The sequence below is a fragment of the Pseudomonas sp. CMR5c genome, assembly GCF_003850545.1.
GTDB lineage: Bacteria > Pseudomonadota > Gammaproteobacteria > Pseudomonadales > Pseudomonadaceae > Aquipseudomonas > Aquipseudomonas piscis.
In genome coordinates, this window is the sequence record NZ_CP027705.1 from 507709 (window position 1) to 565011 (window position 57303).

The 57303-nt window shown below is 65.1% G+C and carries 46 protein-coding genes and 2 pseudogenes (2 of these 48 cut by a window edge); 13 read left to right on the top strand and 35 right to left on the bottom strand.

The features are described 5' to 3' along the window. The 19 genes from C4K40_RS02330 to C4K40_RS02420 all read right to left on the bottom strand — a co-directional run. Positions 1 to 339 carry the 5' portion of a hypothetical protein gene (locus C4K40_RS02330; protein WP_053132457.1) on the bottom strand. 108 nt of this gene lie to the left of the window's left edge, so 339 of the gene's 447 nt are visible here — the first part of the coding sequence; its start codon is at positions 337 to 339; its stop codon lies beyond the left edge, outside the window. A 26-nt stretch (positions 340 to 365) separates the two neighbouring features. Then, positions 366 to 1592, bottom strand: coding sequence for a beta-ketoacyl-ACP synthase (locus C4K40_RS02335; protein WP_053132454.1), 1227 nt, complete (start codon positions 1590 to 1592; stop codon positions 366 to 368). Further along, positions 1592 to 2320 carry a 3-oxoacyl-ACP reductase FabG gene (gene fabG, locus C4K40_RS02340; protein WP_022639929.1) on the bottom strand — a complete coding sequence of 243 codons (729 nt, stop codon included), beginning with the start codon at positions 2318 to 2320 and terminating at the stop codon, positions 1592 to 1594. The genes C4K40_RS02335 and fabG overlap by 1 nt, the downstream gene beginning before the upstream one ends. Then, the gene (locus tag C4K40_RS02345; protein ID WP_022639930.1) at positions 2317 to 2790 is read right to left on the bottom strand and encodes a hotdog family protein; all 474 of its coding nucleotides are present in this window, start codon (positions 2788 to 2790) and stop codon (positions 2317 to 2319) included. Before C4K40_RS02345 ends, fabG begins: the two co-directional genes overlap by 4 nt. Next, a complete protein-coding gene (locus tag C4K40_RS02350) occupies positions 2787 to 3983 on the bottom strand; it encodes a beta-ketoacyl-[acyl-carrier-protein] synthase family protein (RefSeq protein ID WP_053132451.1) in 1197 nt (398 codons plus the stop codon). The genes C4K40_RS02345 and C4K40_RS02350 overlap by 4 nt, the downstream gene beginning before the upstream one ends. Next, on the bottom strand, positions 3980 to 4465 hold the full coding sequence (locus tag C4K40_RS02355) for a DUF3261 domain-containing protein (protein ID WP_053132448.1): 486 nt from the start codon (positions 4463 to 4465) through the stop codon (positions 3980 to 3982). Before C4K40_RS02355 ends, C4K40_RS02350 begins: the two co-directional genes overlap by 4 nt. Then, complete coding sequence (locus C4K40_RS02360; RefSeq protein ID WP_053132944.1) at positions 4462 to 5223, bottom strand: class I SAM-dependent methyltransferase; 762 nt, start codon at positions 5221 to 5223, stop codon at positions 4462 to 4464. Before C4K40_RS02360 ends, C4K40_RS02355 begins: the two co-directional genes overlap by 4 nt. Before the next feature lie 143 nt (positions 5224 to 5366). Continuing rightward, entirely contained in the window at positions 5367 to 7706 is a 2340-nt protein-coding gene (locus tag C4K40_RS02365) for an MMPL family transporter (RefSeq protein ID WP_053132445.1), read from the bottom strand. Then, positions 7690 to 8244 carry an outer membrane lipoprotein carrier protein LolA gene (locus C4K40_RS02370; protein ID WP_371263447.1) on the bottom strand — a complete coding sequence of 185 codons (555 nt, stop codon included), beginning with the start codon at positions 8242 to 8244 and terminating at the stop codon, positions 7690 to 7692. Before C4K40_RS02370 ends, C4K40_RS02365 begins: the two co-directional genes overlap by 17 nt. A 53-nt stretch (positions 8245 to 8297) precedes the next feature. Further along, positions 8298 to 8723, bottom strand: coding sequence for a thioesterase family protein (locus C4K40_RS02375; RefSeq protein ID WP_053132441.1), 426 nt, complete (start codon positions 8721 to 8723; stop codon positions 8298 to 8300). Next, positions 8716 to 10260: a histidine ammonia-lyase gene (hutH, locus tag C4K40_RS02380; protein WP_022639937.1), complete on the bottom strand. Its 1545-nt coding sequence runs from the start codon at positions 10258 to 10260 to the stop codon at positions 8716 to 8718. Before hutH ends, C4K40_RS02375 begins: the two co-directional genes overlap by 8 nt. Continuing rightward, entirely contained in the window at positions 10241 to 11188 is a 948-nt protein-coding gene (locus C4K40_RS02385) for a glycosyl transferase (RefSeq protein ID WP_022639938.1), read from the bottom strand. The genes hutH and C4K40_RS02385 overlap by 20 nt, the downstream gene beginning before the upstream one ends. After that, positions 11185 to 11919 (bottom strand): glycosyltransferase family 2 protein, encoded by a 735-nt coding sequence (locus tag C4K40_RS02390; protein WP_053132941.1) that lies wholly within the window; start codon positions 11917 to 11919, stop codon positions 11185 to 11187. Before C4K40_RS02390 ends, C4K40_RS02385 begins: the two co-directional genes overlap by 4 nt. Positions 11920 to 11938: 19 nt before the next feature. After that, positions 11939 to 13612: an AMP-binding protein gene (locus C4K40_RS02395; RefSeq protein ID WP_053132439.1), complete on the bottom strand. Its 1674-nt coding sequence runs from the start codon at positions 13610 to 13612 to the stop codon at positions 11939 to 11941. Then, a complete protein-coding gene (locus C4K40_RS02400) occupies positions 13609 to 14154 on the bottom strand; it encodes a hypothetical protein (protein WP_053132437.1) in 546 nt (181 codons plus the stop codon). The genes C4K40_RS02395 and C4K40_RS02400 overlap by 4 nt, the downstream gene beginning before the upstream one ends. Next, on the bottom strand, positions 14151 to 14405 hold the full coding sequence (locus tag C4K40_RS02405) for an acyl carrier protein (protein WP_022640293.1): 255 nt from the start codon (positions 14403 to 14405) through the stop codon (positions 14151 to 14153). Before C4K40_RS02405 ends, C4K40_RS02400 begins: the two co-directional genes overlap by 4 nt. A gap of 9 nt (positions 14406 to 14414) precedes the next feature. Then, a complete protein-coding gene (locus C4K40_RS02410) occupies positions 14415 to 14687 on the bottom strand; it encodes a phosphopantetheine-binding protein (protein WP_022640294.1) in 273 nt (90 codons plus the stop codon). Then, positions 14656 to 15477 carry a 1-acyl-sn-glycerol-3-phosphate acyltransferase gene (locus tag C4K40_RS02415; protein ID WP_053132435.1) on the bottom strand — a complete coding sequence of 274 codons (822 nt, stop codon included), beginning with the start codon at positions 15475 to 15477 and terminating at the stop codon, positions 14656 to 14658. Before C4K40_RS02415 ends, C4K40_RS02410 begins: the two co-directional genes overlap by 32 nt. Then, complete coding sequence (locus C4K40_RS02420; protein ID WP_053132432.1) at positions 15453 to 16175, bottom strand: beta-ketoacyl synthase chain length factor; 723 nt, start codon at positions 16173 to 16175, stop codon at positions 15453 to 15455. Before C4K40_RS02420 ends, C4K40_RS02415 begins: the two co-directional genes overlap by 25 nt. Before the next feature lie 343 nt (positions 16176 to 16518). On the opposite strand from C4K40_RS02420, the gene C4K40_RS02425 reads away from it, so the two are divergent. Further along, positions 16519 to 17289: a ParA family protein gene (locus tag C4K40_RS02425; RefSeq protein ID WP_022640297.1), complete on the top strand. Its 771-nt coding sequence runs from the start codon at positions 16519 to 16521 to the stop codon at positions 17287 to 17289. A gap of 51 nt (positions 17290 to 17340) precedes the next feature. Here the strand turns inward: C4K40_RS02425 and trxC are convergent, their stop codons facing one another. Continuing rightward, positions 17341 to 17775 carry a thioredoxin TrxC gene (gene trxC, locus C4K40_RS02430; RefSeq protein WP_022640298.1) on the bottom strand — a complete coding sequence of 145 codons (435 nt, stop codon included), beginning with the start codon at positions 17773 to 17775 and terminating at the stop codon, positions 17341 to 17343. A gap of 226 nt (positions 17776 to 18001) precedes the next feature. Here trxC and C4K40_RS02435 point away from each other — a divergent pair, with 226 nt between their 5' ends. Then, a complete protein-coding gene (locus C4K40_RS02435) occupies positions 18002 to 18298 on the top strand; it encodes a type II toxin-antitoxin system HigB family toxin (protein WP_022640299.1) in 297 nt (98 codons plus the stop codon). After that, complete coding sequence (locus C4K40_RS02440; RefSeq protein WP_022640300.1) at positions 18295 to 18696, top strand: type II toxin-antitoxin system HigA family antitoxin; 402 nt, start codon at positions 18295 to 18297, stop codon at positions 18694 to 18696. Before C4K40_RS02435 ends, C4K40_RS02440 begins: the two co-directional genes overlap by 4 nt. Position 18697: 1 nt before the next feature. Here the strand turns inward: C4K40_RS02440 and selO are convergent, their stop codons facing one another. From selO to C4K40_RS32150, 7 genes and pseudogenes are all read right to left on the bottom strand, one after another. Beyond that, positions 18698 to 20161: a protein adenylyltransferase SelO gene (selO, locus tag C4K40_RS02445; RefSeq protein WP_053132430.1), complete on the bottom strand. Its 1464-nt coding sequence runs from the start codon at positions 20159 to 20161 to the stop codon at positions 18698 to 18700. A gap of 69 nt (positions 20162 to 20230) precedes the next feature. After that, the gene (gene mscK, locus C4K40_RS02450) at positions 20231 to 23557 is read right to left on the bottom strand and encodes a mechanosensitive channel MscK (protein ID WP_022640302.1); all 3327 of its coding nucleotides are present in this window, start codon (positions 23555 to 23557) and stop codon (positions 20231 to 20233) included. Between the two features lie 69 nt (positions 23558 to 23626). Beyond that, on the bottom strand, positions 23627 to 25369 hold the full coding sequence (locus tag C4K40_RS02455; protein WP_022640303.1) for a potassium/proton antiporter: 1743 nt from the start codon (positions 25367 to 25369) through the stop codon (positions 23627 to 23629). 166 nt (positions 25370 to 25535) lie between these two features. Then, positions 25536 to 26408: a methyl-accepting chemotaxis protein gene (locus C4K40_RS32135; RefSeq protein WP_371857916.1), complete on the bottom strand. Its 873-nt coding sequence runs from the start codon at positions 26406 to 26408 to the stop codon at positions 25536 to 25538. Further along, positions 26391 to 27188, bottom strand: a pseudogene (locus C4K40_RS32140) (MCP four helix bundle domain-containing protein); the annotation flags it as partial. The gene C4K40_RS32135 and the pseudogene C4K40_RS32140, both read right to left, overlap by 18 nt. Before the next feature lie 161 nt (positions 27189 to 27349). Beyond that, complete coding sequence (locus tag C4K40_RS32145; RefSeq protein WP_372238138.1) at positions 27350 to 28222, bottom strand: methyl-accepting chemotaxis protein; 873 nt, start codon at positions 28220 to 28222, stop codon at positions 27350 to 27352. Continuing rightward, positions 28205 to 28975, bottom strand: a pseudogene (locus tag C4K40_RS32150) (MCP four helix bundle domain-containing protein); the annotation flags it as partial. The gene C4K40_RS32145 and the pseudogene C4K40_RS32150, both read right to left, overlap by 18 nt. Before the next feature lie 311 nt (positions 28976 to 29286). On the opposite strand from C4K40_RS32150, the gene C4K40_RS02470 reads away from it, so the two are divergent. Further along, positions 29287 to 29517, top strand: a complete 231-nt coding sequence (locus C4K40_RS02470; protein WP_022640306.1) for a hypothetical protein — start codon at positions 29287 to 29289, stop codon at positions 29515 to 29517. After that, complete coding sequence (locus C4K40_RS02475) at positions 29514 to 29816, top strand: cell division protein ZapA (RefSeq protein ID WP_031320336.1); 303 nt, start codon at positions 29514 to 29516, stop codon at positions 29814 to 29816. The genes C4K40_RS02470 and C4K40_RS02475 overlap by 4 nt, the downstream gene beginning before the upstream one ends. Positions 29817 to 29892: 76 nt before the next feature. On the opposite strand, the gene C4K40_RS02480 is transcribed toward C4K40_RS02475, so the two are convergent. Continuing rightward, positions 29893 to 31695 (bottom strand): acyl-CoA dehydrogenase, encoded by a 1803-nt coding sequence (locus tag C4K40_RS02480; RefSeq protein WP_053132424.1) that lies wholly within the window; start codon positions 31693 to 31695, stop codon positions 29893 to 29895. A 178-nt stretch (positions 31696 to 31873) separates the two neighbouring features. Continuing rightward, entirely contained in the window at positions 31874 to 35827 is a 3954-nt protein-coding gene (gene putA, locus C4K40_RS02485) for a trifunctional transcriptional regulator/proline dehydrogenase/L-glutamate gamma-semialdehyde dehydrogenase (RefSeq protein ID WP_053132421.1), read from the bottom strand. A gap of 461 nt (positions 35828 to 36288) precedes the next feature. Here putA and putP point away from each other — a divergent pair, with 461 nt between their 5' ends. Then, entirely contained in the window at positions 36289 to 37773 is a 1485-nt protein-coding gene (gene putP / locus C4K40_RS02490) for a sodium/proline symporter PutP (RefSeq protein WP_022640790.1), read from the top strand. Between the two features lie 214 nt (positions 37774 to 37987). On the opposite strand, the gene C4K40_RS02495 is transcribed toward putP, so the two are convergent. Continuing rightward, positions 37988 to 38482, bottom strand: coding sequence for a DUF2165 family protein (locus C4K40_RS02495; RefSeq protein ID WP_053132418.1), 495 nt, complete (start codon positions 38480 to 38482; stop codon positions 37988 to 37990). 128 nt (positions 38483 to 38610) lie between these two features. Continuing rightward, positions 38611 to 39882: an O-acetylhomoserine aminocarboxypropyltransferase/cysteine synthase family protein gene (locus C4K40_RS02500; RefSeq protein WP_053132415.1), complete on the bottom strand. Its 1272-nt coding sequence runs from the start codon at positions 39880 to 39882 to the stop codon at positions 38611 to 38613. A gap of 256 nt (positions 39883 to 40138) precedes the next feature. On the opposite strand from C4K40_RS02500, the gene C4K40_RS02505 reads away from it, so the two are divergent. Beyond that, positions 40139 to 40975: a 23S rRNA (adenine(2030)-N(6))-methyltransferase RlmJ gene (locus C4K40_RS02505; protein ID WP_022640793.1), complete on the top strand. Its 837-nt coding sequence runs from the start codon at positions 40139 to 40141 to the stop codon at positions 40973 to 40975. Positions 40976 to 41039: 64 nt separating this feature from the next. Here the strand turns inward: C4K40_RS02505 and msrA are convergent, their stop codons facing one another. The 4 genes from msrA to aceE all read right to left on the bottom strand — a co-directional run bounded on the left by msrA (position 41040) and on the right by aceE (position 49374). After that, a complete protein-coding gene (gene msrA, locus C4K40_RS02510; protein ID WP_022640794.1) occupies positions 41040 to 41687 on the bottom strand; it encodes a peptide-methionine (S)-S-oxide reductase MsrA in 648 nt (215 codons plus the stop codon). Positions 41688 to 41756: 69 nt separating this feature from the next. Beyond that, complete coding sequence (locus tag C4K40_RS02515) at positions 41757 to 44450, bottom strand: GGDEF and EAL domain-containing protein (RefSeq protein ID WP_053132411.1); 2694 nt, start codon at positions 44448 to 44450, stop codon at positions 41757 to 41759. A 314-nt stretch (positions 44451 to 44764) separates the two neighbouring features. Further along, positions 44765 to 46717 carry a dihydrolipoyllysine-residue acetyltransferase gene (gene aceF / locus C4K40_RS02520; protein ID WP_053132408.1) on the bottom strand — a complete coding sequence of 651 codons (1953 nt, stop codon included), beginning with the start codon at positions 46715 to 46717 and terminating at the stop codon, positions 44765 to 44767. Positions 46718 to 46728: 11 nt separating this feature from the next. Further along, positions 46729 to 49374, bottom strand: a complete 2646-nt coding sequence (gene aceE / locus C4K40_RS02525; RefSeq protein WP_053132405.1) for a pyruvate dehydrogenase (acetyl-transferring), homodimeric type — start codon at positions 49372 to 49374, stop codon at positions 46729 to 46731. Between the two features lie 380 nt (positions 49375 to 49754). Here aceE and glnE point away from each other — a divergent pair, with 380 nt between their 5' ends. From glnE to C4K40_RS02555, 6 genes are all read left to right on the top strand, one after another. Continuing rightward, entirely contained in the window at positions 49755 to 52694 is a 2940-nt protein-coding gene (glnE, locus tag C4K40_RS02530; protein ID WP_022641017.1) for a bifunctional [glutamate--ammonia ligase]-adenylyl-L-tyrosine phosphorylase/[glutamate--ammonia-ligase] adenylyltransferase, read from the top strand. Positions 52695 to 52827: 133 nt separating this feature from the next. Next, the gene (waaF, locus tag C4K40_RS02535; protein ID WP_022641018.1) at positions 52828 to 53862 is read left to right on the top strand and encodes a lipopolysaccharide heptosyltransferase II; all 1035 of its coding nucleotides are present in this window, start codon (positions 52828 to 52830) and stop codon (positions 53860 to 53862) included. Position 53863: 1 nt separating this feature from the next. Continuing rightward, entirely contained in the window at positions 53864 to 54925 is a 1062-nt protein-coding gene (gene waaC / locus C4K40_RS02540) for a lipopolysaccharide heptosyltransferase I (RefSeq protein ID WP_053132402.1), read from the top strand. Then, a complete protein-coding gene (locus tag C4K40_RS02545; RefSeq protein ID WP_022641020.1) occupies positions 54925 to 56049 on the top strand; it encodes a glycosyltransferase family 4 protein in 1125 nt (374 codons plus the stop codon). Before waaC ends, C4K40_RS02545 begins: the two co-directional genes overlap by 1 nt. Continuing rightward, positions 56046 to 56852, top strand: a complete 807-nt coding sequence (rfaP, locus tag C4K40_RS02550) for a lipopolysaccharide core heptose(I) kinase RfaP (protein ID WP_022641021.1) — start codon at positions 56046 to 56048, stop codon at positions 56850 to 56852. Before C4K40_RS02545 ends, rfaP begins: the two co-directional genes overlap by 4 nt. Beyond that, positions 56852 to 57303: the 5' portion of a lipopolysaccharide kinase InaA family protein gene (locus tag C4K40_RS02555; protein WP_022641022.1), read on the top strand. Its footprint extends 283 nt past the window's final position; only the first 452 of its 735 coding nucleotides appear in the window; the start codon lies at positions 56852 to 56854; its stop codon lies off the right edge, out of view. Before rfaP ends, C4K40_RS02555 begins: the two co-directional genes overlap by 1 nt.

The window sequence follows — 57303 nt, forward strand, 5'->3', positions numbered from 1 at the left end:
CCAGCGGATGTAGTTCTTGTGGATCTTGCCGTCCTGGTAGTCCAGGGCGCGGCTGTCGCGATAGACGATCTTGTAGTGGTTGGCCGAGTACTGGATATCGATCTTCGCGTAGAACTGCTCGCGCACGGTGATATCCGCCTGGATCAGCTCGGGGCCGATTTGCCGCACGGTCCACTGGCGGGCCACCAGGTTCTTCAGGATCGCTTGCTTGACCTGCTCGTGGTCGGTCTGGATGGTGGCCGGGATGATGCGGTTGGGGGTGTACATCGGCTTGCTGGTGCAGGCCGGGGTGCCCAGCAGGGCGAGGACGATCAAGGTGGCGCGAAGCAGGGAGGGCATTCCATTTTCTCCAGGAGGGGGCAGGGTCAGGACCAGCGGCGGAAGATCAACGAGGTGTTGACGCCGCCGAAGGCGAAGTTGTTGTTCATTACGTATTCGTGGCTCATGGCACGCAAACCGCCTTGCAGGTAGTCCAGCTCGCCGCAGCGAGGGTCGACCCGGTCCAGGTTGCAGGTGTGCACGTAGAGGTCGCGCTTGAGCATCTCGATGCTGAACCAGGACTCCAGGGCCCCGCAGGCGCCCAGGGTGTGGCCGAGGAAACTCTTTTGCGAGCTGATGGGCATGCGGTTGCCGAACAGGCTGCTGGTGGCCTGGGTCTCGGCGATGTCGCCCTGTTCGGTGGCGGTGCCATGGCCGTTGACGTAGCCGATGGCGGCGGGCGCCAGGGCCGCGTCTTCCAGCGCCAGCTCCATGGCCCGGCGCATGGTGGCCTGCTCGGGACGGGTGGTGTGCTGGCCGTCGGCGTTGCTGCCGAAACCGACGATTTCCGCGTGGATCCGCGCTCCCCGGGCCAGGGCGTGCTCCAGCTCTTCCAGGACCAGCATGCCGCCGCCTTCGCCGATCACCAGGCCGTCGCGATCGCAATCGTAGGGCCGCGGGCTGCTGTGGGGCGCGTCGTTCTTCAAGCTGGTGGCATACAGCGCATCGAACACCATGGCTTCGGTGGGGCACAGCTCCTCGGCGCCCCCGGCGAGCATCATCGGCAGGCGGCCGAACTTGATCGCCTCGTAGGCATAACCGACGCCCTGGCTGCCGCTGGTACAGGCGCTGGAGGTGGGGATCAGGCGCCCTGTGAGGCCGAAGAAGATGCTGATATTGGCCGCGGTGGTGTGGGGCATCATGCGCACGTAGGAGTTGGCGTTGAGCCCTTCGGCCACCGAGTTCAGCAGCATGTTGCCGAAGGCCTTGATCTCCTCGGTGCTGCCGGTGGACGAGCCGCAGGCCACGCCCATGCGCCCATCCTTGATCGAGGGATCGCCCAGCAGCCCGGCGTCGGCCAGGGCCTGTTCGGCGGCCGCGACCGCCAGCCGCGAGACCCGGCCCATGCTGCGCAGCTGCTTGCGGGTCCAGTGCCCGGGCACCTGGAAATCGTCGATGGGGCCGGCCAGGCGGGTGTTGAGCTCGCTGAACCTGTCCCACTCGTCCATCCGCCGGATGCCGCTGCGATTGGCCGCGAAGCGCTCGACCAGGCTGTCCCAGTCGTTGCCCAGGGCGGTGATGCCGGCCATGCCGGTGACGACCACGCGCTTCATCAGCACAAGCCCCCGTTGACCGCCAGCACCTGGCGGGTGATGTAGGCGGCTTCGGCGGACATCAGGAAATTCACCGCGCTGGCGACCTCCTCTGGGGTGCCCATGCGCTGCGCCGGAATCATTTTCAGCAGTTCTTCCACTGGCACGTTCTCATCCAGCATGGCGGTGTCGATCAGGCCCGGGGCCACGCAGTTGACGGTGATCTTGCGCTTGCCCAACTCGATGGCCAGGGCCTTGGCAGCGCCGATCAGGCCGGCCTTGGAGGCACTGTAGTTGACCTGGCCACGGTTGCCGATCAGCCCCGAGACCGAGGTGATACAGATGATTCGCCCCGCTGCGCGGCGCCGGATCATCGGCATCATCACGGGATGCAGGACGTTGTAGAAACCGTCGAGGTTGGTGCGCAGCACCTGGTCCCAGTCTTCCTCGCCCAGGGCCGGGAAGGCGCCGTCGCGGGTCAGGCCGGCATTGAGCACCACGCCATAGTAGGCACCATGGGTTTGGACATCGGCTTCCAGGGCCGCCTTGCAGGCCGCGCGGTCGGCGACATCGAATTGCAGGATGCGGGCGGTACGGCCCAGGGCCTGGACCTCGGCCTGGACGGCTTCGGCTTCGGTACGGCCGGTGCGGCAATGCAGCACCAGGTCATAACCGGCCTGGGCCAGGCGCAGGGCGATGGCGCGGCCAATGCCACGGCTGGAGCCAGTGACCAGTACGGAGTCAGTCATGACGGGGTTCCTTTGGAAGAATCGGCGGTTTCATGCAGGTAGTCGGCGGCCCGGGGCGGGCGATAGACGTTCAGGCGTGCACTGGCGGCGATGTCCGGGCCGCTCAGGTGGCACTCGAACACGCCCATGCCGTTGTCGTCCTCCAGGGAGCGCAGCGCATGGATTTCCAGCACGCTGCCGGCGGGGAAGCACTCGACATTGCATTGGAACTTGCGAGTGCCCAGCAAGAAGCCCAGCTCCGCTGGCTGGCCTTGCTGGCGGGCACGGCAACCGGCGTAGGCGGCGACGCTCTGGGCCATCAGCTCGACGCCGACCCAGGCTGGCAGGCTGCCGTCGGGCCGATTGAACAGGCCGCCGGGGCGAACCTGGAGGCGGGTGCGCACTTGCTCTTCATCGAAGGCCAGGACCTGGTCGATGAGGATCATGTCGCCGGCGTGGGGCAGCAGTTCGGCGAGCGGCCAGTCAATCATGGGGCGTCTCCGATAATCAGGCTGACGTTGTTGCCGCCGAAGGCGAAGGAATTGCTCATCAGGCGGCGGGGTGAACGGGGCTCCAGGCGGTCGGCGGCGGTGACCCAGTGCAGCCCTGGCAGCGCTGGATCGGCCTGGCCATCCCAGACATGGGGCGGCAAGGCTCCACCCGGGTTGTCGGCACCCAGGGCCAGCCAGCAGAACGCTGCTTCCAGGGCCCCGGCGGCGCCCAGGGTATGGCCACTCATGGGCTTGGTCGAGGAGCAGGGCACGCCCTCGGGGAACAGCCCGGCCACCGCCAGGCTTTCCATGGCGTCGTTGTGCTGGGTGGCGGTGCCGTGCAGGTTCAGGTAGGCGATCTGCCGGGCTTGCAGCCGGGCGCTGCGCAACGCCAGCTCCATGGCTTGCAGGGCGCCACGGCCGTCGGGGGCCGGCGCGGAGATATGGTAGGCATCGGAACTGGCGCCACCGCCGAGCAGGGCGATGGAAGGGTCGGTGCCGGGTTCCCGGGTCATCAGGAACAGCACCGCGGCTTCGCCGATATTGATGCCGTCGCGATTGCGCGAAAACGGATTGCAACGCTGGCCGGAGACCGCCTCCAGGGCCGAGAAACCATTGAGAGTCAGCTTGCACAGGCTGTCGACCCCACCGCACAGCACCGCGTCGCAGATCCCCAGGTCCAGCAGGCGTCGGGCGCTGAGCAGGGCCCGGGCGCTGGAGGTACAGGCGGTGGAGATCACGTAGGCCGGCCCGCTCAATTGCAGCCACTGGGCGAGGAAGTTGGCCGGGGCGCCGAGCTCCTGCTGGCGATAGTTGTAGTCCGCCGGGAACTGCCGGTCCCGCAGGTAGCCGGCGAGGCCGCGGCTGGCCTCGTCGATCCCCGAGGTGCTGGTGCCCAGGACCACGCCGACCCGGCCATGGCCGTAGCGCTCGATGGCCCGGTGGATGTCGTCCTCGATCTGCAGCGTGGCCTCCAGCAGCAGCTGGTTGTTGCGGCTGCCATGGACCTGCTGGCCCGGCGGCAGGCTGGCCAGGGGCCCGCGCACCGCGGCCACCGGCAACGTGCGTTCGGGTACCCAGCCGCTTTCTGCGCGCATGCCCGAGCAGTCGCCGGCAAACAGGCTGCGGGCGACTTCCGGGCGATTGCGGCCCAGGGCGCAGATCAGCCCGAGGGCGTTGAGGTAGGCGGTCATGGAGTGGCCTCGGTGGTCAGCTCCGTGACGTGATAGTGCGGGCCTTGGGGCAGTTGCACGGTGAAATCCAGTGTTTGTCGATAAGTGACCCGCCAGCGTTGGCCAAGGGCCCGACGCTGGTCTTGGGTTTGAGCGCCGGGGTAGCTGGCTGGCAATTCGGCCGCCGGGGTCAAGGCGAACAGCAGGGCGGCGAACAGCTCCCTGGCCTCGGGATTGGGCGGCAGCAGGCCATCGGCTTGCCATTGGCCATCCACCAGGCGCTGGCGGGCCTGGGGGATGCCCAGGGGATCCATCAGCGACCAGCGCAGTCCCGGACCTTCGGCCTGCAGCACCAGCAGCCAATCCTGGCGCTGGCCCTGGCTTTGGCGCTGGATATGCAGTTGCAGCGGCAGGTCCAGCGCGGGCGCGCGTTGCGGCAGTGGCGCCTGGCTGGCGCAGGCGCTAAGCAGCAGGACACAACCGAGCAGCAGGGCACGGATCATGAGGCTCGACCTTGCCCGGTACCCGGCGCCGCCAGGGGCTTGCGAGCCACCACGTTGACCAGGGTTTCCTCGCGCTGGCCCACCGGTGGCGGTTGACGCAGGCCAAGGCGCTCCAGCAGGCCGAAGTCCTTGGCGCGGCTCCACCACAGGTACGGATAGGACACATTGTCCTCGGAGAACTCGAAGCCTTGCTGGCGAATCATCTGCAAATACTCGGTGGCGCTTTTCTGCACGTGCATGGGGTGGCGGAACAGCCAGCGGATCACCCAGGTATCGATATAGGCCTGGGTGGATTCGGCGAACATCAGGTAGCCGCCGGGCTTGAGCACACGATAGAACTCGGCGAGGGCTTTTTCCTGTTCCACCAGGTGATGGAAGGTCTGGTGGCAGAACAACAGGTCGACGCTGGCGTCGTCCAGCTTCAGGGTCGCGCAGTCGCTGCCGATCAGCTCCACCTCCCATTGCTGGCGCCGGGCTTCCTCGGCGCTGAGCGTGAGGCTGTGGGGGTCGGCATCGATGCCAATCAGGCGCTGGGGAGCGAACACCTGGCGCAAGTGCTGGAACGACTTGCCCTGGCCGCAGCCGGCGTCCAGCAGTACCGGAGCATGCGGCGGCTCGTCGTCGAACAGCGAACGCAAATCGTTGATCGCCACTCGCAACACATGGTGCTGCCAGGTATGGCTGCGCAAGAACCAGAAGCCGAAGCGGGTTTCCTCGACGTAGCTGTCGCTCAGGTAGGGCGTGGCCTGGCCGGTCATGGACGAACCCTCGCATCGGCTGCCGGAGGGACGCTGGCGCTTTGCGCCAGCAGGCGACATTCCATTTCAATTGTTGGCATTGGGGCTCCTTGCCGCTGCGGCGGGATTCTGGTTCGGGTAGGCCATGCAGGCCGACGGCCGGCTCACGGTGCTGGCTCCGCTGGCGCAGCGGGGGGCGGTTCATGGCCGGCCCAGGGGGCGAGGATGAAACTGAAAGCCAGGCCGAGGCTGACGGCCAGGCCGAAATTGCTTACCGCCGGGGTGCTGGAGATGGCCAGCAGGCCGAACGACAGCCAGGTGGTCAGCGCCGCCAGCAGGGTGCCCAGCAGGCTCACGGCCGCGCCGCCGATCCGCTCGCGCATGAGGATCGCGTAGTCGACGCTGATGGCGGTCACCAGCAGCAGGCCGAACAGGCTGAACAGCGTCAGCGGCTGTCCCAGCCAACCGAGGCTGGCCAGGCTGCACAGGGCCGCCAGCAGCGGCAGGGCCACCAGGCGCAAGGCCCCGCCGAGACCGAAGGGCAGGATCAGCACCAGCACAATCAGCACGCAGGAGGCCAGCTTGAGTTCGGCGGCGCTGACCTGGGTGGCGGCAAAGACCTGGTTCAGCTCGCCCAGGCGATCCACCAGCTGGATGCCCGGCAGGTCGCCGGACTGGACCCGCAGCAAGGCCGCGTCGTTCAGGCCCTGCAAGCTGACCAGGGCGGCCACGCCCTGGGCATTGGTCCCGAGCCAGAGTGGCCGGAAGGGTTCGGCCAGCGGCCCTGCCAGCGCGCTGTCGATGTCTGCCAGGGGCAACTCCTGCAATTGCTTGAGTTCGGCCTGCAGCGCCTGCTCGGGCACGCCCAGCGCCAGCAGTGGCTGCCAGTATTCGGGCAGGCGCTCGAGGGCCGCACGGACCTGGCGTTGCTGCGCCGGCTGGCTGAGCAACTGGTTGAGCGACAGATAGCCCTTGAGCTTGCCCAGGCCCACCAGGGGTTGCAGGCGCTCGTCCAGGAGGTCGAGGCGTTCCAGCAGCTGTTGCTGGTCGGCTGCGCGCACCAGGAAGAACTGGCTGGTGGGTTGGTAGCCGGTGATCCGGGCGATGGCCTGGGCCTCTTGCAGCAACTGGGGCGGTGCGCCGACCCACTGGCGGATATCGTTCTTGCTGTCGAGCTGCCACAGGCCCGCCGCGCAAAACAGCCCCAGCAGCCCCAGTAGCACCGGGCTCGGCACCCGTGCCAGCAGGGCGCTGCGCAGCCGCAGCAAGCTGGCGGCGACCCGCAGCGGCCACTGCGCCGGACGCAGCTCGACCTTGCGCAGCAGCGCCGGCAGCAGGCACACGGCCGCCAGGTAGGCGCCCAGCAGGCCGGCGGCGGAGAACACGGCGATCTGGGTCAGGGCCGGGAATGGCGTCCAGGCCAGGGCCAGGTAGCCGATGCAACTGGTGGCCAGGCTCAGGCTCAGGCCCGGCAGGGTCAGGCGCAGGGCCGGCCAGCTGCGCCAGGGCTTGAGGCTCCAGCTCTTGGACAGGTAGTGCAGCGGATAGTCCACGGCCACGCCGATCAGGCTCGAGCCCAGCACCAGGGTCATGACGTGCATGTGCCCGAACAGGGCGACGCAGGCCACGGCACCGAACAGCATGCCCACCAGCACCGGGACGAAGGCCAGCAAGGCGTGCCAGCGGCGAAAGGCCAGGAGCAGCAGCGCCAGGATGCCTAGGGTCGCGCCTCCGCCGACCCAGGAGATCTCCCGGGAGGCCTGTTGCTGGCCGCTGGCGGCATACAGCAAGCCACTGGCCGCCAGTAGCTGTCCTTGCTGTTGAGTGGCGTGTTCGCGGCTGTGCTGCAGCAGCCCGGCCACCTGCAACGGCAATTGCAGGTCGAAGGCATTGCCGGCGCTATGGGCCCGCAGCAGCACCCAGTGCTTGCCGTCGGCCTCGGCCAGCAGCGCGCCGCTGCCGATGTCCAGTTGCACGCTGGCGTGTTGTGGCTGGTTGGCCTGGATCCGCCCGGTCAGCCCCAGCCAGTCATCCTGGCTGGGCACCAGGGTGAAGCCGGCAAAGGGATCGAACAGGCTCTGCACTCGTTGCTGGATGAAGGTCTGGGGTTGTTCGAGCAACTGCTGGCGATCCTTGGCCGAGAGCATCGCCAGACGACCCTGCAACAGTTGCTTGCGCAAGGCCGGCAGGTCGGCCTGCAGGGTCCACTGGACCTTGTCGAACAGGCCGCTGGCCTGCCACTGCCCGGCCAGCTCGCGAGCCAGGTCCAGCGCCTGCTGGCGTTGGGCGTGGCCCACCAGGACCAGGATCTCGCGGTTCAACGGTTCCTGCATGCGCTGTTCGGCCTGCAACTCCAGGGCGTCCGGAGCCGTGCCTGGCACCAGTTCCATGAGGTCGGCCGACAAGGGCGCGCCGTGGCGCCACTGCCAGGCGGCAGTGGCCAGGACCAGGGCCAGCAGGATCAGGAAGAGGCGTGGCAACCAGCGCTCACTCGGCAAAGTCATGGCGTTCCAGGTCGCTCAGGGGTTGATTGCTGGTGCTGTCCTGCATGATCAACAACGTGCGGTCGCCCTGGGTTTCCAGCAGCTCGATGCGTTGCACCAGGGCGCCGCCGTCGATGTCGATCCGGGTGAAGATCTGCTGGAGCAGCAGTGAACGCGGCAGCAGTTGCAGGTGCCAGTCTTGCGCGGTGCCTTGCAAGCGCAGTTCGAAGTCCCGCTGCAGGCCGCTGCTGTCGCCTTGCAGCACGGCCAGGAACAGGCGGTTGTGCTCGGCGCCGGCGCTCTTGCCCGGCAGCATCTGCCAGCCCTCGGCATCGCGGCGGGCGATGCCCTTGGGCGTGATGCGGTAGTCCTGTTGCAACGGGGTCTGCAACAGCCACAGCAGGCCATGCTGGCGGGCCAGGACGAACTGGCCCTTGCTGGTCAGTGGCTGGGGCAGGGCCCGCAGGTGTTTTTCCTGGATGAAACGACCATGGATCACCTCGGGGCGCGACAGTTGCTCGCTCAATCGCTGCAGGTCGAAGTCCTGGGCCTGGGTCATGGGCGGCACAGCCAGCAGGAGCAGGCAGGCCAGCAGCAAGCGTTTACAGAAGGTCATGGCAACAGGCGCTCCACGGCGTCGGTGAAGATCTTGGGCGAGGCCAGCTGCATTTCGCGGCTGGCGATTGCCACGGCCACTTGTACCGAGCGGGCGCGGGTCAGGCGCTCGCCCGTGGCCAGGTCGGTGATCAGGTAGTTGATCTTCAGGCGGTTCTCCCATTCCACCAGGCTGGCGCGCACGTTCAGGGTTTGGCCGAACACTGCGCCACGTACATAGCGCAGTTGCAGGTCGATCACCGGCCAGGCGTAGCCGGAGTCGCGCATTTGCTCATAGTTGTGGCCAAGCCTGTCGAGCAGCGCACAGCGGGCGACCTCCAGGTACTTGACGTAATGTCCGTGCCAGACCACGTGCATGGTGTCGACATCGAAGAACGGCACCAGGATCTGGGTATCGACGTAGATCGCTCCCTGGCTACGCATGCAACCTCCAGTGTTGTTCGGCGATACGTTGCAGGCACAGGCGCAGTTCGCCCTCCAGGGCGCGGTCCTCGATCACCGGTGGAAAATCCTCGGCCAGTTGCGCGCGCATGGCCGCCAGGGCCGCCGGCAAGGCTCGGGCATCGGCTTCGCGGCTGCGCAGCCAGACGCCCTGGTTGGCGGCCAGCAGGGTCGCGGCGGCCACTTGTTCGGTGAGCTCCAGCACGCGCAGCGCATCGCGGGCGGCAATGGTGCCCATGCTCACCTTGTCCTGGTTGTGGCACTCGGTGGAGCGCGAGAACACGCTGGCCGGCAGGGTGTTCTTCAAGGCTTCGGCGGTCCAGGCGCTGGCGCCGATCTGCACCGCCTTGAAGCCATGGTTGAGCATTGCCCGTTCAGCCGTCGCGCCGGACAGGTTGCTCGGCAGGCCGTGGTTGTAGCGCACGTCCACCAGCAGTGCCAGTTGCCGGTCCAGCAGGTCGGCGACGTTGGCCACCAGGTTCTTCAGGCTATCCATGGCGAATGCGATGTGCCCGCCATAGAAGTGCCCGCCGTGGAGCACCCGCTCGGCCTCGGCGTCGATGATCGGGTTGTCGTTGGCGCTGTTGAGCTCGGTTTCGATGAACGAGCGCAACCAGCCCAGGCTGTCGGCCAGCACTCCCAGTACATGGGGCGCGCAGCGCAGGGAGTAGCGGTCCTGGAGACGATGCAGGGGCGCGGTGGGGGCGTCGATCGCCAGGTCCTGGCGCAGCCAGGCGGCAACCTGGGTCTGGCCCGGATGGGGCTTGGCGGCGAACAGGCGTTCGTCGAAGTGCTCAGGGTTGCCTTGCAGGGCCACCACGTTCAGGGCCGTGATCCGCGTCGCCAGGCGCAGCAGGTAGTCGGCGCGGGCGAAGGCCAGGCAGGCCAGGCCAGTCATCACCGCGGTGCCGTTCATCAGCGCCAGGGCCTCCTTGGGCCGTAGCACCAGGGGCTGCCAACCCAGCTCGCGGTGTACGTCGGCCGACTCGCGGCGTTCGCCGCGGAACAGCACCTGGCGCTCCCCGGACAGGGTGGCGGCCACGTAGGACAGCGGCGTCAGGTCGCCACTGGCGCCCACCGAGCCTTCCTGGGGGATCAGCGGCAGGATGTCCAGGTCGAGGAAGGCTTGCAGGCGTTCCAGCAACTCCACGCGCACTCCGGACATGCCGTGGCACAGCGACTGCAGGCGCGCCGCGAGCACCGCCCGGGTCGCCTGGGGTTCGAGCAACTGGCCCAGGCCGCAGCCGTGGAAGGTGTACAGGTGCCGGGGCAGCGCCTCGACATGCTCCAGTGGCACCGCCACCACGCAGGAGTCGCCGTAACCTGTGGTCACGCCGTAGATCACCCCTTCCTTGTCCAGCAGGGAGTCGAGGAACTGCGCGCCCTTGGCGATACGCTGGCGCCAGGCCGCATCGGCTTGCAGGCGCGCTGGCGCCTGGCGGTTGGCCAGGGCCAGCACGTCCTCGATGCGCAAGGGATGTTCGCCGAAGGTGACCGGCTCAGGAGTCGAGGTTGTCATCGGTTTTCCAGAATGGGTAGAAGTTGAACCACTGTTGCGGGGCTTGCAGGCAGTAATGGCCCAGGCGCTCGGCATAGCGCGTGGCCCATTGGGCGATCACTTGCTGGCGGTCGCTGCGCTTCCACTGCACGGCCTCGGCGAAAGGTTCGAGGATCACTCGGTAGCGCCCCTGCTGCTTGAGGCAGAGCAACAGGTTGACCGGGCACTTGAGCAGCCCGGCCAGCAGCCAGGGCCCCTGGGGAAAGGCCGCCGGCTGGCCGAGGAAATCCACCTGCACGTTGCGCCCGCCATGCAGCGGCACTCGGTCGCCGGCGATCGCCAGCCACTCGCCGCGCTCCAGGCGCTGGCTCAGTTGCAGCATGATCGCCGGGTCCAGCTCACTGACCTGGACCAGCCGCAGGTTGCTGGCCCCGGCCTCGCCCAGCAGGCGGTTGAAGCGTTCGGCGTGCCGGGTATGCACCAGCACGTTCATGGTCACCTGCTCGCCGAGTTCGGCCAGGGCCCGGCAGACTTCCAGGTTGCCCAGGTGGGCGCCCACCAGCAGTTGTCCGCGTTCGCCGCGCAGTTGCTGGCGCAGGCCTGCCGGGTCGAGGATCTCGATCTGTTCCAGGCGCAGCTTGCCGTTCCACACATCGAGCTTGTCCAGCAGGGCCTCGGCGAAGGCCATGAACTGGCCGAATACCCGGCGCTGGCTGGGCAGCAGGTCTTCGCGCTGGTGGAAGCGGGCCAAGCGCAGCTGGTATTGCCAGATGCTGCGGCGGGCGCTGCGGCCGAACAGGAAGAAGTACAGGACGATGGCGTACAGCAGCGGGCTCAGCACCCGGCGGCCCAGGGTCCGTACGCCGAAGGCGGTGAGTTTCATCAGCCAGAAGCTGCCGCGTTCGCGGCGTTCGGCCCAATGCCTGTTGGAGGAGGGCTCGCGGTTCATGTGCGCCACCGCCGCCAGAGAATCAGAGGCAGGCGCGCGAGCATGCCGAAGAACAGCTTGGCGTGCATCCCGGAAATCAGGGCGTTGTCGTGCCACAGGCGAAAGTGCGACAGGCCGTCCTGGGGATAGTGGACCCGGGTCGGCAGCCAGAGCATGGCCTGGTTGCGCCAGGACAGGCGCACGAGGATTTCCGGGTCGAAGTCCATGCGCCGGCCCAGGGCCACTGAATCGACCAGGGCCAGGGTGGGTGCCAGGGGATAGACCCGGAAACCGCACATGGAGTCCGGGATCTGCAACGACAGGCTGTTGATCCACACCCAGACATGGGTCAGGTAGCGGGCATAGAGCCGACCCTTGGGCACGCTGGCGTCGTACTGTGGATAACCGCAGACCAGGGCCTGGGGCGACTGGCGCGAACAGTGGATGAAGTTATCCACAGCGCTCAGGTCGTGCTGGCCGTCGGCGTCCACTTGCAGGGCATGGCTGAAGCCCAGGCGTGCGGCCTCCCGCAGGCCGGCCATGACCGCGCCGCCCTTGCCCTGGTTGACCGCCAGGCGCACCAGGAACACTTGCTCGCGCTCGGCCAGGCGTTGCAGCACGCTGGCGCATCCGGGGCTGCTGGCGTCGTCCACCAGGATGCAGGGCAGGCCCTGTTCCCGCAGGGCGTCGACCACCGCCGGCACGGCGCCTTCGTGGTTGTAGACCGGGATCACCGCGCAAGGGTTATGCACAGGCGCCTGGCTGGGCAACTTATCCACAGCTGTCCTCCAGCAGGATACGGCCGCTGGAACAGGCAGCCCCGGCATTGAGGTAGGCGAAGTACAGCTTCTGGCGCTGGGTGTCGAAGCGCAGGTTCAACTGGATGCGATCGCCGGGGCGTATCAGTTGCTGGAACTTCAGCACTTCCATCCCGGCGAAACGGCCCGGCAGTTCCAGCAGGCGCTGGCCGAGGGCCAGGGCCCAGTCCACCTGCACCACCCCGGGAAGGATCGGCGCCTGGGGAAAGTGCCCGCTGAAATAGGCCAGGTCCGGGGGGATCGCCAGTTGCAGCTGCCACTCGTCGTCCTGCTGCAATTGGGCCAGGACTTCCGGCTCCCGCGGGCGCGGTGCCTGGAGCAGGGCCTGGACCTGGGCCTGGGGCAGCTTGCCCTGGGCGGTGAGCGGCAACTGGCGCAGCAGGCGCCAGCGCCGGGGCAGGGCCAGGGCCTCGCAATGCTGGGCCAGGTGCTGGCGCAGGGCCTGGACCAGGTGGCGCCGGCCCTGGTTGCGCAGTACATGCAGGCCGGCTTCGTCGAGCACCAGCAGGGCGCCCAGGTAGGCACGGTTCTCCTCGATCACCCCAAGGCGGGCCTCGGCGACCCAGGCGTGGCTTTCCAGGGCCTGCTCCAGCATGGGCAGGGAGATGCGTTTTTCTTCCAGCTTGACGATGCGGTCCAGGCGCCCCAGCAGTTCGAAGCGACCGTCGGTGGCGATCCGCACGGCATCGGCACTGTGTTCCACGTGTCCGGCCGGCAGGTAGGGCGAGGCGATCAACAGCGCGCCGTCGGCATCCTGGCCCAGTTGCACATCGGCGAAGGGTTGCCACAGTGTCGCGCCCTGGCGCCAGGCGATCCCGCCGGTCTCGGAGCTGCCGAGGATCTCCGTGGGCCATTGCCCCAGGCGCTGCTGCAAGCTCTCGGCGGCGGGCGCGGGCAAGGCGCCGCCGGAAGAAAATACCCGCCGGACCTGGCTCAGGGCCGGCCAGTCGAGGTTGTCGCCCATGCGCTTGAGCAGTGCCGGGCTGGCCACCCAGGCGAATGCCGGGCATTCGCGGCTGGCCCGTTGCAGGTCTTCGGGGAACGCCAGTTGGCGCCGCAGGAACGGGCGACCGGCGCACAGCGGCCAGAGCACCCGGAACAGCAGGCCATAGATGTGCTGGGTGGCGACGCTGCCGATGATCCAGGCCGGGCCCAGGTCGTGGCCCCAGAGCTGCTCCAGGGCCTGTACTTCATTGGCCAGCTGGCGCAGTCGCTTGTCGATGCGCTTGGGTTCGCCGCTGGAACCGGAGGTGCACAGGCTCAGGCGGCAGGTGTCCAGGTCCAGTTCGGCCGCCGCCAGGGGGGCGGTCGCGGTTGCCGGCAGTGGCGGGTCCTGGTCGGTCAGCCACAAGTCGACCTCCGTCGCCCAGCGCTGGCGGGTCTGGGCTTGCAGATCGGCGGGCAGCAGCACGCTGGCCCCGGCACGCCAGGCTCCGAGCAGGGCCACCGCCAGTTCCATGGCATCTTCCAGGTGGATCGCCACGCGCTCGACGTGCAGCTCCCGGAGGGTCGCGGCCAGGCCAAGGGCCCGGGCCTGCAGGGCCGCAAGGTCGATATCGGGATGGGCGCCGGCCAACCGTGGCCCTTGTGTCTCGAGCAAGAGCTGCTCAAGGGGAATCCAGTTCATCTACGGCCTCTTACCCGTTGGCGCAACAGCCATTCGATGGCGAACAGCAAGCCCATCAGCCCGTAGGCGATCAGGCCGTTGTACAGCATCCACCAGTCCAGCGGCGCCCAGAGTGTCAGCGCGGCGGCGATCAGGCCATTGCAGAGGAAGAACAGACTCCAGGCGATAGTCACCTGGCGGGTGTAGCGTATGGCCTGTGGCGGCAGCTCCGGCTCGCTGAGGCGGGCCAGGCGCTCGGCCACTGGCGGGCCGTACTTGAGGCTCAGGCCGAACACCCCCAGCATGCAGGCGCTGATCAGCACCGGGTACCAGCGCAGTAGCCCCGGGCGGTCGAACCAGGCCAGCAACAGGCAGAAGATGAGCGCGGCACCGGCCATCCACAGGCTGCCGGGACGACGCTCACCGGTCAGTGCCCGGACCAGCCACAGGCTGCCCAGCAACAGGCCGAATTGCCATGGCGCGAAGTGCTCCATGCCGAAGTACACGGCGAAGGGATAAAGCAGGCCGGCCAGCAACAAGCCCAGGCCGATCAGGCGGTTCATGCGGCCGGCTGGACCAGACGATAGACCGCCTCGACCACGTCGTTGACGGTACGTACCGACTTGAACTCCTCGGCGGCGATTTTCTTGCCGGTCTGGCGCTTGATGTGGTCGATCAGGTCGACGGCGTCGATGCTGTCGATTTCCAGGTCCTGGTACAGGTTGGAGTCCAGGCTGATGCTCGACGGCTCCACTTCGAAGAGTTCGACCAGGGCATCGCGCAGGGTATTGAAGATGTCGTCACGGGTTTGCATGGTCGGTTCTCAAGCTGCCTGTTTTGCGCTGACGAAGGCCGCGAGGCTCGCCACGTTGCTGAAGTGATTGCGGGTGTCCTTGGCGTCGGCGTCGATCTTGATGCCGTACTTCTTCTGGATCGCCAGGCCCAGTTCCAGGGCGTCCACCGAGTCCAGGCCGAGGCCTTCGCCGAACAGTGTCTGCTGGTCGCCGATGTCCTGGGCGCTGATGTCTTCCAGGCCCAGGGCATCGATGATCAGCAGTTTGATTTCAAGCATCAGGTCCGGGTGCGTATCGCTCATCTTTGGCGAGCTCCTTGGTGAAATAGTTGTGCAAGTGCTCATTGAGCTTGCGCGAAGCCTGGGGCGCCGGGCCCTGGGCGGCAAAGGTCTGTGGGTCTATATCGGCACCGACGTGAAAACTGAAGTGCACCCGGCGTTGCGGGATCCGGTACCAGGGCTCGGCCTTGGTCAGCGTGCTGGGGCTGACCCGGATCACCACTGGAGTGATGAGCTTGGCACCGCGCAGGGCGATCGCCGCGGCTCCCCGATGAAAGGCCGGCGCTGCGCCAGGAAGGGTGCGGGTGCCCTCGGGAAAGACGATCAGCGTCTGGCCTTCGTGCAGAGCCCCGCAGGCGTTCTCGAGCATCTCCAGGCTGCCGTCGTTGCTGATGTACTGGGCCGCGCGCACCGGGCCACGGGTGAAGGGGTTGTTCCACAGGCTGTCCTTGACCACGCAGTTGGCGTCGCGCACCAGGCCGATCAGGAACACCACGTCGATCAGCGACGGGTGGTTGGCGATGATCATCTGGCCCGGGCGCCCCAGTTGCCCGGCGCCCTGGACCTCGTAGGTGAGTACGCCGCACCTGGCCATCCAGCGGATGAACAGCCAGAACAGCCGGCTGATGGTCTTGCGCGCCCGCAACCGCTGGCGCAGGGCATCTCCGGGCAGGCAGGCCAGCAGCGGGAAGATCACCAGGCGCAGGCACAAACCACCTATTCCGAACACTGCAAAGCTCAGCGCCGTGGCCACCAGGCGCCAGTAATAGGCATCGCGCCCCTTGGTCTTCACTGGTTGCGTTGCCAGGTCCATGTGCGATTCATCCAGGCATGTTGGCAATAAGGTTGCGGCCCGAGCAGGGTACGCAACAGGTTCAGGGCGTGGGGCCATTGGGTTGGAGCCTGGGGCTGGCTGCCGGTGCCATCCAGGGACAGTTGCCATTCCTCGCCTGGGGTCAGCAGCAGGCCCAGGGCATAGGGAAAGGGCACATCGTCGATCCAGTCGGCGTAGGCCTGGGGTGGCTGCTCCTCGGTGATCACCAGCAGTACGTGGGGCGCGCCGTCGGCCAACAGCGCCGCAGCTTCCAGCATGCCGTGCTCCAGGCCGTCCCCGGCCGCGGCCAGGGCGGTCATCTCGCTGGTCTCGCCCCGCATGATGGACCACAGGCCGATCACCGCGTTGTGCACCGAGAGACTGAACTGGGTGGGCGACAACGGTTGCTCGGCGGCCAGGTCGCTGAGGATCTCCAGGGTTCGCGGGGTTTCGCCATGGCGGGAAATGAACACCAGGGGCAGGCGCTCGAGGCCCTCGGCCAGGGGCCAGCCAACGCTGAAGGCCATGCGGGCCAGGCGGCTGAGGCGGCGGCGCTGCATGGCGGGCAGGAAGGAAACGTCCGGAGCGCTATCGCTGCTGGCCGGCAGGGCCGGCTGCTGGCACCAGGCCTGCCAGGCGTCCACGCCCTCGAGCCCAGGGGCCCACGCACGCCATTGAGCGATATTGAACTTGATCACTTGGTTTCATCCCGCCCCTGCGGGCTTTCTTGACGTGGTGCGGCGCTGGGGGTGGCGCCTGGCCAGGATGACGCGTAAGCGCCAGTGGCGCGCATTATCCCGGTGCAACAGTCATGTAGCAAATAGCGGATGGGCTGCTGGTCGCAAATGAGAAGAATCTGCCGTGGGGCGAAAGCCCCTTCGCCACCATCGGCTGCCAGGGCCTTGTGCAGGCGCCTGGCAGCGGGGCTGGCGCAGTAGCCGACCGGTCCCGGGATAGCCGGCCGAACTTGTGTTGCCGAGGTAGCTAAGGGGCGGCGTCGGCTACTACACTCGGTGATCTTTGATACACGGAGGTCTAGCTATGCGGCGCGTGGTGTTCAATCAGAAAGGTGGCGTGGGCAAGTCGAGCATTGCCTGCAATCTGGCGGCGGTCAGCGCCAGCGAGGGGTATCGCACCTTGCTGGTGGACCTCGATGCCCAGGCCAACTCGACCCAGTACCTTACCGGCCTGACCGGCGAGGACATTCCCATGGGCATCGCCGACTTCTTCAAGCAGACCCTGTCTTCCGGGCCGTTCTCCAGGAAGAACCAGGTGGACATCTACGAGACGCCGTTCGACAACCTGCATGTGGTGACCGCCACGGCGGAACTGGCGGATCTGCAGCCCAAGCTGGAGGCCAAGCACAAGATCAACAAGCTGCGCAAATTGCTCGACGAGTTGTCCGAGGATTACGAACGGATCTACCTCGATACCCCGCCAGCCCTGAACTTCTATGCGGTATCGGCGTTGATCGCGGCCGATCGTGTGCTGATTCCCTTCGACTGCGACAGTTTTTCCCGCCAGGCCCTGTACGGCCTGCTGGCCGAGATCGAAGAGTTGAAGGAGGACCACAACGAAGAGCTCGAGGTCGAGGGTATCGTGGTCAACCAGTTCCAGGCCCGGGCCAGCCTGCCGCAACAGATGCTCGACGAGCTGATTGGCGAAGGCCTGCCGGTGTTGCCGGTGTACCTGGCCAGCTCGGTGCGCATGCGTGAATCCCACCAGGCCAGCCTGCCGCTGATCCATCTCGACCCACGGCACAAGCTGACCCAGCAGTTCGTCGACCTGCACAACCTGCTGGAAAACGCCTGAGTTTCAAGTTGCCATGGGCGCAGGGCATGACCTGCGCTTCATGGCGTCATCTCAAATCCCCTGGCTGCGCAACCAGCCGATCAACTGCGGCAAGGGCAGGGCGCCGCTTTGCCGGGCCACTTCCCGGCCATTCCTGAACAGGATCAGGCTTGGAATCGAACGAATGCCCAACTGTGCCGAAAGCTGCTGGTTGGCTTCGCTGTCGAGCTTGGCCAGGCGGCATTTACCGCTCAGTTGCGCGGCGGCCTGCTGGAAGGTCGGCGCAAAGGATTTGCACGGCCCGCACCAGTCTGCCCACACATCCACCAGCAACGGCAGGTCGCCCTTGACCTGGCTGGCGTAATCGCCCTGTTGCAAGTCAAAGGGTTTGTCCAGCAACACCTCGGCCTTGCAGCGCCCGCACCTGGGATGGTCGCCCAGGCGCTCGGCGGGGATGCGGTTGAGGCCGTTGCAGTGCGGGCAGGGGATCAGCAATGGGGCGGTCATGGGGGCTCCGGGTCAGTGGCCAATGGCATCTATCTGGAGTCGTGGCGCGGATTTATCAAGCCGCCGGGCCGGTGGTTGCATCCGCTCACATATCGGCGGGCAGTCGGTGCTGCGCAATCTCTAGTCTTGCCAGAAGGCGGACCGTCGGTCCGACCGACTGCATAGCGTATTGCTATGGTCGGATTTGCTGATTAGCCTCGATAGCAACATGCGATAGGGAGGTTGCATGCATATCATCACCGCAAAACGTATCTGGCAGGCCAAGGAGCAGTGGCCGCAGACCGCACGAGCGCTGGATACCTGGTATCGCAAGGCCAAGGGCGCCAGGCCAGAGGACTTTTCCGATATGAAGGCGTTGTTTCCGGCGGTCGATAAGGTCGGGCGCTTCCATGTCTTCGACATCGGCGGCAACAAACTGCGGTTGATCGCACTGGTGCGCTATGGAGTCCAGCGGCTCTACATCAGGCATGTACTGGACCACGCCAGCTACGACAAGGGGCTGTGGAAGGAGGAAATAGAATGAGCATACTGGTCAGCCAGGCGGCGGAGCACTGGCAATTCGTCGCGCCGCTGCTGCGCAAGCCCAGGACCGAGGCCGATTACGATGCTCTGGCCCTGGCCCTGGATGAATTGCTGGACATCATGGGCGAGGATGAGGCTCATCCGCTGGCCTCACTGGTGGACATCATCGGTGATTGGATCGAGGCCTATGACGAAGAGCATCGGCCGATACCTCCCGTCAGTGGCGTGGAGGTCTTGCGCTCGTTGATGCACGAGCACGGCCTGACCCAGAGCGACTTGCCCGGGGTCGGGGCGCAATCGGTGGTTTCCGAAGTGCTGAGTGGCAAGCGCCAGCTCAACCTGCGGCAGGTGCGCTGGCTGTCCGAGCGCTTCAAGGTGGCGATGGAAGTGTTCGCCTGACTCAGGACGAACAGCTGATTTCCAGGTGCTTGCCCCAGTCCGGCGGCCGCTTGGCGTAGCTGTCCATGCCGGCCTGCTCTTCGAACGGCCGGCTCAGCACCTGGTGCAGACGCCGGACTTCGCTGTAGTCGCCCGATTCCGCGGCTTCGATGGCCTGTTGCGCCAGGTAGTTGCGCAAGACATACAGCGGATTGACGGCGTGCATGCGCACCCGGCGCTGTTCCTGGCCCTGCTGCGGATCGCGGTCCACCCGTGCCACGTACGCCTCGGCCCAGGCATCGAAGCCCTTGAGATCGACGAAGTCGTCACGCAGCTGCGCCACGGCCAGCTCCGGCGCCATGTCCCCCAGGCGGCGGAAGAACAGGCTGTAGTCCACGGCGCTGCCCTGCATCAGTTGCAGCAGCCGTTCCACCAGTTGCTGGTCGGCGTCCTCGGCATGGGTCAGGCCCAGGCGCCGGCGCATCAGGTCCAGGTAGTGGGCCTGGTACAACGGCAGGAACAGGCCCAGCGTTTCACGCAGGTCCTCGACCGCAATCAGTGGGGTCAGGGCCTGGGCCAGGGCGCTGAGGTTCCATTGGCCGATGGGCACCTGGTTGCTGAAGGAGTAGCGACCCTGGTCATCGGAGTGGTTGCAGATGAAGTGGGCGTCGAAGTCGTCGAGGAAGGCGAAGGGACCGAAGTCGAAGGTGATGCCCAGGATCGACATGTTGTCGGTGTTCATCACGCCGTGGCAGAAGCCATAGGCCTGCCATTTGGCGATCAGCTCGGCATTGCGCTCGACGATCTCGCGAAACATCGCCAGGTAGGGCTGGGGCTGGTCCCGGCAGTCGGGAAAGTGCTGGGCCAGTACGTGCTCCGCCAGCTGGGTGTGCTGTTCGGACTTGCGCGTGTAGTAGAAGTATTCGAAATGCCCGAAGCGAACATGACTGGGCGCCAGGCGCAGGACCATGGCGCCGCGCTCCTGCTTCTCGCGCCACACCGGGGTGTCCGAGCCGATCACGCACAGCGCCCGGCTACTGGGAATGCCCAGGGCATGCAGGGCCTCGGAAGCAAGGAACTCGCGGATCGACGAGCGCAGCACCGCGCGGCCATCGCCCATGCGCGAGTAGGGCGTCTGGCCGGCGCCCTTCAGGTGCAGGTCCCAGTATTGGCCGGCTGCGTTGCGTACTTCCCCTAGCAGCAAGCCGCGACCATCTCCCAGCTGGGGGTTATAGGAGCCGAACTGGTGCCCGGAATAGATCATCGCCCGGGGTTCGGCCTCGGACCACAGCTTGTGCCCGCCGAACAGCTCGGCGAATACCGGGCTTTCGGCGACGGCGGGGTCCAGGTCCAGCAGGGCCATGGCTGCCGGGCTGGCCACCACCAGGCGCGGGTTGTCCAGGGGCTCGGGCAGCACATGGGTCGAGAAGGCGTCGCCCAGGCGGGCGAAGCGATTGTCGAAGGTCAGTTCGTCGAGGGCTTTCAACGGCCATCTCCCAGCAGAATGTCCGAGTATTCTGCTGGGCAAAGCCGTTCGCGTCGAGTTCGCCGGGCGTTAGGGTGCTGGCTTTTCCGGCGCTGGCGGGTCCTGGGGTTTCTCCGGGCCGATGGGCACCATCTTGTACTCCTGGCCTTGGAGGTTCTTGAGATAGACCTCCATCTGCCGGAACGAGATGTTGATGTGCTGCTTCTTGAACTCGCGGCTGATGAAGCGGTTGACCTCGTCGATCACCGGGTTGCGGTCGCCCAGTTCGCGCACGTGCATGCGCAGTTCGTGATCCAGGGTGCTCTCGCCGAAACTGAGGAAGTACACCTGGGGTTCCGGTTCCTTGAGTACCCGTGGGTTCTCCCGGGCGGCCTTGAGCAGCAGTTCCTTGACCAGGTCCAGGTCCGAACCGTAGTCGACGCCGAGTTTCAGGGTCACGCGGGTGATGGTGTCGGTCAGCGACCAGTTGATCAGTTGCCCGGTGATGAAGGTCTGGTTCGGGACGATGATGTCCTTGCGGTCGAAGTCGGTGATGGTGGTGGCGCGGATGCGGATCCGGCTCACGGTGCCCGACAGGTTGCCGATGGTGATGGTGTCGCCGATCCGCACCGGGCGCTCGAACAGGATGATGATGCCGGAAATGAAGTTGGCGAAGATCGCCTGCATGCCGAAACCCAGGCCTACCGATAGCGCGGCCACCAGCCATTGCAGCTTGTCCCAGCTGACGCCGAGAGTCGACAGGGTGGTGACGAAGCCGACCCCGGCGATGGCATAGGAGAGCAAGGTGGTGGTGGCGTAGGCACTGCCCTGGGCCAGGTTCAGCTTGGACAGCACCAATACTTCCAGCAGGCCCGGCAAGTTGCGCGCCAGGGCGAAGGTGATGCCGACGATGATCAGCGCGCCGAGCAAGTCGCCGATGCTGATGGGCACCATGCTCATGTTGGCGCCGGTGCCGCTGGTGTACTCGTAGAGGGTCACCCGGTCCAGGTAGGAGAACACCGAGATCAGGTCGGCCCAGACCCAGTACAGGGCCACCATGAAGCCACCCAGCAGGGCCAGGCGGATCAGGCGCAGGGACTGTTCGTTGACCTTCTCGATGTCCATGGTCGGCTCTTCGACCACCGCTTCGCCGCTTTCACCGGCCTCCTTGGCCGCCTGGCGCTTGCTCAAGGCGCGCTGGTAGGCCAGGCGCCGCGCCGCGACGGCCAGGCCGCGCACGAAGGTGGCCTCGACCACCAGCCACAGCATCAAGAGGTACAGGGTGTTGATCAGGCGATCGCTGAGCTTCAGGGCGGTGTAGTAGAAGCCGAAGCACACGGCGATGAACAAGGCGATCGGCAGCAGGGTGAACAGCAAGCCCACGGCCTTGCGGAACAGCGAGGCGTTCTCGTGGGTCGGGCTGCTGAGCAGCAGGCGACTGAGCAGCCAGGCCATCAGGGCATAGCAGGTCAGCACCACGGCGATGCCCAGTACATCCTCGGCCAGGGCCGCGGGTTGCAACTCGGCCACCGTGACCACCGCCACCAGGGCCAGGACCACCAGGCCCAGGCGGCGGATCCAGCCACGCAGGAACTCCACCTGGGGTTTCTCCCAGCGAAAGTGCAGTTCGGCCACGCCGCCGGGGGCCAGGATCCGATAGGCGGTGTAGAACACCAGCCAGGCCTGGGCGATCTGCAGCAGCGCTGCGCCCAGGGTGGCGTTCTGTCCCCGGGCATCGATCTGCAGGGCATAGCCGCACAGCGCCAGGCCCAGGGCCAGGGGCATCGCCAGCAGGACGTTGACCAGGATCGCCAGGGGCGTGTGCCACTGGCTATCACGTTTGAAGTGGCCGATATCCTTGTGCACCTTGCTCAGGCGCGCATACAGGCTCTTGCGTCGCCACAGCAGGGCGCCGATCAACAGTAGCAGGGGCAGGAACAGCAAGGGCTGCTGCACCAGCGCGTCGATCAGCTCGCTGAAGCTCGAGGCCCAGGGCAAGGTGGTGACCTGGTACTGCAAGCGATCGGGCACCTGGCGCAGCCATGCAGTGTCCAGTGGCTTGTTGCTGGGGATCCAGAACATCTGCTCGTCGAGGGTCGCCCGCAGGGTTTGGGTGGTGCTGAGCAGCTGCTTCTGGTTCAGCTGCAGGGTGATGGATTCATTGAGCAGCGCGCTCAACTCGCGGTTCAGGCGGTCCAGCAGGTCGACCCGGGTATTGGCCAGTTCCAGCAGGGTCTTGCGCAACTGCGGGGTGACCTGCTCGGGCGGCTGGTTCTTGAGCAGGTTGTCGACGTAGGCGGTGGGGCTGCTGAGCAGCTCGCGCTGCTGGCTGACCTCGAACTGGTAGAGGCGGATATCGGCGATATTGTTCGCCAGGTCGCGGTCGACCTTGAGCCGCGGCAGGGCCTGTTTCTGCTTGTAGAGGATCTTGGACAGCAACAGGCTGCCCTTGAGCACGCTGATCTGCTCGTCCAGCGCCGCGGCGACCTGGGTCACGTTGTCCAGTTGCTGCTTGGTCTGCAGGTTGCGCTGGGTCTGTTCGTTGAGTTGGTCGGTGAAGTGCAGCAGGTAGTCGGAGGCTTCGAGATTGATGGCGCTCTCGGTGGCCAACAGGCTGCTGCCGCCGGCTTTCTGCGCTTCGATGGACTGCTGGGTGACCGTCTCCTGGGACTGGGCCAGGCGCTTCTGGTTGATCAGGGTCTGCAGGTCCTGGGTTTCCTGTTCCAGGCGCGCGATCTTTTCCACCAGCAGGTCGTGCTGGCTGCTGCCCAGGTCTTGCAACTGGCTGTTGCCTGCCAGTTCCTGGCGACGCAGCGGGATCAAGGCATTGATCGCCGCGAGCTCGGCATTGAGCAGGTTGCGCTGGTCGCTGCTCAGCAGCTTGCCGTTGTCCTTGCCCGCCTTGAGGATGGTGTTGATCTGCAGGATTCGCGTCTGGCCGTTGCTGATCTCGGCCTGGGCCCGTTCGGGGCGGGTCTGGGCGCTGATGGTCAGGCTGTTGGCCTGGGCCAGGGCTTTTTGCAGTTCACCCTGGGCGGTGGTGCGCTCGGCCAGCAGTTGCTCCAGCTGCGTCACGCTCAGCGTGGCATAGCGCTGGGTCACCGGCACCACCTTGCTGGCCTTGAGGCGTGCCAGCTCGCGCTGGTTTTCCAGGGTCTGGCGTGGAGCGTTGGCCAACTGCTGCTTGAGCTCCGGCAGGCGCTGTTCGTAGTCCTGCAGGTTGGCCAGTTGGTTCAGGGTGTTCTGCAAGACGGTCTGCAGGGCCTTCTGATCGACTTCCGACAGCTTGCGCTCGGCGATCTTGTCCAGGCTTTGCTGGACCGCCTCGGCGCTGGGCGGATCGCCGCCCTGTGCGGCGCCGACAGAGAGACTCAGGCCCAGCAGGGCAATGGCGAAAATTTTACGCAGGGTCGGCATAGGGATCGATCGAGCAAGCAAGTAGGAATAGGGGGAATGCGACGGCAAGAATCTGACGCGTTTCCGAGTTTAGAGGAAGAGTCCGGGGCCGGGGCGACTTCCTTCGGGGAATCTGACGCCGACTTTGCCGATCTTGTTCCCGTCCATCACCGCGACGGTCCAGGTGGTGTTGTTCCACTCCACCTGGTCGCCGACCACCGGTGCACCGCCGACCTTCTGGGCGATGAATGCCGCCAGCGGCATGTCCGCATCCTGGCCGTCGAGCTTGAGTCCGTAGAGCGCCGAGACCGCGCCCAGTTGGGCATCGCCTTCGAGGACGAAATCGCCGAAGAAGCGCAGGTCCAGGCCGCGTTCCGGGGCCTGGCTGAAGAGTTTGCCCAGGGCCGGGAGGTTGTGTTCATGGCCGATCACGCACAGCAGGTCGTCGGCCTCCAGCACCGTACTACCCGACGGGTGGAGCAACTGCTGACCGCGAAACAGGGCGGCGATGCGCGTGCCTTCGGGCATCTTCAATTCCCGCAGGGCCGCGCCGATGCACCACTTCTCCGCGCCCAGGCGGTAGACGAACAGTTCCCACTCGCTGGTGACATGGACTTCCAGGGCAGCACGGGAAATCGGCGCCGGCTCCGGCGGCACCGTGACCTTCAGCCACTTGGCCACCCACGGCAGGCTGGTGCCTTGCAGCAGCAGGGAGATCAGCACGATGAAGAACGCCAGGTTGAAGTACAGCTGGGCGTTGGGCAGGCCGGCCATCAGCGGGAACACCGCGAGAATGATCGGTACCGCGCCACGCAGCCCGACCCAGGAGATGAAGGCCTTTTCCCGGCCATGGAAGGCCCGGAATGGCAGCAGCCCCACCAGCACCGACAACGGCCGGGCGAACAGGATCATCCACAACGCCAGGCCCAGGGCCGGCAGGGCGATGGGCAGCAGGTCGTGGGGAGTGACCAGCAGCCCCAGCACCAGGAACATGCCGATCTGCGCCAGCCAGGCCATGCCGTCGAGCATGTGCAGGATGCCGTGGCGGCTGCGTACCGGGCGGTTGCCGATCACCAGGCCACACAGGTACACCGCGAGGAAACCGCTGCCATGCAGGGCGTTGGTCAGGGCGAACACCACCAGCCCGCCGGCGATCACCAGGATCGGGTACAGGCCATTGGCCAGGTGGATGCGGTTGACCAGTTGCAGCATCAGCCAGCCGCCGCCGAGGCCGATCACCGCGCCAATGCCGAATTCGCGGATCAGTTCCACCAGCAGGCTGAAGTGCAAGCCGGTATGGCCATTGGCGAGCATGTCGATCAGGGTGACGGTGAGGAACACCGCCATCGGATCGTTGCTGCCGGACTCGATCTCCAGGCTCGCGGTCACCCGCTCGTTGAGGCCCTTGCCTCCCAGTAGCGAGAACACCGCCGCGGCGTCGGTGGAACCGACGATGGCGCCGATCAGCAAGCCCTGGATCAGGTTGAGGTCGAACAGCCAGGCTGCGGCCATGCCGGTCAGCCCGGTGGTGATCAGCACTCCTACCGTGGCCAGTGACAGCGCCGGCCACAGGGCCACGCGAAAGCTCGCGACCCGGGTGCGCAAGCCGCCGTCCAGGAGGATCACTGCCAGGGCCAGGTTGCCCACCAGGTAGGCGGTCGGATAGTTGTCGAAGATGATCCCGCCGCCGTCGACGCCGGCGGTCATGCCCACGGCAAGGATGATCACCAGGATCGGGATGCCCAGGCGGGAAGAGAGGGAACTGACCAGGATGCTCGCACCTACCAGCAACGCGCCGATCAAGAACAGGCTGTTGATGGTCGTCGCATTCAAAGGCAGTACTCCAGAGCGGGAAAGGCGGGCGCGAACTGACCATGCAGTCTGCGTGCCATCGATTCTAACCTGCTGAAATGTGCCGCTGTCAAAAGCTTTTCATGGCAGCGACGCAGGCCCCGGCGGACGGTATCCGTCGGGGCTTTGGCCGGGTTTGCGAAGGCCTTCAGAGGTTGAAGCGGGCGACCATGCTGTTGAGGTCCACGGCCAGGCGCGACAGCTCGTTGCTGGCTGCACTGGTCTGGTTGGCGCCGGTGGCCGATTGCACCGACAAGTCGCGAATGTTCACCAGGTTGCGGTCCACTTCCCGGGCCACCTGGGCCTGCTCTTCGGCGGCGCTGGCGATCACCAGGTTGCGCTCGTTGATTTCGATGATCGCGCTGTTGATGGTGTCCAGGGACAGGCCGGCGCCCCGGGCGATGTTCAGGGTCGACTCGGCGCGCTCGGTGCTGTTGCGCATGGAGTCCACGGCCTGTTCGGTACCGTTCTGGATGCTGCCGATCATGCGTTCGATTTCGCTGGTGGACTGCTGGGTGCGATGAGCCAGGGCGCGGACCTCGTCGGCGACCACGGCAAAACCACGTCCGGCCTCGCCGGCACGGGCGGCCTCGATGGCGGCGTTGAGGGCCAGCAGGTTGGTCTGGTCGGCCAGGCCACGGATCACGTCCAGGACCTTGCCGATGTCGCGGGATTCGTTGGCCAGGTCGCCGATCAGGCTGGCGGTGTCTTGCACGTCGCCGCTCATGCGTTCGATGGCGGCCACGGTTTCCTGTACCAGGTCGCGGCCGTCGCCGGCCGAGGCGGTGGCGTTCTTCGAGGCTTCGGAAGTGCTGACGGCGTTGCGCGCCACCTCTTCCACGGCGCTGGTCATTTCGTTGACCGCGGTGGCGGCCTGCTCGATCTCGTTGTTCTGCTGGGTCAGGCCGCGAGCGCTTTCCTCGGTGACGCTGTTGAGTTCCTCGGCGGCGGAGGCCAGTTGGGTGGCGGAGCCGGAGATGCGCTGCAGGGTGTCGCGCAGTTTTTCCTGCATCTTGGCCATGGCCCGCAGCAAGCGGCCGGCTTCGTCGCTACCGTCGGCCTGGACCGGGCGGGTCAGGTTGCCCTCGGCGATTTCCTCGGCGGCTTCCAGGGCCTTGGCGATCGGCTGGGTGATGCTGCGGGTCAGCAGCCAGGCGAACAGCAAGGTCAGGCCAGTGGCCAGGAGCAGCAGGACCACCACCAGCTTGAACGCGGCCGAATACTGCTCGGCGGCCTGGCGGTTGGTGTCCACTGTCTGCTGGGTGTTGATCTCCATCAGGCGGTTGAGCACGGCGTTGATCGCCTCGGAGTTGTTCAGCAACTCGGAGTTGAGCAGGTTGCGCAACTCATCCACCTGGTTGTTGCGCGACAGGCTCTTCATCCGCTCTTCGATCTGCCGGTACTGGCCCAGCAGCTGGACGTACTGGTCATAGGCGGCTTTTTCCGCCGGGCCGGTGATGAGCTTTTCATAGGTGGCCTGGGCCGTGCGGATCTGCTGGTTGCGCATATCCAGCAGCTCCATGGTCTTTTGCTGGACATCCGGCTCGCGGTTCACCAGCAGGCGATAGGACAGCACCCGCAGGCGCAGGGTCAACTGGGTGAACTCGTCGAGGCTCTGGATGCTCGGCACGCTGCTCAGGGTGATGTCTTCGGCGGCGCCACGGATCTTGCTCATCTGGTTCAGGGCGAACACCCCGAGGATCAGCATCAAGCCGCCGATCATGGCAAAACCGAGGAAGGCCCGCGGAGCGATATTCATATTACGAAGGGACATGATAGGTACCAGGAAGAGCGCATCCATGCGGGGCTTGAGACTGATCTACCGTGACTTATCGGTCGTACGACTAAAGTCTTGAGTCCTGTCGTGGATTTCAGTCTCGCGCGGGTGTCGCGGATGGCTCTTGTGCTGGTCGTTCATTCCGGGCCCGGCCTGCAAACAGGGGTGGGGCCGAGGGCGTCGGATCAGAGGCGGAAGCGCGCCACCAGGCTGTTCAGGTCCACGGCCAGGCTGGCCAGTTCATTGCTGGCGGCGCTGGTCTGGTGGGCGCCGGTGGCCGACTGCACCGACAGATCACGGATGTTCACCAGGTTGCAATCCACTTCCCGGGCTACCTGGGCCTGCTCTTCGGCGGCGCTGGCGATCACCAGGTTGCGCTCGTTGATCTGGATGATCGCGCTGTTGATGGTGTCCAGGGACAGGCCGGCGCCCCGGGCGATGTTCAGGGTCGATTCGGCGCGCTCGGTGCTGTTGCGCATGGAGTCCACGGCCTGTTCGGTGCCGTTCTGGATGCTGCCGATCATGCGTTCGATTTCGCTGGTGGACTGTTGGGTACGGTGGGCCAGGGCGCGGACTTCGTCGGCGACCACGGCGAAGCCGCGTCCGGCCTCGCCGGCACGGGCGGCCTCGATGGCGGCGTTGAGGGCCAGCAGGTTGGTCTGGTCGGCCAGGCCACGGATCACGTCCAGGACCTTGCCGATATCCCGGGACTGATTGGCCAGGTCGCCGACCAGGCTGGCGGTGTCCTGTACGTCGCTGCTCATGCGTTCGATGGCGGCCACGGTTTCCTGCACCAGGTCGCGGCCGTCGCCGGCCGAAGCGGTGGCGTTCTTCGAGGCCTCGGAAGTGCTGACGGCATTGCGTGCCACTTCCTCCACGGCGCTGGTCATTTCGGTGACCGCGGTGGCGGCCTGTTCGATCTCGTTGTTCTGCTGGGTCAGGCCACGGGCGCTTTCCTCGGTGACGCTGTTGAGCTCCTCGGCCGCGGAGGCCAGTTGGGTGGCGGAGCCGGAGATGCGCTGCAGGGTGGTGCGCAGGTTCTCCTGCATCTTGGCCATGGCCCGCAGCAGGCGGCCAGCCTCATCGTTGCCATCGACCTGGACCGGGCGGGCCAGGTTGCCCTCGGCGATTTCCTCGGCAGCTTCCAGGGCCTTGGCGATCGGCTGGGTGATGCTACGGGTCAGCAACCAGGCGAACAGCAAGGTCAGGCCGCTGGCCAGCACCAGCAGTGCCACCACCAGGTCGAAGGCGTTGTGGTACTGCCTGGCCGCCTCCTCGGCGGCGGCGGTGGAGTAGCGGGTATTGATCTCCAGCAGGCGGTTGAGGGTGCTGTTGATCGCTTCGGCGCTGTCCATCAATTGCTCGTTGAGCAACGCTTGCATGGCCTCCAGCTGGCCGTTGCGCGACAGTTCGATCAACTGGCTCTCCAGTTGGCGGTGATGGGTCAGCGCCTTGATGTATTCGGCGTAGGCGGCACGCTCTTCGGGGAGGCTGATCAGGGCTTCGTAGCGCGGGCGGATATCGTCGATCTCCTGGTTGCGCTTGACGATGGTCTCCAGTGCCCTTTGCTGGGCCTCGGCGTCGCGATTGACCAGCAGGCGATAAGCATTGACCCGCAGGCGCAGGCTCAACTGGGTGAAGTCATCGACGCTCTTGATGCTGGGGAGGGTGTCTTGGGTGATCAGCTCGGTGGCCGCGTGGATCTTGCCCATCTGGTTCAGCGCAAAGACGCCGAGAAACAGCATCAGGCAGCCGATCAGGGCGAACCCGAGGAAGGCCCGCGGGGCGATGTTCATGGTGCGCAGGGACATTGTTTTCACCTGTATGAAGCGCGGTTGGCGCTTTGGGAAAATGGATGAGTACCTGGCTATCGCGTGGGGAAAATGCTTCTTGAATCGCCAAAAGCGGTTTCGGAAATTTCCACTGGCTTGTCCGATTTTTCGGGAAAAGTCCTGGTCTCCGACCGGGGGTCAGGAACCCCAGGGGAGAATGACAGTCTCTAGCAGCTCTCGCGGAAGGGTCATCGCCAGTAAAATCAAGGCTTTGCGCCTGGATAACCCTGGCATCCAGGGTGACTTTTCTTTATCGTACGCGCCCTTTGCAAAAAGCCCGGAAGATCAAAATGTTGGAAGCATCCCTCAGCCAATTGGAACAGCTGGTCAGTGACCTGGTGGTACAGAACCAGGAGCTGCTCGGCACTAACGAAGCCCTCAAGGCACAACTGGCCCAGGCCAGGGACGAGAACGAAAGCCTGCAGCTGAACCTGATGGAGCAGGAAGAGAAGCACGGCGCCACCGCTGCCCGCATCCAGGCCCTGGTTGAGCGCGTCACTGCGAGCCCGGCCAATCCATGAGACATCACAGCGATGGAGTGAGAGTGGTCTCGATCCTCGGCGAGGACTATTCGCTCAAGGCGCCGGCCGGACAGGAGCAGGTCCTGATGGATGCGGTGCAGATGCTCCAGGCCGCCCTGGCCGATACCAAGAAGAAGTTCCCGACCCTGATCGGCGAGCGTCTGCTGGTACTGGCGGCGATGAACCTGTGCTCGCAGCAGCTGGAGATGCAGAAGCGCCACGAGCAGGAGCTCGAGCGCTACCAGGAACAGGTGAGCGCCACGGTCGACGTGATCGCCAAGACCATCCAACAGAACTGATCCCGCTGAGCCGCCTCAGCCCGTTGCGGCTGGAGTCACGCAATGGCCCCGACGCGCTTGCCGGGGCCCGTGGCGCTCAGAACCACTCGTCGCGCATCGCCAGGCAGGTATCGTCCCGGGCCTCCAGGAGCTTCAGCTCATGCTCGCAGCCCGGCACTTCCCAGGTGAGGAAGTAACGCGCAGACTGCCGCTTGCCCAGATAGAAATCCCGATCCGCCGCATCTCCCCGGGCCAGGCCTTCCTCGGCGCGGATCGCCTGCTCCAGCCAGCGCCAGCCAATCACCGCATGGCCGAAGGCTTTCAGATAGAGCGCCGAGTTGGCCAGGGTCGCGGTGACCTTGCCAGTGGCCAGGTCGCCCAGTAGCCCCAGGGTCACGGTTTGCAGGCGCGCCACCAGTTGTTCCAGGGGCTGGCGCAGGGCGTCCAGGCTGGAGTGGGCCTGGGAGCGCCCGCAGGTCTCGATGATCAGGCGGATCAGGCGCTTGAGCCCCGCGCCGCCATTCTGTGCCAGCTTGCGCCCCAGCAAGTCCAGGGACTGGATGCCGTGGGTGCCCTCATGGATCGGGTTCAGGCGGTTGTCGCGATAGTACTGCTCCACCGGGTACTCGCGGGTGTAGCCATGGCCGCCGAGGATCTGGATCGCCAGTTCGTTGGCCTTGAGGCAGAACTCCGAAGGCCAGGACTTGACGATCGGGGTCAGCAGGTCCAGCAACTCGTGGGCCTGCTGGCGTCCGGCTTCATCGTCCAGGGTGGTGGTGTCGTCGAATAACCGGGCCGCGTACAGGCCCAGGTCGAATGCGCCTTCGACATAGGCCTTCTGGGTCAGCAGCATCCGGCGCACGTCGGCGTGCTGGATGATCGCCACCTGGGGCGCGCTCGGGTCCTTGCCATCTGGCAGGCGCCCTTGAGGGCGCTCGCGAGCGTACTCCAGGGAGTAGAGGTAGCCGGCATAGCCGAGCATCACCGCACCCATGCCGACGCCGATGCGCGCCTCGTTCATCATCTGGAACATGTAGGACAGGCCCGCATGGGGTTTGCCCACCAGATAGCCGACGCATTCGCCGTTATCGCCGAAGTTAAGCGCAGTCGAAGTGGTGCCGCGATAGCCCATCTTGTGGAACAGGCCGGCCAGCAGCACATCGTTGCGCTGGCCCAGCGAGCCGTCGGCGTTGACCAGGAACTTGGGCACGATGAACAGCGAGATGCCCTTCACTCCGGGGGGCGCATCCGGCAGCTTGGCCAGCACCATGTGCACGATGTTCTGCGCCAGCGAGTGGTCGCCACCGGAGATGAAGATCTTGTTGCCCTTGATCCGGTAGCTGCCGTCGCCGGCCGGTTCCGCGCGGGTGCGGATATCCGCCAGCGACGAGCCGGCGTGGGGCTCGGTCAGGGCCATGGTGCCGAAGAAGCGACCGTCGATCATCGGCTGCAGGAAGCGCTGTTTCTGCTCCTGGCTACCGAAGCTCTCGATCAGGTTGGCTGCGCCCATGGTCAGGAAGGGGTAGGCGGAGCTGCCGACGTTGGCCGCCTGGAAGTGGGCGAAGCAGGCCTGGGACAGCAGGGTTGGCAACTGCATGCCGCCGGCCTCGAAGTCGCGGGTGGCGTTGAGGAAGCCGGCCTCGAGAAAGGCGTCCACCGCCGGTTTCACCTCGGAGATCAATACCGCCTGGCCGTTTTCATAGCGCGGTTCGTGCTCGTCGCCCTTGCGGTTGTGCGGGGCGAAATACTTCTCGGCGATGCTGCGGGCGGTGCCCAGGGCGGCGTTGAAGGTTTCGCGATTGTGTTCGGCAAACCGTTCGCGTTGGGTCAGGCCCTCGGCATCGAGCACCTCATACAGTTCAAAAGCCAGATTGCGGGAACTGAGCAAGGTCTCGGACATGGCGGCTTACCTGTTGATTGAGGAAATGAGCCGAGTCTAGACCTGTGAATGAAGGTCGGATAGGAAGATTGATAGGCGTGATGAAGCGGGAGAAACCAAGCTACAAACCAGAGCCAGAAGCAAAAACGGCAAGCAAAGGCTGTTGCCCCTGCTTGCCGCTTGTAGCTTGCCGCTGCTCTTAACCGATGGTCATCAGGCTGGCGTTACCGCCGGCCGCAGCGGTGTTGACGCTCAGGGCGCGTTCGATCACCAGGCGTTCCAGGGCGATCGTCGTTTCGCCCTGGGACAGGCCCTGGACGCCGACGATGGCACCGGCGCGCTGGGCCACCTGCTGGCAGACGCCGCGCAACTGGTCGGAGTCGCCGTGGTGCAGGACCGCGTCGAACACGGCCTCATCCTTGGTCCAGTCGGCCACGCGCTTGATGCGTACCTGGATTTCCCGGGGCAGGCGGCCGAACAGAGCCTTGGACACGGCGTTTTCCGGCCAGACTGCCGAGCCGCCGACGGCCAGTACCGCCGCCAGTTGCGTCAGCAGGTCGCCTTCGATTTCCGCCAGGCACAGCACGTGCTCACGGGGCAGGATGGCGTAGCTGTTGCGCTCGCCGGTCGGGCCGGCCAACTGCCGGGTGATCCCGCTCTGCGACTGGCCGGCGAACTGTTTGCACAGGGCCGAGAGTTCCGCCAGCTTGGCGCTGTCGGCCCAGGCTTGCAGGGCCGACAGCGGCTTGAGCAGCGAATCGCGCAGGCGCAGGTCCGGGGCGCTGATGGCGTCGGCACGGACGAAGGACTGCTCGATGGCGTCCACCGGACGGGTCGACAGCAGGCGGTACAGGTACAGCGGGCCGCCGGCTTTCGGGCCGGTGCCCGACAGGCCTTCGCCACCGAATGGCTGCACGCCGACCACGGCACCGACGATGTTGCGGTTGACGTACATGTTGCCGGCGTTGACGTTGTCCACCACCTTGGCGATGGTCTCGTCGATCCGGGTATGCACGCCCAGGGTCAGGCCGTAGCCGGAAGCGTTGATCTGGGCGATCAACTGGTCGATGTCCTTGCGCTTGTAGCGCACTACGTGCAGCACCGGGCCGAAGATCTCGCGCTGCAGTTCGTCGAAGCTTTCCAGCTCGATCAGGGTCGGCATGACGAAGGTGCCGCGCTTGATTTCCTCGCCTTCGGCGATGGCCACCTGATACACGGTACGGCCTTTGTCGCGCATGCCCTGGATGTGTTTCTCGATCCCGGCCTTGGCTTCGGCGTCGATCACCGGGCCGATGTCCACGGCCAGGCGCTCGGGGTTGCCCAGGCGGCTTTCGGCCATGGCGCCCTTGAGCATTTCGATCACGCGGTCGGCGGAGTCTTCCTGCAGGCACAGTACGCGCAGGGCCGAGCAACGCTGGCCGGCACTGTCGAAGGCCGAGGACACCACGTCGATCACCACCTGCTCGGTCAGGGCCGAGGAGTCGACGATCATCGCGTTCTGGCCGCCGGTCTCGGCGATCAGCGGGATTGGCCGGCCCTGGTTGTCCAGGCGCCCGGCGATGTTGCGTTGCAGCAGGCGGGCGACTTCGGTGGAGCCGGTGAACATCACGCCCTTGACCCGCTCGTCGCCGACCAGGCCGGCACCGACGGTCTCGCCACGGCCTGGCAGCAGTTGCAGCACGCCTTCGGGAATGCCGGCTTCCAGCATCAGGCGCACGGCCTGGGCGGCTACCAGCGGGGTCTGCTCGGCAGGCTTGGCCAGTACCGGGTTGCCGGCGGCCAGGGCTGCGGCCACCTGGCCGGAGAAGATCGCCAGCGGGAAGTTCCACGGGCTGATGCACACCACCGGGCCCAGTGGACGGTGGGCGTCGTTGCTGAAATCGTTGCGGGCCTGCACCGCGTAGTAGCGCAGGAAGTCCACGGCTTCGCGCACTTCGGCGATGGCGTTGGCGAAGGTCTTGCCGGCCTCGCGGACTAGCAGGCCCATCAGCGGCTGGATTTCGCCTTCCATCAGGTCGGCGGCGCGTTCCAGGATCGCCGCGCGTTCGGCCGGCGGGGTCGCCTGCCAGATCGGTGCGGCGTTGAGGGCGCACTGGATGGCGTTGTCGACGTCGACAACGGTGGCCTCCTGGACATGGCCCACCACGTCGCGGTGGTCGGACGGGTTGAGTACCGGCGCCGGGGTTTCTTCGCTGGCCGGGCAGCCGAGCAGCGGCGCGGCTTTCCAGTCGTTATGGGCAGTGGCCAGCAGCGCGCAGGACAGCGATGCCAGGCGATGCTCGTTGGCCATGTCGATGCCGGCCGAGTTGGCGCGGTCGGTGCCGTACAGGTCGCGCGGCAGCGGGATGCGCGGGTGCGGCAGGCCGACACCGCCTTCCAGGGTGGCCATCTGTTCGATCTGGCTGACCGGGTCGGCCACCAGTTCCTGGATCGAGATCGACTGGTCGGCGATACGGTTGACGAACGAGGTGTTGGCGCCGTTTTCCAACAGGCGGCGAACCAGGTAGGCCAGCAGGGTCTCGTGGGTGCCCACCGGAGCGTAGACGCGGCATGGGCGGTTCAGCTTGCCGTCGGCGACCTTGCCCACCACTTGTTCGTACAGCGGCTCACCCATGCCGTGCAGGCACTGGAACTCGTACTGGCCGGGGTAGTAGTTCTGGCCGGCGATATGGTAGATCGCGGACAGGGTATGGGCGTTGTGCGTGGCGAATTGCGGGTAGATGACTTCCGGCACCGACAGCAGCTTGCGCGCGCAAGCGATGTAGGAGACGTCGGTGTAAACCTTGCGGGTGTAGACCGGGTAGCCTTCCAGGCCCTCGACCTGGGCGCGCTTGATCTCGCTGTCCCAGTAGGCGCCCTTCACCAGGCGGATCATCAGGCGGTGGCGGCTACGGCGCGCCAGGTCGATGACGTAGTCGATCACGTACGGGCAGCGCTTCTGGTAAGCCTGGATCACGAAGCCGATACCGTTCCAGCCGGCCAGTTGCGGCTCGAAGCACAGTCGCTCGAGCAGGTCCAGCGACAGCTCCAGGCGGTCGGCTTCCTCGGCGTCGATGTTCAGGCCGATGTCGTACTGCTTGGCCAGCAGGGTCAGGGACAGCAGGCGTGGGTACAGCTCTTCCATCACGCGCTCGTACTGGGCGCGGCTGTAGCGCGGGTGCAGGGCCGAGAGCTTGATCGAGATGCCCGGGCCTTCGTAGATGCCGCGACCGTGGGAGGCCTTGCCGATCGAGTGGATGGCCTGCTCGTAGGAAGCCAGGTATTTCTGCGCGTCGTGCTCGGTCAGTGCCGCTTCACCGAGCATGTCGTAGGAGTAGCGGAAGCCCTTGGCTTCGAACTTGCTGGCGTTGGCCAGGGCTTCGGCGATGGTTTCGCCGGTGACGAACTGCTCGCCCATCAAGCGCATGGCCATGTCCACACCCTTGCGGATCATCGGCTCGCCGCTCTTGCCGATGATGCGGCTCAGGGAAGAGGTCAGGCCCGCTTCGTTGTGGGTCGACACCAGCTTGCCGGTGAGCAGCAGGCCCCAGGTGGCGGCGTTGACGAACAGCGACGGGCTGTTGCCCAGGTGCGGCTGCCAGTTGCCGGTGCTGATCTTGTCGCGGATCAGCGCGTCGCGGGTGCCTTTGTCGGGGATGCGCAGCAGGGCTTCGGCCAGGCACATCAGCGCCACGCCTTCCTGGGACGACAGGGAGAACTCCTGCAACAGGCCCTGGACGATGCCGGCCCGGCCGCCGGCGCTCTTCTGGTTGCGCAGTTTTTCGGCGATGGAGGCGGCCAGCTTGTTCGCGGCCTCGGCGGTGGCGGCCGGCAGGCGCGCCTGCTCCAGCAGCATCGGCACCACTTCGGGTTCCGGCCGGCGATAGGCCGCGGTGATGGAGGCACGCAGTACCGATTGCGGCAGGATGCTCTCGGCGAATTCGAGGAAGCATTGGTGAGCATGGTCGGTGATCACGTCACCGGCGTCGTCGCCGTCGCGGGCGATGGCGTTGCTCAGCTCGGTCAGGGTTGCACCACCCTCGAGTTTCTCCAGGTAATTGAAGATCGCCTGCTTGATCAGCCAGTGCGGAGTCCGATCAATCGAGGCCGCGGCCGCCTTGAGACGTTCGCGGGTAGGGTCGTCGAGTTTGACCCCGAGGGTGGTGGTAGCCATATTTTTATCCTCATGTTTGCCACGCGAGTGTGGCATCAGCTGGCGGCAAGATTATCCGCGAGCCGAAATAGGTGCAACCGGGTGCAACCCATTTTTACCGGGAAAAAATCGCAGTTTGTCAGGAATAAAATTCCGCTACACAAAGTAGGGATTCGATCTGGTGCATTCGCTTCTGAAAAAGATTTTCCTTGCTCCAAAAAGGAGCAAAAACGTCACCAACCGCCGATTTATCGACAAGGTGCAACTGATTCACGTCAAATCGGTTGCACCTTGTTCATTTTGTTGCATAGGATTCGCGCCCAAGGTGCAACCGTCTTCGTGACTGGGGCATCGGCTGATGGCTTTCCTGGGGAAACATCAGTCATAAATGCGCGGCACGCTTGAACGTCTCCCAATCGTTATCGTTTGGCGGCGTGGGGCAGTGACCGCCGCACCATAAAAACAAAGCCAGGGCGTTACTCATGAGTGCAAGCAATCCAACCCTGATCACGTTCGTGATCTACATCGCGGCAATGGTGCTGATCGGCTTCATGGCCTATCGCTCCACCAACAACCTTTCCGACTACATTCTTGGTGGGCGCAGCCTGGGCAGCGTGGTGACCGCGCTTTCCGCCGGCGCTTCCGACATGAGTGGCTGGTTGCTGATGGGCCTGCCGGGCGCCATCTACATGTCCGGCCTGTCCGAGAGCTGGATCGCCATCGGCCTGATCGCCGGTGCCTACCTGAACTGGCTGTTCGTGGCCGGTCGCCTGCGGGTACAGACCGAGCACAACGGTGACGCACTGACCCTGCCGGACTACTTCTCCAGCCGCTTCGAAGACAAGAGCGGCCTGCTGCGGATCATCTCCGCGGTGGTGATCCTGGTGTTCTTCACCATCTACTGCGCTTCCGGCATCGTCGCTGGCGCCCGCCTGTTCGAAAGCACCTTCGGCATGTCCTACGAGACCGCGCTGTGGGCCGGTGCGGCGGCGACCATCGCCTACACCTTCGTCGGTGGCTTCCTGGCGGTGAGCTGGACCGATACCGTGCAAGCCACGCTGATGATCTTCGCCCTGATCCTCACGCCGATCATCGTGCTGCTGGCCACCGGTGGCGTCGATACCACCTTCCTGGCCATCGAGGCCAAGGATCCCACCAGCTTCGACATGCTCAAGAACACCACCTTCATCGGCATCATCTCGCTGATGGGCTGGGGCCTGGGCTACTTCGGCCAACCGCACATCCTGGCGCGCTTCATGGCCGCTGATTCGGTCAAGTCGATCGCCAACGCCCGTCGCATCTCCATGACCTGGATGATCCTGTGCCTGGGCGGCACCGTGGCCGTGGGCTTCTTCGGCATCGCCTACTTCTCGGCGCATCCTGACGTGGCCGGTCCTGTGACCGAGAACCCTGAGCGGGTGTTCATCGAACTGGCCAAGCTGCTGTTCAACCCATGGATCGCCGGTGTGCTGCTGTCGGCCATCCTGGCGGCGGTCATGAGTACCCTGAGCTGCCAGCTGCTGGTGTGCTCCAGCGCCCTGACCGAAGACTTCTACAAGGCTTTCCTGCGCAAGGGCGCGTCCCAGCTGGAACTGGTATGGGTCGGCCGGGCCATGGTGCTGGTGGTGGCGCTGGTCGCCATCGCCATGGCCGCCAACCCGGAGAACCGCGTACTGGGCCTGGTGAGCTATGCCTGGGCCGGTTTCGGCGCGGCCTTCGGTCCTGTGGTACTGATCTCGGTCCTGTGGAAAGGCATGACCCGCAACGGCGCACTGGCCGGTATCGTGGTCGGTGCCGTGACCGTGATCCTGTGGAAGCACTTCGCCCTGCTGGGCCTGTACGAAATCATCCCGGGCTTCATCTTCGCCAGCCTGGCCATCGTCCTGGTGAGCAAGCTGGGCGCTCCGAGTGCCGGTATGGTCCAGCGCTTCGAAGCCGCCGAGAAGGATTTCAAGCTCAATCACTGAGTGCTTGATCCGGCCCCTGTTTTTTCGGGGACACAATGAAAACGGCCCGCTGCGGTGACGCAGCGGGCCGTTTTTTTTCGCCTTCTGAAGCCGCAGCAGGCTGCTAGCGAGCGTAGAGAAGTGTGGCAGGGGTTCGCCTGGAGATCGCCATGCAAGGCCCTGCGGTTTTTTGCGTAACCTCGCCATGCCGCTGTCGGGCCGTGGCGGGCTTGGCTCAGTGCAGTTCAGCGTCGGGCTGGTTGAGGAAGATCAGCACGCCAAGGATCGCCATGTAGAACTTGAACGCCGCTTCCTGGCCGTTCCAGGTGGCGGACTGCCACATCATGAACCATTCCCCGCCCACCACCATGAAACCGAAGAACCAGACGCAGAAACCCAGGCAGAAGCCGGCAATGGCCCAATGCTTGGCGCGATTGAAGTCGCTGGCAGCGCCGTGCCGGGCGCGCCACAGGCGGGCACCGCCTAGCACCAGCAGCACGCCGGTCGCGGCTTCGCCGGCGATGATCAGCCAGTAGCCGGCATTCCACAGCAGCGGCTGGGTGATGGCCCGGCCAGTAGCGCTATTGCCCGCAAAGACGCTGTCCATGCTCAGCACGTGCTGGACGAAGGCGAAGTTGGAGCCGTAGTCGCTGATGTTGTTGTAGGCCACCAGCAGGGCGAAGGCGGCGACCGCGAGGGTCATGATGATCTTGGCGTAGCGCACGAGCATGTCAGGGTCCTTTGCTGGAGATGCGATCCTTGGGGGAGAGGGATCCAGGGAGGATGTAGCGAGGGCAGCTTAGTGACGGGGCGCGGGAGGAACAAGGGCCCCGCCGGTGCGGGCGGGGCCGGTTTGGATCAGGCTTGGCGCAGGGCCTGATCCAGGTCTTCGAGCAGGTCCTCGATGGCTTCGATACCCACCGAGAGGCGGATCATTTCCGGCTTGACCCCGGCCTTGGCCTGTTCCTGTTCGTTCATCTGCCGGTGGGTGGTGGAGGCCGGGTGGCAGGCCAGGGACTTGGCGTCGCCGATGTTCACCAGGCGCTTGAAGATCTGCAGCGCATCGTAGAAGCGCACGCCCGCCTCGTAGCCGCCCTTGAGGCCGAAGGAGAGGATCGCCGACGGCTTGCCCTGCATGTACTTGCGCGCCAGTTCGTGATGCGGATGGTCCTCCAGGCCCGCATAGCTGACCCAGGCCACCAGCGGGTGGGCCTTGAGGAACTGCGCCACCTTGAGGGCGTTGTCGGTGTGGCGCTCCATGCGCAGGGCCAGGGTCTCCAGGCCTTGCAGCAACAGGAAGGCATTCATGGGCGCCAGGGCCGCGCCGGTGTTGCGCAGCGGTACGGTGCGGGCCCGGGCGACGAAGGCCGCAGGGCCGAACTTCTCGGTGTAGACCACGCCGTGATAGGCCGGCTCGGGGGTATTGAGGCTGGCGAACTTCTGCGGGTGCTCGGTCCAGGGGAAGTTGCCGCTGTCGACGATCACTCCGCCCAGGGCGTTGCCATGGCCGCCGACGTACTTGGTCACCGAATGCACGACGATGTCGGCGCCGAACTGGATCGGCTTGCACAGGATCGGCGTGGCCACTGTGTTGTCCACCATCAGTGGCACGCCCCGGGCGTGGGCGACCTGGGCCAGGCCTTCGATATCGACGATGTTGCCCGCCGGGTTGCCGATGCTCTCGCAGTACACCGCCTTGGTGTTGTCGTCGATCAGTTCGGCGATGGCCTCGGGGGAGTCGTCGCGGGCGAAGCGCACTTCGACGCCGAAGCTGGGCAGCAGGTGGGCGAACAGGGTGTAGGTGCCACCGTACAGCTGCGGGGTGGAGACGATGTTGTCGCCGGCCTGGGTCAGGGTCTGGATGGCGTAGTGGATCGCGGCGCTACCGGCCGATACCGCCAGCGCCGCGACTCCGCCCTCCAGGGCGGCGATGCGCTGTTCCAGCACATCGTTGGTGGGGTTCATGATCCGGGTATAGATGTTGCCCGGCACATCGAGATTGAACAGGTCGGCACCGTGCTGGGCGTTGTCGAACTCGAAGGCGACGTTCTGGTAGATGGGCACGGCCACGGCCTTGGTGGCGGGGTCCGACTTGAATCCATGGTGCAGCGCAATCGTTGCGTCTTTCATAAATTCTCAACTCAGTAGCAGTCCATTAATGAGCACAGCCAGGCAGGGTCGTGCCCGTACAGCAGTCAGTGGTCCTTTGTGTCTGAGTCGCCAGCAACCGCTTGGTGTACCTGCCCCTTGGCCACGGGCAGGCGCGTCAGTGTCCATCAGGCGTGGCGGATCGGCAAGCTGGCGCGCCGCGCTGGGCAAATGCGATGGCCTGTCCTGACGCGGTCCATGGCACAGGGTAAACTTGCGCTCCTGCGCAGGAGCAACCATGAACTATCGTCACGCCTTCCATGCCGGCAATCACGCCGACGTCTTCAAACACCTGACCCTGACCCGCCTCATCGCCCTGATGTCGCGCAAGGAACAGCCGTTCGCCTATATCGACAGCCATGCCGGCATTGGCTTGTACGACCTCAAGGGCGACCAGGCGACACGCACCGGCGAGTACCTGGAAGGTATCGCCCGGCTGTGGGGCGCGGACGACCTGCCAGAGCTGACCGCCGACTACATGCGCGTGCTGCGCCGGCTGAACCCGGATGGCGAGCTGCGCTACTACCCCGGTTCCCCGGAGCTGGCCCGGCGCCTGATGCGCAACCAGGATCGGGCGCTGCTCAACGAGAAGCATCCCGAGGATGGCCTGCTGCTCAAGGACAACATGAAGGGCGATCGGCGGGTGGCGGTACACCTGGGCGAGGGTTGGCACGTGGCCCGGGCGCTGCTGCCGGTGGCGGAGAAGCGGGCGGTGATGTTGATCGACCCGCCGTTCGAGAAACTCGACGAGATGCAGCGTTGTGCCGCGTCGATGAAGGAGGCCATCGGTCGCATGCGCCAGACCGTGGCGGCCATCTGGTATCCGGTCAAGGACCAGCGCGCCCTGCGCCGTTTCTACCAGGACCTGGCCGGCACTGGTGCGCCGAAGCTGCTGCGGGTGGAATTGCTGGTGCATCCGCTGGATACGCCCAACAGCCTCAACGGTTCGGGCCTGGCCATCGCCAACCCGCCGTGGGGCCTGGAGGAGGAATTGCGCGAGCTGCTGCCCTGGCTGTCGCAAAAGCTCGGCCAGACCCAGGGCGGCTGGCAGATGGACTGGCTGATCGCGGAATAACCGCCACGAGCTGTAAGCGGCAAGCTACAAGCCGACGGCGCACCACTTGCCGCTTGTAGCTGCTTTAGATTGGGCAGGTCACCCCGGTACCGCCGATACCGCAATAACCTTCCGGGTTTTTCGCCAGGTACTGCTGGTGATAAGCCTCGGCGAAGTAGACGGTCGGCGCCTCTTCGATCTCGGTGGTGATGGTGCCCAGGCCTGCCTTGGTCAGCTCGGCCTGGAACACCTCCTTGCTGTGCAGCGCCTGCTGCAGCTGGGTCGGGTTGGTGGTGTAGATCACCGAGCGGTACTGGGTGCCGATATCGTTGCCCTGGCGCATGCCCTGGGTCGGGTTGTGCAGTTCCCAGAACATCGCCAGCAGTTGCTGGTAGCTGACCTTCTCCGGCTCGTACACCACCAGTACCACTTCGGTATGTCCGGTCAGGCCCGAGCAGACTTCCTCATAGGTCGGGTTCGGGGTAAAGCCGCCGGCATAACCCACGCAGGTGCTGAACACGCCCTCGCGCTGCCAGAAGCGCCGTTCCGCGCCCCAGAAGCAACCCAGGCCGAAAATGGCGAAGTCCACGTTGCCGGGGAACGGGCCCAGCAGCGGATTGCCGTTGACGAAGTGCTCCTCCGGGACGGTCATTGGAGTTTCACGGCCAGGCAGAGCTTGTTCTTTGGTTGGGAGCACGTTTTTGTTCACCAGAATTTCCGAGCGCAAGACCATGTAGCAGTCCTCCAGTCAGTTGGATTGTCGTTATTCAGACCTGCAGTTTGCCCGAGTGTCGCGACGCTGTCAGGCGATTGGTCCGCGCGGATAGCGCTTGAGCCTGGCGATCAGCTCGGTGCCGGGAATCGGCCGGTCGAACAGGTAGCCCTGGCCGACGTCGCAGCGATGGCGGCGCAGGAAGGCCAGCTGCTCGGCGGTTTCGATACCTTCGGCGACCACCTTGATCTTCAGGTTGTGGGCCATGGCGATCACCGCCGAGGTGATCTCCATGTCGTCCTGGTTATCCGGGATGTCGTGGATGAAGCTGCGATCGATCTTGATGATATCGATGGGGAATTTCTTCAGGTAGCTCAGGGACGAATAACCGGTGCCGAAGTCGTCCATGGCCAGGGTCAGGCCGAGCTTTTTCAGCTGTTCGAGTTGCTGGTGGGTGTCGTCGGTGGCTTCCAGCAGCAGGCCTTCGGTCAGTTCCAGCTCCAGCAGCGAGGAGGGCAGTTGCTCCTCCTTGAGGATGCCGGCGATGGAGGCCACCAGGTCCGGGTCGGAGAACTGCTTGGGCGACAGGTTGATGGCCACGTGCAGGTTGCCCATGCCGGCGGCGGTCAGTTGCTTGCTCATGCGGCAGGCCTGGCGGGCGATCCACTTGCCGATGGGAATGATCAGCCCGGTCTCTTCCGCCACGCTGATGAACTGGTCCGGGCGGATCATGCCCTTCTCCGGGTGGTTCCATCGCAGCAGCGCCTCCATGCCCAGCAGCCGGCCGCTGCGCAGGCACAGCTTGGGCTGGTAGAACACGTCCAGTTCGTTCTGGGTCAGGGCCCGACGCAGGTTGTTCTCGACGAACAGCTTGTAGCTGGCCTCGGCGTTCAGGGCCTCGGTGAATACCTGCACCTGGTGCTTGCCGTTGGCCTTGGCCTTGTGCAGCGCCAGGCCGGCGTTGCGCATCAAGGTCTGTGGGTCGCGGCCGTGCAGCGGCGCGCTGGCCAGGCCCACGGAGCCGGTGACGCTGATCAACTGGTTGTCGACGAACATCGGCTTGTCCAGGGTCATCAGCAGCTGGCTGGCGATCTGCTGGCCGGCTTCCAGGTCGGTGTTGTCCAGCAGCACGGCGAACTCGTTGCTGGCGAAGCGCGCCAGGCTGCCGCTGGGGCTCAGGCTGTTGCGCAGGCGCCGGGCCAGGCTGATCAGCAGCTTGTCGCCGGTCTGGTGGCCGAGGCTGTCGTTGATCCGCTTGAAGTTGTCGATGTCCACCAGCAGCAGGCTGATCGGGGTATCGCTATCCCGGGCGAAGCGTTCGTCCAGGTTGCGGATGAATGCAGGGCGGTTGCCCAGGTTGGTCAGGTTGTCGGTGTAGGCCAGGCGCTCGATGCGCTGCTGGGCCAGCTTGGTCTGGGTGATGTCTTCGTAGATGCCGATGTAGTGGGTCAGCTCGCGGTTGTCGCCATAGACCTTGGAAATCGACAACTGGCCCCAGTAGGGCTCGAGGTTCTTGCGCCGGCTCTTGAACTCGCCCTGCCAGCTATTGCTCTTGGCCAGGCTGGAAGGGGCGTCGAACAGCAGTTCGCTGAGGTTCTCCAGGGCCGGTAATTCCGACAGGCGGTGACCGTGGACTTCCTCGGTGCTGTATTGGGTGATCGCCGTGAAGCTGGGGTTGACGTATTCCACCACGCCGTCGCAGTTGACCAGCAGGAAGGCGTTGGCGCTTTGTTCCACGGCCCGCTGGAAAAGGTGCAGGGCGCTGGTGGCGGCCCGGCGATTGTGGTTGTTGATGACCTGGGCGAACTGGTCGGCCAGCTCGCCGGCGAAGGCGATCTCGTCCGACTGCCAGGCGCGGGTGGTGCCGGTCTGTTCCAGGCACAGCACCCCGACCACCTGGCCGTCGATGCGGATGCTGGCATCGAGCATGGCGTTCACGTCCCGGGGGCGCAGGCTCTCGGCCATTTCCCGGGTACGTGGGTCGCGCATGGCGTTCTGGGCATCGATGGCGCGGCAGCTGTGCAGGGCTTCCATGTAGTCCGGGAAGCTGCTGGCGTCGATGGCGTCGGGCAGGTGGTACTCCTGGGTGGCGCGATGGTAGGCCGCGATCGGCTCCAGGCGCTGGCCCTCCAGGTTCCAGATGCTGGCGCAGTCGATCTGGTAGATGTCGCAGGCACTGCGGGTGATCAGCTCGGCGGCTTCCTTCAGGGAGTTGCCGCTGCTGTAGCGCTGGCGGGTCAGCAGCAGGATCAGGTCCTGCTGGGCCCGTACCCGCTCCAGGTGTTGCAGCTGTTCCTGCTGGGCCCGCTGGTTGAGTTCCAGGGCGATCTGCAGGCGGCTGTTCTGGGTTTCAAGGTCCAGGGTCGGTGCCGTTGGGCTATTGCCGAACAGGCCTTCGACCACCAGCAGGTAGCCACGCAGCAGGTGTCGGTTGTGCTGTTTGTAGGCTTCGCCCAGTTCCAGGATGCTCAGGGGACCTTGGACGGTGTGCAGGGTATAGCGGATCAGGTAATGGGGGGCGCTGGCCAGTTGCTGCTGGATGTTGTCATGCAGTTGATAGCGCGCTTCAGGCTCCATCAGGCTGGCGTAGGGCGAGCCGACCAGGGCGCAGAGCTCCACGGCGGGCAGGCCGAACTGGCGTTCGCAGTTGGGATCGAGAAACAGTAGCGCCCAGCTCGCTTCATTCAGCCGTTCGAAACGCAACATGCCGAGCCGCGAAGGCACAGGCAACTGCGTCACTACCTCGGCCACCATACGGCTGGCGGCATCGGGTTGGCTTTTCATGGGGAAACTCGCTTCGAAATTGCTGATCGCGCCGGGCTCACGCCCTCTTCACTGTTGCCTGCGGCAAGGTTGCATCATGGCGCATCGACTGACAAGAGAGATGAAGGCCAAGTGCTATAAACCTTTATATCGGCAGGTAAGGGGATTTCTGCAAAGTTACTTTGCGCCACTTGCATGGCTCGGTCCACAGCGGGATCCAGGTTGTTTTTCCGGAAAAAAAAGCCCCGCCAGATTGACGGGGTTGAGGTACGAGCGTGGCGCTCGAAAAAGGCTGCGGTGCCAGCCCTCCCATGACAGGAGGGCCGGCTCGCGAGTTACAGCAGGATGGTGCGGATGTCCGCCAGCAGGTCGCTCAGGCGCTTGGTGAAGCGCGCGGCGGCTGCGCCGTTGATCACACGGTGATCGTAGGACAGCGACAGCGGCAGCATCAGCTTCGGCTGGAAGGCCTTGCCGTCCCAGACCGGCTGGATGGTGGCCTTGGAAACACCGAGGATGGCCACTTCTGGCGCATTGACGATCGGCGTGAAGCCGGTGCCGCCAATGTGGCCGAGGCTGGAGATGGTGAAGCAAGCGCCTTGCATCTCGTCCGCGGAGAGTTTCTTGGTCCGGGCCTTTTCCGCCAGGGAAGCGGCTTCGGCCGCCAGTTGCAGCAGGCTCTTCTGGTCGACGTTCTTGATCACTGGTACCAGCAGGCCATCCGGGGTGTCCACGGCGAAGCCGATGTGCACGTACTTCTTGCGGATGATCGCCTTGCCGCTCGGAGCCAGCGAGCTGTTGAAGTCCGGCAGTTCCTTGAGCAGGTGGGCGCAGGACTTGAGCAGCAGCGGCAGGACGGTCAGCTTGACGCCGGCTTTCTCGGCCACGGCCTTCTGGGCAACGCGGAAGGCCTCCAGCTCGGTGATGTCGGCAGAGTCGAACTGGGTCACGTGCGGCACGTTCAGCCAGCTGCGGTGCAGGTTGGAAGCGCCGACCTGCATCAGGCGGGTCATGGCCACTTCTTCGACTTCACCGAACTTGCTGAAGTCCACGGCCGGGATCGGCGGGATGCCTGCGCCGCCGGTCGCGCCAGCGGCTGGCGCTTCCTTGGCCTTCTGCATCATGGCCTTGACGTAGACCTGCACGTCTTCCTTGAGGATCCGGCCATGGGGGCCACTGGCGCTCACGGCGTTCAGTTCGACGCCGAACTCGCGGGCCAGCTGGCGCACGGCCGGGCCGGCGTGCACCTTGGCACCTGGCTTGGCAGGCGCAGCTGCTGCGGCGACTGGTGCTGGAGCGGCTGGTGCGGCTTCGGCCTTGGCTGGCGCAGGGGCGGCAGCCGGGGCAGGCGCGGCAGGGGCCGGAGCGGCTGCAGGAGCGGCGCCCTTGACCTTGAGCTTGAGGATCAGGTCGCCGGTACCGACTTCGTCGTCCAGCTTGATCAATACGCTTTCCACGATGCCGGCGGCTGGCGATGGGATTTCCATGCTGGCCTTGTCGGATTCGAGGGTGATCAGCGACTGGTCGGCTTCGACGCTGTCGCCGGCCTTGACCATGACTTCGATGATCTTGGCCTTGCCGGCCGAGCCGATGTCCGGAACGTGGATATCCTGCACGCTGTCGGCCGCTGCTGGCGCAGGAGCGGCAGCCGGGGCAGGGGCAGCGGCTGCAGCGGGCGCAGGGGCCTGGGCTGGAGCGGCGGCAGGGGCCGCGGCACCGGCCACTTCCAGGTCCAGGATCAGGTCGCCGGTACCGACTTCATCGTTGAGCTTGACGCTGATGGCCTTGACCACGCCGGCGGCTGGCGATGGGATCTCCATGCTGGCCTTGTCGGATTCGAGGGTGATCAGCGACTGGTCGGCCTCGACACTGTCGCCGACCTTGACCTGGAGCTCGATGATCTGGGCCTTGCCCGAGGAGCCGATGTCCGGCACGTGCACCTGCTGTACCGAAGTACCGGCAGGGGCGGCGCTCGGCGCAGCGGCAGGCGCTGCCGGGGCCGGCGCGGCCTCGGCTTTCGGCGCTTCGGCGGCAGGCGCAGGGGCCGCAGCGGCGGCGCCCTCGACTTCCAGCTCCAGCAGTTCGTCGCCTTCTTTCAGGCGGTCGCCCAGCTTCACTTTCACGCTCTTGACCACGCCGGCACTCGGGGCAGGGATTTCCATGCTCGCCTTGTCCGACTCCAGGGTCAGGATGCTCTGGTCGGCTTCGATGCGATCGCCGACTTTCACCATCAGTTCGATTACTTCACCTTCACCGCTGCCGATGTCAGGTACGCGAATGAGTTCGCTCACAGAAAGTCTCCTCAGCAGTCCAGTGGGTTGCGTTTTTCCGGGTCGATACCGAACTTGGCGATGGCCTCGGCCACGACCTTGGGTTCGATGTCGCCACGGTCAGCCAGGGCTTCCAGGGCTGCCAGCACGACGAAGTGACGGTCGACTTCGAAGAAGTGACGCAGTTTCTTGCGGCTGTCGCTGCGGCCGAAACCATCGGTGCCCAGGACCTTGAATTCCTTGGATGGGACCCACTGGCGGATTTGTTCGGCGAACAGCTTCATGTAGTCGGTGGAGGCGATGACCGGCCCCTTGCGGCCGTTCAGGCACTCTTCGACGTAGCTCTGCTGTGGCTTCTGGCCCGGGTGCAGGCGGTTGCTGCGTTCCACGGCCAGGCCGTTGCGGCGCAGTTCGTTGAAGCTGGTCACGCTCCACACGTCGGCGGCGACGTTGAATTCGTCACGCAGGATCTTCGCCGCTTCGCGGACTTCGCGCAGGATGGTGCCGGAGCCCATCAGCTGTACGTGGTGCGCGGCATCGCGGGTGTCTTCCTCAAGCAGGTACATGCCCTTGATGATGCCTTCCTCGACACCTTCGGGCATGGCTGGCTGCTGGTACGACTCGTTCATCACGGTGATGTAGTAGAAGACGTCCTGCTGCTCTTCGGTCATCTTCTTCATGCCGTCCTGGATGATCACCGCCAGCTCGTAGCCGTAGGTCGGATCGTAGGTGCGGCAGTTCGGGATGGTGCCGGCCAGCATGTGGCTGTGGCCGTCTTCGTGCTGCAGGCCTTCACCGTTGAGGGTGGTACGGCCGGCGGTGCCGCCGATCAGGAAACCACGGGTACGGCTGTCGCCAGCGGCCCAGGCCAGGTCGCCGATCCGCTGGAAACCGAACATCGAGTAGAAGATGTAGAACGGCAGCATCGGCTGGTTGTGGCTGGAATACGAAGTGCCGGCAGCGATGAAGGAGCTCATGGCGCCCGCTTCATTGATGCCTTCCTCGAGGATCTGGCCCTTCTTGTCTTCCTTGTAGAACATCACCTGGTCTTTATCGACTGGCTCGTAGAGTTGGCCGACCGAGGAGTAGATGCCCAACTGGCGGAACATGCCTTCCATACCGAAGGTACGGGCTTCGTCCGGGATGATCGGCACGATGCGCGGGCCGATTTCCTTGTCCTTGACCAGCTGCGCCAGGATGCGCACGAAGGCCATGGTGGTGGAGATTTCGCGGTCGCCGGAACCATCGAGGATCGCCTTGAGGGTATCCAGTGGTGGCGTCGGCACGCTGAAGCTCATGGCGCGGCGCTGCGGCACGAAGCCACCCAGCGCGGTGCGGCGCTCGCTCAGGTAGCGGGCTTCGGCGCTGCCGGTCTCCGGCTTGAAGAACGGCAGGTGTTCCAGGTCTTCGTCCTTGACCGGGATGTCGAAGCGGTCGCGGAACAGCTTCAGGCTCTCGACGTCGACCTTCTTGGTGTTGTGCGCGGTGTTCTTCGCTTCGCCGGCGCCGGTGCCATAGCCCTTGATGGTCTTGGCCAGGATGACGGTCGGCTGCTCTTTGTGGTTGACCGCCTGGTGGTAGGCCGCATAGACCTTGTACGGGTCGTGGCCACCGCGGTTGAGTTTCCAGATCTCGTCGTCGGACAGATCGGCAACCATCGCCTTGAGTTCAGGGGTGTTGAAGAAGTGCTCACGGACGAACGCGCCGTCCTTGGCCTTGTAATTCTGGTACTCGCCGTCGATGACTTCGTCCATGCGGCGTTGCAGGATGCCGTCGACGTCCTTGGCCAGCAGTGGGTCCCAGAAACGGCCCCAGATGACCTTGGTGACATTCCACTGGGCACCACGGAACACGCCTTCGAGTTCCTGGATGATCTTGCCGTTGCCGCGAACCGGGCCGTCGAGGCGCTGCAGGTTGCAGTTGATGACGAAGATCAGGTTGTCCAGCTTCTCGCGGCCGGCCAGGGAAATGGCGCCCAGGGCTTCCGGCTCGTCGCACTCGCCGTCGCCCAGGAAGCACCAGACCTTCTGCTTGCCGGCAGGGATGAAGCCACGGGCTTCCAGGTACTTCATGAAGCGTGCCTGGTAGATCGCCTGGATCGGGCCCAGGCCCATGGAAACGGTCGGGAACTGCCAGAAGTCAGGCATCAGCCATGGGTGTGGATAGGACGACAGTCCCTTGCCATCCACTTCCTGGCGGAAGTTGTTCATCTGTTCTTCGCTGATGCGGCCTTCCATGAAGGCGCGAGCGTAGACGCCAGGGGAGGTGTGGCCCTGGAAGTAGATCAGGTCGCCGCCGTGCTCGTCGGTCGGGGCCTGGAAGAAGTAGTTGAAGCCGATGTCGTACAGGGTGGCGCTGGAGGCGAAGCTGGAGATGTGACCGCCCAGGTCGGAATCCCTCAGGTTCGTGCGCATCACCATGGCCATCGCGTTCCAGCGCACCAGCGAGCGAATGCGGCGTTCCATGAACAGGTCGCCAGGCATGCGTGCTTCGTGGGTGACGGGAATAGTGTTGCGATAGGGAGTGGTGATGGCGTAGGGCAGTTGCGAGCCGCTGCGGGTCGCGAGTTCACCCATGCGGGTCATCAGGTAGTGAGCACGGTCTTCGCCTTCTTTGTCGAGAACCGATTCCAGGGCGTCCAGCCATTCCTGGGTTTCGACGGGATCGAGGTCTTGCATGGCTTGCTCCAGGGCGGAAAGGCTTCCAGAATCGGTTGCCTGAGTTTGCGACTGGCCTTGTGGGCAGACGTTATGAATTCTTGGATTGCCGGAGGTTGCTCCAGCGATGTGTAGTTTTACTACAAATCATCGGCCGTTTCAGCCTTTCGAATGTATAGACGAGTAGTAAAACTACAGAAGAGTGGCTCGTGGCCTCCTGCTGTGTTGTGAGAATAATCGTTACTCTTGGTCAATGAATGACGCGGATAGATGGTGGGTTGATGCTGGCTGCTAAAAAAAATCTATTTTCAGCTATTTATAACTTTTGTTCGACAGTCCGCCGCTGCTTGTCCTCTACCTCTCCCTCAGCCTGCACGTTCCACGCCCATCAAGGATAGCCCATGAGCCTGCCCCCGCTTGCCCAAGTCCCCGCGATTCTCCTGCCACTGGTCAGCCGTGCGGAGCAATCATTTCGCAGTGCGGTGGCCGCCCTGGAAAATGACCCCGCAGTGGCGCACTGGAGCACCGAGCGTTGGGGGGAGTTCGCCCGGGTTTGTGCTGCCAGCGACTTCGTTATCGATCAGAGCCTGCGTGATCCTTCGATGCTGCTGGAACTGGTCCGTTCCGGCGAGCTGGATCGCGGTTTCGCCCCGGGCGAGCTGTGTGCGCAGATCGCCGCGGCGGTGCAGGCGGCCGAGACCGAAGATCAACTGGGGCGAGTGCTGCGTCGCCAGCGTACCCGGCAGCAGGTGCGGATCATCTGGCGCGACCTGACTCGCCAGGCGGACCTGGTGCAGACCTGCCGCGACCTTTCCGACCTGGCCGATGCCTGCATCGACCAGGCCTACCAATGGTTGTACCTGCGCCATTGCCAACAGTTCGGCGTGCCCACCGGCCACCGCAGCGGCGAGCCGCAGCAGATGGTCATCCTGGGCATGGGCAAGCTGGGGGCCGTGGAGCTCAACCTGTCGTCGGACATCGACCTGATCTTCGCCTACCCCGAAGGCGGCGAGACCGTCGGGGCCAAGCGGGGGTTGGACAACCAGGAGTTCTTCATCCGCCTGGGGCAGCGCCTGATCAAGGCCCTGGACCCGATGACCGTCGACGGCTTCGTGTTTCGCGTCGATATGCGCCTGCGTCCCTATGGCTCCTCGGGGGCCCTGGTTCTGAGCTTCAATGCCCTGGAGCAGTACTACCAGGACCAGGGGCGCGACTGGGAGCGCTACGCGATGATCAAGGCACGGGTGGTGGCCGGCGACCAGGCATCCGGCGCCCAATTGCTGGAATTGCTGCGGCCCTTCGTCTATCGCCGTTACCTGGACTTCTCCGCCATCGAGGCGCTGCGCACCATGAAGCAGCTGATCCAGCAGGAAGTGCGGCGCAAGGGCATGGCCGACAACATCAAGCTGGGCTCGGGCGGTATCCGTGAAGTGGAGTTCATCGCCCAGGCCTTCCAGCTGATCCATGGCGGTCGCGACCTGAGCTTGCAGCAGCGTCCTCTATTAAAGGTACTGGGAACCCTGGAAGGGCAGGGCTACCTGCCGCCGGCGGTGGTCAGCGAGTTGCGCGAGGGTTATGAATTCCTGCGCTACACCGAGCATGCGATCCAGGCCATCGCCGACCGCCAGACCCAGATGCTGCCGGACAATCCCCAGGACCAGGCGCGGATCGCCTTCATGCTGGGGTTCGCCGACTGGGAGGCCTTCCATGAACGGCTGATGCATTGGCGGGCCCGGGTGGAATGGCACTTCCGCCAGGTGATCGCCGATCCCGATGAGGACGAAGGGGCCCAGAGCGAGGTCGTCGTGGGTGGCGAGTGGTTGCCGTTGTGGGAAGAAGCCCAGGATGAAGAGGCAGCTTGCCGCCAGTTGCAGGAAGGTGGTTTCGTCGATGCGCCCAAGGCCTTGCGGGCCCTGGCCAGCCTGCGCAGCAGTCCGCAGTTGCGAGCCATGCAGCGCCTGGGGCGTGAACGGCTGGATGCCTTCATTCCACGCCTGCTGGCCCAGGCGGTGGAGCATGCCAGTCCGGACCTGGTGCTGGAACGGGTGCTGCCCCTGGTGGAAGCGGTGGCTCGGCGTTCGGCCTACCTGGTATTGCTCACCGAGAACCCCGGGGCGTTGCGCCGCCTGCTGACCTTGTGCGCGGCCAGCCCATGGATTGCCGAGCAGATCACTCGCTTCCCGCTGTTGCTGGATGAGTTGCTCAACGAAGGTCGACTGTTCAAGCCGCCCCTGGCGCCGGAGCTGGCGGCCGAGTTGCGTGAGCGCCTGACGCGGATTCCCGAGGACGACCTGGAACAGCAGATGGAGGCCTTGCGCCATTTCAAGCTGGCCCATCGCCTGCGAGTGGCAGCGTCGGAGATCGCCGGCAGCCTGCCCTTGATGAAGGTCAGCGACTACCTGACCTGGTTGGCCGAGGCGATCCTCGAGCAGGTGCTGGCCCTGGCCTGGCGCCAGACCGTGGCCCGCCATGGTGCGCCGCTGCGTACCGACGGCACCCTGTGCGATCCGGGGTTCATTATCGTCGGCTATGGCAAGGTCGGCGGTATCGAACTGGGCCACGGGTCCGACCTGGACCTGGTGTTCATCCATGATGGCGACCCCCAGGCCGAGACCGATGGGCCCAAGCCCATCGATGGCGCGCAATTCTTCACCCGGCTCGGCCAGCGCATCATCCACCTGTTGACCACCCAGACCAACTCCGGCCAGCTCTATGAGGTGGACATGCGCCTGCGGCCATCCGGCGCTTCGGGCCTGCTGGTCAGTTCCCTGGGGGCCTTCGGCCGTTACCAGGAGAACGAGGCCTGGACCTGGGAGCATCAGGCGCTGGTGCGGGCCCGGGTGCTGGTGGGCAGCCAGGATGTCGGCCAGGCTTTCGAAAAGGTCCGGGCCGCGGTGTTGGGCAAGCATCGCGACCTGGCCAAGCTGCGCCAGGAGGTCAGCGAAATGCGCGCCAAGATGCGCGACAACCTGGGTAGTCGCCTGACCGCCGCCGGTACGGCCGCCAATGCCTTCGAAGCCACGGTGCCCTTCGACCTCAAGCAGGACGCCGGAGGTATCGTCGATATCGAATTTATGGTGCAATACGCGGCCCTGGCGTGGTCCGAAGAGCACCCGTCATTGCTGCGCTATACCGATAACATCCGCATCCTGGAAGGCCTGGAGGAAGTCGGGCTGATGTCGGCGAGCGATGCCAGCCTGCTGCGCGAGGTCTACAAGGCCTACCGTTCCGCCGCTCATCGACAGGCGTTGCAGAATGAGGCCGGGATCATCACTGGTGATCAATTCGTGACCGAGCGGCGGGAAGTGTTGCGGATTTGGCGCGAGCTGGGGCTAAGCTAGGCGGCCTGACAGGGGCCGTCATGTACTCGGCGGGCCTTGCGGCTCGCCAAAACTGAACCGGCGGCTGAGGCCGCGGTGCTGGATTCTCGAGGCGGGGAGGCGTATGCCTCCCCGGCTCGTTTATGGAAACCACATGAATATTCTGATCGTTGGGCCCAGTTGGGTCGGTGACATGGTGATGGCGCAGACACTCTTCGAGTGCCTGAAGCAGCGCCATCCTCAATGCGAGATCGACGTGCTGGCCCCCGAATGGAGCCGGCCGATCCTCGAGCGCATGCCCCAAGTGCGCCGGGCCCTGAGTTTCCCCCTGGGCCACGGGGCCCTGGAACTGGCGACCCGGCGCGGCATCGGCAAGTCCCTGGCCGGCCAGTACGATCAGGCCATCCTGCTGCCCAATTCGCTGAAGTCGGCACTGGTGCCGTTCTTCGCCGGCATTCCCAAGCGTACCGGCTGGCGTGGCGAGTTCCGCTACGGCCTGCTCAACGATGTGCGCAAGCTCGATAAAGAGCGCTATCCGTTGATGATCGAGCGCTTCATGGCCCTGGCCTACGAGCCTGGCGCCGACTTGCCTGCGCCCTATCCGCGGCCCAGCCTGCAGATCGATCCGCAGAGCCGTGACGCGGCCCTGGCCAAGTTCGGCCTGGCCCTGGACCGTCCGGTCCTGGCGCTGTGTCCGGGAGCTGAGTTCGGCGAGGCCAAGCGCTGGCCGTCGGAACACTACGCCCAGGTGGCCGAGGCCAGGATCCGTGACGGTTGGCAGGTCTGGCTGTTCGGCTCGAAGAACGATCACGCCGTGGGCGAAGAAATCCGCAGCCGGCTGATTCCCGGCCTGCGCGAGGAGTCGGTCAACCTCAGTGGCGAGACCTCCCTGGCCGAGGCCATCGACCTGCTGTCCTGTGCCGATTCCGTGGTGTCCAACGACTCCGGGCTGATGCACGTGGCCGCCGCGCTGAACCGCCCGCTGGTGGCGGTGTACGGCTCCACCTCGCCGGGTTTCACCCCGCCCCTGGCCGATCAGGTCGAAGTGGTGCGCCTGGGTATCGAATGCAGCCCGTGCTTTGACCGCACCTGCCGCTTCGGCCATTACAACTGCCTGCGCCAGCTGATGCCGCAGTCGGTGAACGAGGCCCTGCAGCGGTTGCAGGGCACTGCGGTCGAGGTTCGATAAGTTGCGGGTACTGTTGATCAAGACCTCTTCCCTGGGTGACGTGATTCACGCCTTGCCGGCCGTCACCGATGCCGCGCGGGCGATCCCGGGGATCAAGTTCGACTGGGTGGTGGAAGAGGGTTTCGCCGAAATTCCCACCTGGCACCCGGCTGTGGGCAAGGTGATCCCGGTGGCGATCCGCCGCTGGCGCAAGAATATCTGGCAGACCATCAAGAGCGGCGAGTGGCGGCGCTTCAAGCAGAGCGTGCGCTCGACCAAGTACGACCTGGTGATCGATGCCCAGGGTCTGCTCAAGAGCGCCTGGCTGACCCGCTACGTGCGTGCGCCAGTGGCCGGGTTGGACAAGGAGTCGGCCCGCGAACCGCTGGCTTCGCGCTTCTATTCCCGGCGCCTGGCGGTGGCACGTGGACAGCATGCCGTGGAGCGGGTGCGCCAGCTGTTCGCCTTGGCCCTGGGTTATGACCTGCCCCAGGGGATGGGCGACTACGGCCTGGATGCCGAAAAGCTGGTGGAACTGCCACGCAAGAATCCTTTCGTGCTGTTCCTGCATGGCACCACCTGGGACACCAAGCATTGGCCCGAGGCTTACTGGCGCGAGCTGGCCGAGCGCATGGGCATGCTCGGGGTCGAGGTCAAGTTGCCCTGGGGCAATGCCGCCGAGAAGGCCCGGGCCGAGCGTATCGCCAGCGGCCTGAAGAACGCCACGGTACTGCCCAAGCTGAACCTGGCCGGCGTGGCCCGGGTGCTGGTCGACGCCCAGGCCTGCGTCGCCGTGGATACCGGGCTGGGGCACCTTGCCGCCGCCCTGGATGTGCCCACCATCTCGCTGTTCGGCCCGACCAATCCGGGGCTGACCGGTGCCTATGGCCGGGTGCAGATCCACCTGGGGAGCAACTTCCCCTGCGCCCCGTGCCTGCAGAAGCAGTGCACCTACCAGCCGACTGCCGTGGACCGGCAGCGGTTCGATCTCAAGCGCGAGTGGCCCCTGTGCTTTACCCGCCTCAACCCCGAGCGTGTCGCCAGCCGGCTGAGCGCCTTGTTACTGGCTGAGGAGCCACGCTGATGCAATTGGCTTTTGTCCTTTATAAGTATTTTCCCTTTGGTGGCCTGCAGCGCGATTTCATGCGCATTGCCCTGGAGTGCCAGCGGCGCGGCCACCAGATTCGCGTCTACACCCTGATCTGGGAAGGTGACGTACCCCCTGGCTTCGAAGTGCTGGTGGCGCCGGTCAAGGCGCTGTTCAACCATCATCGCAACGAAAAACTCAGTGCCTGGATGGCGGCCGACCTGGCCAGGCGTCCGGTGGACCGGCTGGTGGGCTTCAACAAGATGCCCGGGCTGGATGTCTACTACGCGGCCGATGGCTGCTTCGAGGACAAGGCGCAGAACCTGCGGCACTCCCTGTACCGGCGCTGGGGTCGCTACCGGCATTTCGCCGAGTATGAGCGGGCGGTGTTCGCCAAGGATGCCAAGACCGAGATCCTGATGATCTCCGAAGTCCAGCAACCGCTGTTCATCAAGCATTACGACACCCCGCTGTCGCGTTTCCACCTGCTGCCACCCGGCATTGCCCAGGACCGTCGGGCACCGGCCAACGCGGCGGAGATCCGTGCCGGGTTCCGCCGCGAGTTCGACCTCAAGGACGATGACCTGCTGCTGGTGCAGATCGGTTCCGGGTTCAAGACCAAGGGTGTGGATCGCAGCCTCAAGGCCTTGGCGGCCTTGCCTGCGGCGCTGAAGAAGCGCACACGGCTATTTGTAATCGGCCAGGACGACCCCAAGGTATTCCAGGTGCAGAGCGCCGCCCTGGGGTTGAGTGACCAGGTGCAGTTCATGAAAGGGCGCAGCGATATCCCGCGCTTCCTGTTGGGCGCCGACCTGCTGATCCATCCGGCCTACAACGAAAATACCGGGACCGTGCTGCTGGAGGCCCTGGTAGCCGGCCTGCCGGTACTGGTCAGCGCGGTTTGTGGTTATGCCCACTACATCGCCGAGGCCGAAAGCGGCCTGGTGCTGGATGAACCGCTGGAGCAGGCGCAGCTCAACCAATACCTCACCACCATGTTGACCGACGATGCTGCACGCGCGACCTGGAGCCGAAATGGCCTGGCGTTCGCCGAGACGGCCGACCTCTACAGCATGCCGCAGCACGCTGCGGATGTGATTCTGGCGGAGCAAGACCGATGAAGTTGATGCTTGCCGAGCCCTTCAAGAGCCTCTGGGCTGGACGCGATGCGTTCACCGCCGTCGAGGAGCTCAAGGGCCAGGTCTATCGCGAGCTGGAGGCGCGCCGTACCTTGCGTACGGAAGTCGCCGGCCGTGGGTATTTCGTGAAGATCCACCGGGGGATCGGCTGGGGCGAGATCGCCAAGAACCTGGTGACCGCCAAGCTGCCGGTGCTGGGCGCCGGTCAGGAATGGCTGGCCCTGGAGCGCCTGCACCAGGCCGGCGTGCCCACCATGACCGCCGTGGCCTATGGTGAGCGTGGTGCCAACCCGGCGAACCAGCATTCGTTCATCGTCACCGAGGAGCTGGCGCCGACCATCAGCCTCGAGGACTTCAGTGTCGATTGGGTCAAGCAGCCGCCGGCGCCTGCGCTCAAGCGGGCGCTGATCGCCGAGGTGGCGCGCATGACCGGCACCATGCATCGCGCCGGGGTCAACCATCGCGACTGCTATATCTGCCACTTCCTGCTGCACACCGACCGGCCGATCACTCCGGGGACATTGAAGTTGTCGCTGATCGACCTGCACCGGGCCCAGACCCGCGCGAAGATCACCCAGCGCTGGCGTAACAAGGACCTGGCGGCCCTGTACTTCTCGGCCCTGGATATCGGCCTGACGCGCCGCGACAAGCTGCGCTTCCTCACGGGTTACTTCCAGCAACCGCTGCGGCGGATCCTCGCCGAGGAAGCGCCGCTGCTGGCCTGGCTCGAGGGCAAGGCCGAAAAACTCTACGCACGCAAGCAAAGGTACGGAGATGCGCTCTGATGGCTAGCTGGAACCTGGACCCTGCCTACCAGGCATTGGCACAAGATTTCGGCAGCCTGGAGGCGGTGTTCACCCTTGAGGGCGAACATCTGACCCGCGACCCGCTGTCCGATGTCGTGCGTGTCGAGCGTGATGGGGTCAACTATTACGTCAAGCGCTATACCGGTGCCGGCAAGAACCTGCGGCGCTACCTGGGCAAGCCCCGGGTCAAGTTCGAATGGCAGAACCTCAAGCGTTTCGCCAAGTGGGGCATTCCCACTGCCGAAGTGGTGGCCTGGGGCCTGGAGCGACGCTGCCTGGCCTATTCCAGGGGCGCGATGATCACCCGCGAGCTGCCGCGCACCGAAGACTTGTCGGTGCTGGCCGAGCGCAACGATCCCAAGCTCAAGGACCGGCGCTGGGTCGACGGGATCAGCCGCCAGCTGGCCGCCTATACCCGGATCATGCATGA

Bases quoted from the DNA above. Each gene is read 5' to 3' on its own strand.
- C4K40_RS02355 (WP_053132448.1), bottom strand. From the start codon at position 4,465: ATGATCCGTGCCCTGCTGCTCGGTTGTGTCCTGCTGCTTAGCGCCTGC.
- rfaP (WP_022641021.1), top strand. From the start codon at position 56,046: ATGAAGTTGATGCTTGCCGAGCCCTTCAAGAGCCTCTGGGCTGGACGC.
- C4K40_RS02480 (WP_053132424.1), bottom strand. From the start codon at position 31,695: ATGTCCGAGACCTTGCTCAGTTCCCGCAATCTGGCTTTTGAACTGTAT.
- C4K40_RS02470 (WP_022640306.1), top strand. From the start codon at position 29,287: ATGTTGGAAGCATCCCTCAGCCAATTGGAACAGCTGGTCAGTGACCTG.
- fabG (WP_022639929.1), bottom strand. From the start codon at position 2,320: ATGACTGACTCCGTACTGGTCACTGGCTCCAGCCGTGGCATTGGCCGC.
- C4K40_RS02425 (WP_022640297.1), top strand. From the start codon at position 16,519: ATGCGGCGCGTGGTGTTCAATCAGAAAGGTGGCGTGGGCAAGTCGAGC.
- C4K40_RS02335 (WP_053132454.1), bottom strand. From the start codon at position 1,592: ATGAAGCGCGTGGTCGTCACCGGCATGGCCGGCATCACCGCCCTGGGC.
- putA (WP_053132421.1), bottom strand. From the start codon at position 35,827: ATGGCTACCACCACCCTCGGGGTCAAACTCGACGACCCTACCCGCGAA.
- C4K40_RS02415 (WP_053132435.1), bottom strand. From the start codon at position 15,477: ATGGACCTGGCAACGCAACCAGTGAAGACCAAGGGGCGCGATGCCTAT.
- hutH (WP_022639937.1), bottom strand. From the start codon at position 10,260: ATGACAACCTCGACTCCTGAGCCGGTCACCTTCGGCGAACATCCCTTG.
- C4K40_RS02360 (WP_053132944.1), bottom strand. From the start codon at position 5,223: ATGACCGGCCAGGCCACGCCCTACCTGAGCGACAGCTACGTCGAGGAA.
- aceE (WP_053132405.1), bottom strand. From the start codon at position 49,374: ATGCAAGACCTCGATCCCGTCGAAACCCAGGAATGGCTGGACGCCCTG.
- C4K40_RS02395 (WP_053132439.1), bottom strand. From the start codon at position 13,612: ATGAACTGGATTCCCCTTGAGCAGCTCTTGCTCGAGACACAAGGGCCA.
- C4K40_RS02500 (WP_053132415.1), bottom strand. From the start codon at position 39,882: ATGAAAGACGCAACGATTGCGCTGCACCATGGATTCAAGTCGGACCCC.
- glnE (WP_022641017.1), top strand. From the start codon at position 49,755: ATGAGCCTGCCCCCGCTTGCCCAAGTCCCCGCGATTCTCCTGCCACTG.
- C4K40_RS32145 (WP_372238138.1), bottom strand. From the start codon at position 28,222: ATGGCCAAGATGCAGGAGAACCTGCGCACCACCCTGCAGCGCATCTCC.
- C4K40_RS02370 (WP_371263447.1), bottom strand. From the start codon at position 8,244: ATGACCCAGGCCCAGGACTTCGACCTGCAGCGATTGAGCGAGCAACTG.
- C4K40_RS02345 (WP_022639930.1), bottom strand. From the start codon at position 2,790: ATGATTGACTGGCCGCTCGCCGAACTGCTGCCCCACGCCGGCGACATG.
- C4K40_RS02440 (WP_022640300.1), top strand. From the start codon at position 18,295: ATGAGCATACTGGTCAGCCAGGCGGCGGAGCACTGGCAATTCGTCGCG.
- mscK (WP_022640302.1), bottom strand. From the start codon at position 23,557: ATGCCGACCCTGCGTAAAATTTTCGCCATTGCCCTGCTGGGCCTGAGT.
- C4K40_RS02385 (WP_022639938.1), bottom strand. From the start codon at position 11,188: ATGAACCGCGAGCCCTCCTCCAACAGGCATTGGGCCGAACGCCGCGAA.
- msrA (WP_022640794.1), bottom strand. From the start codon at position 41,687: ATGGTCTTGCGCTCGGAAATTCTGGTGAACAAAAACGTGCTCCCAACC.
- C4K40_RS02545 (WP_022641020.1), top strand. From the start codon at position 54,925: ATGCAATTGGCTTTTGTCCTTTATAAGTATTTTCCCTTTGGTGGCCTG.
- putP (WP_022640790.1), top strand. From the start codon at position 36,289: ATGAGTGCAAGCAATCCAACCCTGATCACGTTCGTGATCTACATCGCG.
- waaF (WP_022641018.1), top strand. From the start codon at position 52,828: ATGAATATTCTGATCGTTGGGCCCAGTTGGGTCGGTGACATGGTGATG.
- C4K40_RS02435 (WP_022640299.1), top strand. From the start codon at position 18,002: ATGCATATCATCACCGCAAAACGTATCTGGCAGGCCAAGGAGCAGTGG.
- C4K40_RS02375 (WP_053132441.1), bottom strand. From the start codon at position 8,723: ATGCGTAGCCAGGGAGCGATCTACGTCGATACCCAGATCCTGGTGCCG.
- C4K40_RS02405 (WP_022640293.1), bottom strand. From the start codon at position 14,405: ATGCAAACCCGTGACGACATCTTCAATACCCTGCGCGATGCCCTGGTC.
- C4K40_RS02410 (WP_022640294.1), bottom strand. From the start codon at position 14,687: ATGAGCGATACGCACCCGGACCTGATGCTTGAAATCAAACTGCTGATC.
- C4K40_RS02400 (WP_053132437.1), bottom strand. From the start codon at position 14,154: ATGAACCGCCTGATCGGCCTGGGCTTGTTGCTGGCCGGCCTGCTTTAT.
- C4K40_RS32135 (WP_371857916.1), bottom strand. From the start codon at position 26,408: ATGGCCAAGATGCAGGAAAAACTGCGCGACACCCTGCAGCGCATCTCC.
- C4K40_RS02350 (WP_053132451.1), bottom strand. From the start codon at position 3,983: ATGACCGCCTACCTCAACGCCCTCGGGCTGATCTGCGCCCTGGGCCGC.
- C4K40_RS02495 (WP_053132418.1), bottom strand. From the start codon at position 38,482: ATGCTCGTGCGCTACGCCAAGATCATCATGACCCTCGCGGTCGCCGCC.
- C4K40_RS02365 (WP_053132445.1), bottom strand. From the start codon at position 7,706: ATGACTTTGCCGAGTGAGCGCTGGTTGCCACGCCTCTTCCTGATCCTG.
- trxC (WP_022640298.1), bottom strand. From the start codon at position 17,775: ATGACCGCCCCATTGCTGATCCCCTGCCCGCACTGCAACGGCCTCAAC.
- C4K40_RS02475 (WP_031320336.1), top strand. From the start codon at position 29,514: ATGAGACATCACAGCGATGGAGTGAGAGTGGTCTCGATCCTCGGCGAG.
- C4K40_RS02515 (WP_053132411.1), bottom strand. From the start codon at position 44,450: ATGAAAAGCCAACCCGATGCCGCCAGCCGTATGGTGGCCGAGGTAGTG.
- C4K40_RS02505 (WP_022640793.1), top strand. From the start codon at position 40,139: ATGAACTATCGTCACGCCTTCCATGCCGGCAATCACGCCGACGTCTTC.